This window comes from Pantoea sp. SIMBA_079, from assembly GCF_046940275.1.
GTDB classification, from domain to species: domain Bacteria; phylum Pseudomonadota; class Gammaproteobacteria; order Enterobacterales; family Enterobacteriaceae; genus Pantoea; species Pantoea borealis.
The window spans coordinates 56,958-113,642 of sequence record NZ_JAWRYR010000013.1 but is presented as its reverse complement, the minus strand read 5'-3'; the positions used below and the strand labels follow the sequence as shown (position 1 = coordinate 113,642).

Below are 56,685 nucleotides of genomic sequence, written 5' to 3'. Positions count from 1 at the left end.
CTCAGAAGTGAAACGCCGTAGCGCCGATGGTAGTGTGGGGTCTCCCCATGCGAGAGTAGGGAACTGCCAGGCATCCATCAAGTAAGAGAGCCCTGAACGTCTGTTCAGGGCTTTTTTACGTCTGCAGAAAACGCAGAAGTGAGTAAAATTTAAGCTTTTTTCAGCCAGCTGACGATAAAGTCAGCGATGCGGTCAGGCTGGTTGATATCCAGCAGCGGCAGATCAAGCGCCAGGGCTTCATCGCTGGCTATGGCAATCACATATTCATCCAGCAACTCTTCTGCCCCGCCTTTAACACCACGCCGCCACAGCGCAATTTTTGCCACCTTTTCATCCCTGAATCCTTCAACCAGTATCAGATCCAGCGCTGCGCTGTTCATCTGTGCTGCCAGATGCTGCAGAGATGCGGGTTCATCTGGCGTTTCACACATCAGTGCCCAGCGCCGTTCACTGGCAACCATCACCTGGTCGGCGCCCGCTTTACGTAAAACGTAGCTGTCTTTACCTGGCGTATCGATCTCCAGCTGATGATGAGAATGCTTGATCAGCCCGGTCCGGATCCCGCGCTGTTTTAACAGCGGTATCAGCGATTTAAGCAGCGTAGTCTTGCCGGTACCGCTCCACGCGGCAATCGCGAGTAAAGGGGCGTCCATTATTCTCCTTCCTCCTGTGCCAGATCGTCTGCGGTATTGATATTACGGAATACCGTCTCATCCTCATCAAACAGCACTGCATGGCCGCCGCTGGCGCGCAGAAACTGCATCAGACGCCGTTCGCCGCGTGAGAGATACATGGCCAGTTCATCAGCCAGCGCCCGGTTAAGCAGAGCCAGTACCGGATGATCGCGCATGACCGATCTGACCCAGACCGCCGGCGCCTCTGCGCGCTGTTGCCATAGCCGCAGGACAAAATCCTGAGGAATATAGGGTGTATCACAGGCGCAGAAAACAACCCATTCGCTCTGGCTATGGCGTAATCCGCTCAGCATACCCGCCAGCGGACCGGGCCAGTCAGGTAATGTGTCTGTTATCACTTTACAGCCGCTTAACTGATATTGATCAAGGTGCCGGTTAGCGCTGATCAGCACACTCTCTACCTGTGGCTGCAGTCGCTGCAGCACATGCTGATAAAGAGGCTGATTATGCAGCCGCACCAGCCCCTTATCACGACCTCCCATACGGCTGCCCTGGCCACCCGCCAGAATAACGCCGGTAAATACGGGCATGGTTATCTCCTTTTATAAACCCGCGCAGTGTAACGAGGGATCGGCTATGAAAACCCATCGTCTTAACGAACTGATGGCGCTCCTGCAGCCTGCCTGGCAGCAGGAGCCTGAATGTAACCTGCTGGCTTTTTTACACAAGCTGGCGCACGAGGCGGGCTTTCATGGCCCGTTAAGTGAATTAAGCGACGACATATTGATTTACCATCTCAAAATGCGTGATACCGATAGCACCACAGAAATACCCGGTATCAGAAAAGATTACGAGGCAGACTTTAAAACAGCACTGTTACGCGCACGCGGTGTGATCAAGGCTGACGAGTAGTGCTATCCTTGCGCATCTACTGCAAAGGTAACATACAGGGCCGACAATGAACGACGCTGCCTTTAATTTTCATACGCTGGATCCGGATGCCATTCTCGACGCTTTATGGGATACCGGCCTGCGGGTGGAGTCAGGCTTAACGGCGCTGAACAGCTATGAAAACCGCGTTTACCAGTTCAGCGATGATGAAAACCGGCGCTACGTCGCTAAGTTTTATCGTCCGCAGCGCTGGAGCCGGGAACAGATCCTTGAAGAGCATGCGCTGGCGCTGGATCTGCTGAATGACGACGTGCCGGTAGCGGCACCGCTTACGCTACAGGACAGCACGCTTAACCAGCATGCCGGATTTATGTTTGCCGTGTTCCCCAGCGTCGGCGGTCGTCAGTATGAAACGGACAATGAGGAACAGATGGAGTGGGTGGGCCGCTTCCTCGGCCGCATGCATCAGACCGGACGTCGTAAACCTTTCGTCCGGCGTCCGGAGCTGGGGCTTGAAGAGTATATCCGGCAGCCACAGCAGACGCTGGCCCACAGCGAGCTGGTACCGGCAAGGCTTAAAGAGAGCTTGCTGAAGGCTATAGAGCGTCTCTTCAGCACGCTGCAGCAGAGCTGGCACACGCAGTGGCAGCCGCTGCGCCTGCACGGCGACTGTCATCCGGGCAATATTTTATGGCGTGACGGCCCGATGTTTGTTGATCTGGATGATGCGCGCACCGGCCCGGCCGTGCAGGATCTCTGGATGCTGATAAACGGCGATCGACAGGAACAGCGCATTCAGTGGGATATTCTGATAGAGGCGTATAACGAGTTCGGTGATTTCGATTTACATGAATTGACACTGATTGAGTCTTTACGCGCCATGCGCATGGTTTATTATCTGGCCTGGGTCGTACGCCGCTGGCAGGATCCCGCTTTTCCGCGTGCGTTCCCCTGGATGACTGACGAGGATTTCTGGCGCCGGCAGATTGCACTCCTGATTGAGCAGGAGCGACTGTTGCACGAACCCCCATTACGGCTTGGTCCGCAATTTTAATAACGTACTCAGGAGATAGGTTAACAATGAAAAAAATCTGGCTTGCGCTGGCGGGAATGTTGCTGGCATTTAGCGTATCAGCGGCGCAGTTCACCGACGGTAAACAGTATGTCACGCTGCAGAAGCCGGTTGCAGGTGAACCTCAGGTCATGGAATTCTTCTCGTTTTTCTGCCCGCACTGCTATCAGTTTGAACGTGTTTACCACGTCAGCGAGGCAGTGAAGAAGAACCTGCCGGCTGAGACCAAAGTGACAAAATATCACGTCGATTTTCTCGGCGGTGACTTAGGGCCGGTTGTAACGCACGCCTGGGCAGTGGCTATGGCACTCGGCGTGGAAAGCAAAGTTACCGCACCAATTTTTGATGGCATTCAGAAGACGCAAACCATCACCGATCCGGCCAGCCTGAAAGAGACCTTTGTCAAAGCAGCAGGGATCTCAGCTGGCGATTATGATGCCGCCTGGAACAGCTTTGCGGTCAAGGCGCTGGTTGCGCAGCAGCAGAAAGCCGCTTCTGACGTCAATCTGCAGGGCGTGCCGGCTATTTTTGTTAACGGCAAATATATGGTCAATAACGGCGGTCTGGACACCAGCTCTATGGAGAATTTTGTCGCCGATTATGCCAACGTGGTTAAGTTCCTGGCTGAAAAGCAGTAACGTAATACGCTTAAACGCTGGCAATGCCAGCGTTTTTTATTTCTTTCTCCCTCATTTATTCTTTTTCCGCGGATCCTCCGCAGTGATATCCACATGGACGATCGCGTCCCCGAAAGCGCGCTCTGTGTCACGGCAACTTATTAACTTACTGTAAATAAATAGTTATTATCTGATCTTTTTTTTTCTCATCCTGAAAAATTAGCGCCCTGTAAAATTTGCGCACAAAGTTATCCACAGAAAGATCGTTGCGATCCGCGTTTGATAACCGTGAAAAAAAGCGCCTCTCTCCCGTGTTCATTCAACATTTTTCTCAGGTTGTGGCATCCTTATAAGCCTGAATCTCGCAACGAAGAAACCTTAACACTATGGCGAAAATCGCAGAAAATCCCCTGATTCTGGTAGACGGATCCTCTTATCTCTACCGTGCATATCATGCCTTTCCGCCACTGACCAACAGCGCGGGTGAACCCACCGGCGCGATGTATGGTGTGCTCAACATGCTGAAAAGCCTGCTGATGCAGTATCAGCCCAGCCATGTGGCTGTGGTCTTCGATGCGAAAGGAAAAACCTTCCGTGACGAACTGTTCGAACACTACAAGTCTCATCGCCCGCCGATGCCTGACGATCTGCGTGCGCAGATCGCACCGCTGCATGAAATGGTAAAAGCGATGGGGCTGCCGCTGCTGGCCGTATCGGGCGTGGAAGCGGACGATGTTATCGGTACGCTGGCGCTGGAAGCGGGTAAACAGGGGCGCAGCGTGCTGATCAGCACCGGTGATAAAGATATGGCGCAGCTGGTGACGCCAGAGATCACGCTGATCAATACCATGAGCAATACCGTACTGGGACCGGAAGAGGTTGAAGAGAAATATGGTGTGCCGCCTGCACTGATCATCGATTTTCTGGCGATGATGGGCGACAGTTCCGATAACATTCCCGGCGTGCCGGGCGTAGGTGAGAAGACCGCGCAGGCGCTGCTGCAGGGACTGGGTGGCATGCATGCCATTTATGAAAATCTCGACAAAGTAGCCGGTCTGGCATTCCGTGGCGCGAAAACCATGGCGGCCAAACTCGAACAGAACCGCGATGTGGCCTTTCTCTCCTACCAGCTGGCGACCATTAAAACGGATGTGCCGCTGGAGGTGAGTTACGATCAGCTGACGGTGAACCAGCCTGATGTTGAGACGCTGCAGACGCTGTTTGCCCGCTTTGAATTCCGGCGCTGGCAGGCCGATCTGCAGGAAGGTAAGTGGCTGCAGGGCAAAAAGAGCAATGTGCAGGCGCAGAGCGTGCTGGCTGATGAGCCCGAGGCCGCGGAAGCCACCAGCGTGCTCTCAGCAGACGGGTATGTCACTATCCTTGATGAGGCAACCTTTAGCGCCTGGCTCGATAAACTGAAGCAGGCTGACGTGTTTGCCTTCGACCTTGAAACTGATTCACTCGATACGCTCAGCGCGACCATTGTGGGTATCGCCTTTGCCGTCGCGCCCGGTGAGGCCGCCTACCTGCCGGTGGCGCACGACTATCTGGACGCACCCGATCAGCTCGATCGCACCGACGTGCTGGCGAAATTAAAACCGCTGCTGGAAGATGAACGCGCGGCGAAAGTCGGGCAGAACCTGAAGTACGATCGCGGCGTGCTGAAAAATTACGGTATCGAACTGCGCGGCATCCGGTTTGACACCATGCTGGAGTCATACTGTCTGAACAGCATTGGCGGCAAGCATGATATGGACAGCCTCTCGGCGCGCTGGCTGAATCACAAGACGGTCACGTTCACGGAGATCGCCGGCAAAGGCAAAAATCAGCTCACGTTTAACCAGATTGCGCTGGAGCAGGCGGCACATTATGCGGCAGAAGATGCCGATGTGACGCTGCAGCTGCATCAGCAGATGTGGCCAAAGCTGGAGCAGGAAGCGGGTCCGAAACAGGTCTTTACGGACATCGAAATGCCCCTGGTCACGGTGATTTCACGTATTGAGCGTAACGGCGTGCTCATCGATCAGAACATCCTCGCCAGGCACTCTCAGGAGCTGACCACCCGCCTCTCTGAACTGGAACTGAAGGCGCATGAACTGGCGGGCGAGCCGTTTAATCTCTCCTCAACCAAACAGCTGCAGACCATCCTGTTTGAAAAGCAGGGCATTAAGCCTACGAAGAAGACGCCGGGCGGCGCACCTTCAACCAGTGAAGAGGTGCTGGCCGAGCTGGCGCTTGATTATCCGTTGCCAAAAGTCATTCTGGAGCATCGGGGGCTGTCAAAGCTGAAATCTACCTACACCGATAAACTGCCGCAGATGATTAATCCGGTCTCCGGACGCGTTCACACCTCTTATCATCAGGCCGTCACGGCGACCGGCCGTCTCTCTTCGACCGATCCGAACCTGCAGAACATTCCGGTCCGTAACGAAGAAGGTCGCCGGATCCGTCAGGCCTTTATTGCCGGTACAGATAAACGGATTGTTGCTGCGGACTATTCCCAGATTGAGCTGCGCATCATGGCGCATCTGTCACAGGATAAAGGTTTGCTGGATGCCTTTGCCCAGGGAGAGGATATTCACCGTGCCACGGCAGCGGAAGTATTTGGTTCCGCGCTGGAAAAGGTCTCAGCCGAGCAGCGCCGCAGCGCCAAAGCGATTAACTTTGGCCTGATTTATGGCATGAGTGCTTTTGGTCTGTCGCGCCAGCTGAACATCGGTGCCGGTGAAGCGAAGAAATATATGGATCTCTACTTCGAACGCTATCCGGGCGTGCTGCGTTACATGGAAAAGACCCGCGATCAGGCGGCGTCCAAAGGCTATGTGGAGACGCTGGACGGGCGTCGCCTGTGGCTGCCGGATATCAAATCCAGTAACGCTATCCGCCGCAAAGCGGCTGAGCGTGCGGCAATCAATGCGCCGATGCAGGGAACTGCAGCAGATATCATCAAGCGGGCAATGATTGCCGTGGATGGCTGGCTGCAGCGGCAGAACGGTGATGACGTGAAGATGATCATGCAGGTACACGATGAACTGGTGTTTGAGATCCACAAAGACGCGGTGGAGAGCGCCAGCGCAAAAATCCGTCAGCTGATGGAGAGCAGCATGACGCTGGATGTGCCGCTGCTGGTGGAAGTCGGCGTCGGTGATAACTGGGATCAGGCGCACTGATCTAACTTGCTGCCTGCTAAACATTTTTTCGGGAATTAAACTATAGCTTCTGTGCAAAAGTGTGACGAGGCTGGTAAAAATTATGTCAAAACCTGAAAGTGAATCACAAAAAATCCTTTGTCGGTCAGAAAAAATCAGGTAAAGTTCGTCGCGTAGGGTACAGAGGTAAGATGTTCTATCTTTCAGACCTTTTACTTCACGTAATCGGATTTGGCTGAATATTTAGCCGCCCCAGTCAGTTATGACTGGGGCGTTTTTTATTGGGCTTTTTTCACCTGACCACGCTGCCGTTACTCTGCTGGCAGGTTATCTGCATCGCCTTCCCGGGCCGGCTCAAGTTCGCTGAACCAGGTATCCAGCTTCTGACGCACTTTGTCCACGCCCAGCTTTTTCAGCGAAGAGAACATCTCAACCTGCACGTCGCCCGTAAAGCCCAGCGCGGCTTCACGCACCATATTGAGCTGCGCTTTACGCGCGCCAGAAGCGAGCTTGTCCGCTTTGGTCAGCAGCACTAAAACCGGAATGTTGCTGCTCACGGCCCACTCAATCATCTGCTGATCGAGATCTTTAAGCGGGTGGCGGATATCCATCAGCACCACCAGCCCTTTCAGCGCCTGCCGCTTTTGCAGATATTCTGCCAGCGCACGCTGCCATTTACGTTTCATCTCTTCCGGTACTTCGGCATAGCCGTAGCCGGGCAGATCCACCAGACGTTTGCCCTCAACCACTTCAAACAGGTTGATAAGCTGGGTACGTCCCGGCGTTTTACTGGTGCGCGCCAGACTTTTCTGGTTAGTCAGGGTATTAAGCGCACTGGATTTGCCTGCATTTGAGCGCCCGGCAAAGGCTACTTCAATACCCGTGTCGGACGGCAGATGACGGATATCTGGCGCACTGAGCATGAAGTGAGTAACGTGATAATTCAAAGCAGACAAAATAGACTCCAGCTGATAGATACGGACTAATGCGCTGATTATACCTGTTATGACGCAAAAGTATCTGACAGCCGTTGCCCTGACAGACTGTGTAAGAGAACGCCGTTTCATGATGCCAGTTTTGGCTGAAATATAAAAAGTTCAATATTTTTTTATCATTAATATACAACGTCTTGCGTTGTTTTAATCACTCTTTTCTCTAAATAAGGGCAAGGACTCACTTGTTGATTCTGCACTTTCGTCTACATTTGGTGTCAGTGCAAGGCAGCACCCATCAGGATGATGCGCTCAGGAGTGTCCGGAAGACCACGAGCATGGCAGGAGTACGATTCAGGCAGGAATCGGGAAAGGACAGGGATTACTCGCAGGAGCGATATGGCGACGGAGTGACCGGGACGTTGAGAGCCGTAAAGGATTTATTCAGAGTTTCCTTCGTACGAAGGTGCGAAATAAGGCGATAGCAAAAGCTATCGCCTTTTTTCTTTGTCTGCTTTCTGCTAGATTTCGCCGCAATTCTATACTGAACTCACCAGGCATCACTGAGACCGGATACCATGAAGCAACCTGCACCCGCCCAGCGTGGCAAACCCGCTGCTAAAGCCAAACGCAAATCACGTGAAGAACTGAATCAGGAAGCGCGCGATCGTAAACGTGACAAAAAGCACAGCGGCCATAAATCGGGCAGCCGTGCCAGCCCGACGGCGCAGAGCAGCGGCAGCGCACAGACTAAAAAAAGCAGCGATGCCCGCATTGGCAGCAAAAAACCGGTATCGCTGGTGGCTGAAGGCAAAACGCAGCCCGTGACAAAAGCGGCACCTCAGCCCAAAGCGAAAGCGCAGAAAGTACGCCTGACGCCTGAAGAGGAGCTGGCGAAGCTGGAGAACGACGAACGTCTCGACACGCTGCTTGATCGCCTGGAAAAAGGCGAGACGCTGAGCGGTGAAGACCAGGCGTGGCTGGATGAGACGCTGGACCGCATCGATGAGCTGATGGAAACGCTGGGGATCGCGCTGGATGATGACGCCGAAGATGAGCAGGCTGAAGAAGATATGATGCGCCTGCTGAAAGGGCAGTAATTCCGTTACCGGACGGCATGCGCCGTACCGCATGCCGCGCTGAGCAGGTATTCAACAATGTTTTGGCCTGGATCAATTTTAGCGCTGCTGCTCACATGTTATATCCTCTGGTTATTGTTTAAACTACGCCGCCTGTCGCGCCTGAAATCGCGTTTACGGCGGCGTTCCCTTCACCGCTTCACTGACCCTTCTGCGCGACCTTTCCGGACCACACGCCACCGAAAGAGGTAAGCATGACCGCGCAGCAGATAGAATGGGATCAGCAGCTGGTTGAGAAATACAGCGGCTCAGGCCCGCGTTATACTTCCTATCCCACCGCGCCGGAATTCAGTGAAATTTTCCGCGACGCAGATTTTCAGCAGGCTGCTACCCGCTATCCTCACCGGCCGCTCTCCCTTTACGTGCATATTCCGTTCTGTCACAGGCTATGTTACTTCTGCGGCTGCAATAAAATAGTGACGCGTCAGCGGCATAAAGCTGACCGCTATCTGAATGCGCTGGCACAGGAGATCGCCTGTCGTGCACCGCTGTTTGCCGGTCGCCGGGTAACTCAGCTGCACTGGGGAGGCGGCACGCCGACCTTCCTTGACGGACCGCAGATAAGCCGGCTGATGGCGCTGTTGCGGCATCACTTTGATATAGCGGATGACGCTGAAATGTCGATCGAAATCGATCCGCGTGAGATCGCACCGGCCACGATCGATCATCTGCGGGCGGAAGGATTTAACCGCCTGAGCATAGGGATTCAGGATTTTGATCGGGCGGTGCAGGCGCGCATTAACCGGGTACAGGATGAAGCGGCAATTGGTGCGCTGGTAAAGCGCGCGCGCGAACAGGGCTTTCGTTCGGTCAGTTTCGATCTGATCTACGGTCTGCCGCTGCAGACTGCGGAACGCTTTGCACGGACGCTGCAGCGGGTGATCGGGCTTGCTCCCGACCGTCTCAGCCTGTTCAGCTATGCGCATATGCCCGCGCTGTTTGCGGCGCAGCGCAAAATCAAAGCAGCAGAGCTACCCGACGCCGCGCAAAAGCTGCTGATCCTGCAGCAGAGCATTGCCACACTGACCGCCGCAGGCTACCAGTTTATCGGGATGGATCACTTTGCCCGGCCGGATGATGACCTGGCGATCGCGCAGCGCAGCGGCCTGCTGCACCGCAATTTTCAGGGCTACACCACGCACGGTGAGAGCGATCTGCTGGGACTGGGCGTGTCTGCTATCAGCATGCTGGGCGACAGCTATGCGCAGAACCGGAAAGTGCTGAATGAGTGGTATGCAGGGGTGGAGCAGCAGGGTAGCGCGCTGTGGCGCGGATTAACGCTGACGGAGGATGATCGTTTGCGGCGCGAGGTCATTAAACAGCTTATCTGCAACTTCACGCTCGATTTTGCCGCCGTGGAGGCGCAGTGGCCGGTCGCGTTTGAAGACTATTTTGCTGAAGATTTGACGCAGTTAGCCCCGCTGGTGGCGGAGGGGCTGGTGCGTTATGAAGCGCGGCGCCTGACGGTGACCGGGCGCGGCCGTCTGCTGATCCGCTCTGTCTGCATGTGTTTTGATCGCTATCTGCGGCAGAAAAACCGCCAGCAGCACTATTCCCGGATTATTTAAATAACAAAGGGAGCAGTACGCTCCCTTGCTATTAACTGAACAGGCTCGCCGTAACGGCGCATACCACAGCAGCCAGCGCAGTCTGCGGCGAATGTGCCACCGCGCTGCCAATGGCTGCCAGGTTATGCGCTATCGTCAGCATGACAGATTGCAGCATGATACTTCTCTCCCGATTACCGCGCATATGATACTCATCGGTAACGGTCTGTACAGCCTGTGCGTGCAAAAAATCAGCAGAAAGCCGCTCTCTGCAGCGTTACTCCATGCCCAGCTCTTTGAGCTTGCGCGTCAGCGTGTTGCGTCCCCAGCCGAGCAGGCGTGCCGCTTCCTGTTTATGCCCCTGAGTATGACGCAGCGCCGTCGTCAGCAGGGTGCGCTCCATCTCCGGTTGCGCTTCGGATAACAGGTTCTGATGACCGGAACGCAGTGCGCGATCGGCCCACTGTGCCAGCAGCGTGGCCCAGCTGTCCGGCAGCGATTGCACCGGACTGTCAGGCGTGACGGATTCAAACAGCTCCGGCGGCAGATCCTGAATCAGCACTTCCTGACCGGCGGCCATGACCGTCAGCCAGCGGCAGGTGTTCTCCAGCTGGCGCACGTTGCCTGACCAGTGCAGGCGGGTCAGCGCCGTTTCCGTTTCCGGATGCAGGATTTTGGCCTCAACCCCCAGCTCGCGCGCGGCGACCTGCAGGAAGTAGCGTGCCAGACGCGGAATATCTTCGCGGCGCTCACGCAGCGGCGGCAGATGCACACGAATAACGTTGAGGCGGTGGAACAGATCCTCACGGAATTTGCCCTCCTGCACGCGCAGCTCAAGGTTCTGATGCGTGGCGGCAATAATGCGCACATCCACCTTTACCGGCGCGTAGCCGCCCACGCGATAGAACTGACCGTCTGCCAGCACGCGCAGCAGACGCGTCTGCACATCCAGCGGCATATCGCCAATCTCATCAAGAAACAGCGTGCCGCCATCCGCCTGTTCAAAGCGGCCCTGGCGGATCTGGTTAGCGCCGGTAAACGCCCCTTTTTCATGCCCGAACAGCTCAGATTCAATCAGGTCTTTCGGGATCGCTGCCATATTCAGCGCGATAAAAGGCGCCTTGGCCCGCGGGCTGTGGCGATGCAGCGCATGCGCGACCAGCTCTTTACCGGTTCCGGACTCTCCGTTGATCAGCACGCTGATTGAGGAGCGGGAGAGACGGCCAATAATACGGAACACATCCTGCATCGCCGGCGCTTCGCCGATGATGTCGGTTGTCGGGCCGCTGACGGGCTGATTGCGCGGCTGCTGCTGCTCCTGATAGTGGCTGATGGCGCGCTCGACCAGCGCGACCGCCTCATCAATATCAAACGGCTTCGGCAGATAATCAAACGCACCCTGCTGATAGGCGCTGACGGCGGCATCAAGATCGGAGTGCGCCGTCATAATGATGACCGGCAGCATCGGATGACGCTGTTTAATCTGCTTAAGTAGCGCCAGGCCATCCATGCCCGGCATGCGGATATCTGACAATAATACGTCCGGGGTTTTGCTGGCGAGTGCATCCAGCACTTCACTGGCGCTGTCAAACGTCGCGCAGCTTAAACCGGCTCCAGTGAGCGCGCGTTCAAGCACCCAGCGGATGGAGCTATCGTCATCGACGATCCAGACTATCCCTCGTTGCATAGAAACCTCACTGGCGAATGGGCAGGTAAACCGAAAATTCGGTATGGCCTGGCCAACTGTTAAATTCAATTTTTCCTGAGTGCTGATCGATCAGACTGCGGGCGATAGAGAGCCCGAGACCGGTGCCGCCTTCGCGTCCGCTGACCATGGGATAGAACAGCGTATCCTGCAGCTGTGCCGGGATACCCGGTCCGTTATCTTCCACATCAATACGCGCCACCAGCCGGTAGCGCGTGCCGTGCAGCGTCAGCTGAAAAGCGGTGCGCGTACGCAGCACGATGGTACCGCCCTCTGCGCCCAGCGCCTGCAGCGCATTGCGTACTACGTTAAGCAGCACCTGTTCAATCTGGTCAGGATCGTGCGGCAGTTCCGGCAGACTGGGGTCGTAGTCGCGCACCAGCGTGACGTTATCCGGCAGCTCCATCGAGACCAGCTTGACCACGCGTTCAGCCACCTGATGAATGCTCTGCGTAACGTGCAGCCCCGGCTGCTGCGGTCCCAGCAGACGATCCACCAGATTGCGCAGCCGGTCTGCCTGCTCGATGATAACGTTGGTATATTCATTCAGCGACGGGTCAGGTAGCGCGCGCGACAGCAGCTGCGCCGCGCCGCGCAGGCCGCCAAGCGGGTTTTTAATCTCATGCGCCAGGCCGCGTACCAAATCGCGTGCGGCAACCTGCTGAGCATGCTGGATCTGCTCCTGGCTGAGCCGGCGCTGATTGTCCATCGGGGCCATCTCCAGCAGGATCAGGCCGTCTGGCAGACGCTGCGCGGTCAGCGACATAATATGCGCACGTCCGTCGACCACCAGCGTGACTTCGCTGTCGGTAAAGCCCTGGCCCGCAGCCAGGCTCTCACGCATCACGTCAATATTCAGCGAAAAGTAGCCGGTCAGTTCCGGCAGCGGTGTGCCAAACAGTTTGCGCGAACTCTGCGCCAGCAGCTGCTGCGCAGCCGGATTGGCATAGCGGATCACCAGCCCGTCATCGACCAGCAGGATACTGTTTATCAGGGAGTTGAGAATCTGCCCTGCATCAGGCAGTGAGCCAGCAACCATACCACGATCCTCTGCACCAAATTAGTGCACTATAGCGTTTTGGGATGGAAAACTCCCTGATAACGGCAATTTTGCGGTGAAAAAAACCCATCCGGAGATGGGCTAAAGTTTCCACGGCAACAAAAAAACGTTGTCCTCTTTTGCCCGGACTGGCGGACAAAAGAGGTGAATGGCCATTTAAACGCTGTAGTAGAGTTCAAATTCAACCGGGTGTGGCGTCATGCGAACGCGATCAACATCTGGCTTGCGCAGCTCGATGTAAGCATCGATAGCGTCGTCAGTGAATACGCCGCCGCGGGTCAGGAACTCGCGATCTTCATTCAGCGCATTCAGCGCCTCTTCCAGAGAACCGGCTACTTTCGGGATCTCCGCTTCTTCTTCCGGCGGCAGATCGTAGAGGTTTTTGTCCATCGCATCGCCAGGATGGATTTTGTTGATGATGCCGTCGAGGCCAGCCATCAGCAGTGCAGTAAACGCCAGGTATGGGTTAGCCGCTGGATCCGGGAAGCGCGCTTCAATACGGCGAGCTTTCGGGCTGGCAACAACCGGAATACGGATAGAGGCAGAACGGTTACGCGCAGAATAAGCGAGCATAACCGGCGCTTCATAACCCGGCACCAGACGCTTGTAAGAGTTGGTGGTTGGGTTAGCCAGGGCGTTAATTGCTTTAGCGTGCTTGATCACACCGCCGATGTAGAACAGTGCCGTTTCAGACAGGCCGCCGTACTTATCACCGGAGAACAGGTTTACGCCACCTTTAGAGAGTGACATATGGCAGTGCATACCGGAGCCATTGTCGCCAAACATCGGTTTTGGCATAAAGGTTGCGGTCTTGCCGTAAGCGTGCGCGACGTTGTGGACGACATACTTATAAATCTGAATTTCGTCCGCTTTTTTGGTCATGGTATTGAAGCGGGTTGCCACTTCGTTCTGACCAGCGGTTGCCACTTCGTGGTGATGTGCTTCTACAACCAGCCCCATCTGCTCCATGGTCAGACACATGGCAGAACGAATATCCTGAGAGGAGTCAACCGGTGGCACCGGGAAGTAACCGCCTTTCAGACCCGGACGATGGCCTTTGTTGCCGCCTTCGTACGCTTTGCCGGTGTTCCAGCACGCTTCGATATCATCGATAGCAACGTGTGAACCTGAAGTCGACGAGCCGAAACGGATATCGTCAAACAGGAAAAATTCTGGCTCAGGCCCGAACAGCACGGTGTCAGCAATACCGGAAGAGCGCAGGTACTCTTCGGCGCGCTTGGCAATGGAACGCGGGTCGCGATCGTAACCCTGCAGCGTGCCTGGCTCAAGGATGTCACACCGGATGATGAGAGTCGGGTCTTCGAAGAACGGATCCATTACCGCGGTGGTGGCATCCGGCATCAGCACCATGTCTGATTCGTTAATGCCTTTCCAGCCACCGATGGATGAACCATCGAACATTTTGCCTTCTTCAAAGAAGTCTGCGTTAACCTGATGAGCAGGAATGGTGACGTGCTGTTCTTTACCTTTGGTATCGGTAAAACGCAGATCGACGAACTTAACTTCATGCTCGTTCATCATCGAGAGAACGTGTTCAGCGGACATACTCAACTCTCCTGGAAATGGTCATCTGTTGTCGTGGTGAGAGAACTCAAAATGCCTGGAATGTGTCACGACTACTGACCACCCCTGACTAAGATCCCGGCAAGCTATTCAGCCATCAGGCCACTGTCGTTTGCACTTAAAAAAGATAAAGCGAATTCTGTGCCAACTTTTTTCAAGCGCGATAAATGGCGCTGTGCGGCGCGCTGCGGTGCATCAGCAGCTGCACCAGAACAGACGCATTGCTTTATTATGGTGCAAATCCGCGTGGTGTCAGCACTAAAATGGTGCACAAAGCCAGCAGGATGCAGATATTTGCACCGCTAATGGTGCTAAAAATCAGCAGCGCGAGAATATTGTCGGGAAAACTGTGATCATGTTCAGTATTCCGCTTAATCCGTGTACAATACCGCGTTATTTCTATAATGCCTGAGGCAAAGCTGTGATCGAAAATTTGCGTAACATCGCCATCATCGCGCACGTTGACCATGGAAAAACCACCCTGGTCGACAAACTGCTGCAACAGTCCGGTACTTTTGACGCTCGTACCGAAGCGACTGAACGTGTGATGGATTCCAATGATTTGGAAAAAGAGCGTGGAATTACCATCCTCGCAAAAAACACCGCCATCAAATGGAACGACTACCGTATCAACATCGTTGATACCCCGGGACACGCCGACTTCGGTGGTGAAGTAGAGCGCGTCATGTCCATGGTGGATTCGGTGCTGCTGGTTGTTGATGCGATGGATGGCCCTATGCCGCAAACCCGCTTCGTAACCAAGAAAGCCTTTGCCCACGGTCTGAAACCTATTGTGGTTATCAACAAAATTGACCGTCCAGGCGCGCGTCCTGACTGGGTTGTAGATCAGGTATTCGACCTGTTCGTTAACCTCGACGCGACTGACGAGCAGCTGGACTTCCCTATCATTTACGCGTCAGCGCTGAATGGTATTGCAGGTCTGGAACATACTGATATGGCTGAGGACATGACCCCGCTGTATCAGGCAATCGTCGATCACGTTTCTCCGCCGCAGGTTGAAGCTGATGCGCCGCTGCAGATGCAGATTTCACAGCTGGACTACAACAACTACCTGGGCGTTATCGGTATTGGCCGCATCAAGCGCGGTAAAATCAAGCCGAACCAGCAGGTAACGGTGATTGATAGCGAAGGCAAAACCCGTAACGCAAAAGTAGGCAAAGTGCTGACGCATCTGGGTCTGGAGCGTATCGACAGCGATCTGGCAGAAGCGGGCGACATCATTGCCGTTACCGGTCTGGGTGAGCTGAACATCTCCGATACCATCTGCGACACGCAGAATGTACAGGCCCTGCCGGCGCTGAGCGTGGATGAGCCGACCGTGACCATGTTCTTTAACGTCAATACCTCACCGTTCTGCGGTAAAGAAGGTAAATACGTTACTTCACGTCAGATCCTGGATCGCCTGAACAAAGAACTGGTACACAACGTTGCGCTGCGCGTTGAAGAGACCACCGATGCTGACGCGTTCCGCGTATCAGGTCGTGGTGAGCTGCACCTTTCTGTTCTGATCGAAAACATGCGTCGTGAAGGTTTCGAGCTGGCGGTATCCCGTCCAAAAGTTATCTTCCGTGAGCATGAAGGCCGCAAGCAGGAGCCATTTGAGAACGTAACCCTCGATATCGAAGAGACCCATCAGGGCTCGGTGATGCAGGCGATGGGTGAGCGTAAAGGCGACCTGAAAAATATGGATCCGGATGGCAAAGGCCGCGTACGTCTCGACTACGTGATCCCAAGCCGTGGTCTGATCGGCTTCCGTAACGAATTCATGACCATGACCTCCGGTACCGGTCTGCTTTATTCTACCTTCAGCCACTACGACGACGTTCGTCCGGGTGAAGTGGGTCAGCGTCAGAACGGCGTTCTGATCTCCAACGGTCAGGGTAAAGCCGTTGCGTTTGCGCTGTTTGGTCTGCAGGATCGCGGTAAGCTGTTCCTGGGTCACGGTGCAGAAGTCTATGAAGGCCAGATCATCGGTATTCACAGCCGCTCTAACGACCTGACAGTAAACTGCCTGACCGGTAAGAAACTGACCAACATGCGTGCGTCAGGTACCGATGAGGCAACCACGCTGGTTCCGCCACAGAAAATGACGCTGGAGCAGGCGATCGAGTTCATCGATGATGATGAACTGGTTGAAGTCACGCCACAGTCAGTGCGTATTCGTAAACGTCACCTGACCGAGAACGATCGCAAACGCGCGTCTCGCGGCGGTAAAGAGTAAGCGATACCTTCTGTTATCAGGCCCCGCACTGCGGGGCTTTTTTGTTTTTGTTGCCCGCCTTTTCCCCGGCTGCTTACTGTTCAGCTACGCTTTTTGCCGCTAGAGTGAATGATCCCGGAAGCACAGAGGAGAGGCGTCATGCTGTACATCTTTGATTTGGGTAACGTGATCGTTGATATCGACTTCAATCGCGTACTGGGCGTCTGGAGTGATTTAGGTCGCGTGCCGCTGGCCACGCTGCAGAGTCGCTTCGGCATGGATGAAGCGTTTGAACAACATGAACGGGGTGAAATCAGCGACCCTGAATTTGCTGAACGTCTTTGCGAGCAGCTCGATATTGCCCTGAGCTACGAACAGTTCACTGCCGGCTGGCAGGCCGTGTTTGTCGGCGTGCGCCCGGAGACGCTGGCCATCATGAACCAGCTACGCGCCCGGGGCGAGCGCGTAGTGATCCTTTCCAACACGAATCAGCTGCATTTTGAGTTCTGGCCAACACACTATCCGGAAGTGCAGCAGGCTGCCGATCGCGTCTATATGTCGCAGGATCTCGGCATGCGTAAACCGGAAGCCCGTATTTTCAGCTATGTGCTGGCGCAGGAGGGGTACACTGCCGATCAGGCCATTTTCTTTGATGACAATCAGGCAAATATCGATGCGGCACGCGCGCTGGGAATAGACAGCGTGCTGGTGGAGGACCACAAAACCCTGCCAGACTGGTTTGCAGCGCGTGGATAAATGTGATGGCTAACACTCTGCGCCACCGGGCGCATGCGTTCTTTTTATGGCTCAAGCTGCTGTGGCGGCGTATCGACGAAGACAACATGACCACGCAGGCAGGTAATCTTGCCTACGTCTCCCTGCTGGCACTGGTGCCGCTGGTCGCGGTGATCTTCGCGCTGTTCGCCGCCTTCCCGGTGTTTTCCGACATCAGCGTACAGCTCAAGAATTTTATTTTTACCAACTTCATGCCGGCAGCGGGTGACGTGATCCAGCGCTACCTCGACCAGTTTGTGGCTAACGTTAACAAAATGACGGCAGTGGGGGCTGTAGGGCTGATTGTGACGGCGCTGCTGCTAATGCACTCCGTTGACAGCGCGCTGAACACCATCTGGCGCAGCAATTCGCCGCGTCCGATGGTCTATTCGTTTGCCGTCTACTGGATGATCCTGACGCTGGGACCGCTGCTGGCTGGTGCCAGTCTGGCAATCAGTTCCTATTTGCTGTCGCTGCGCTGGGTGAATGTTACCGGCGTAACCAGCCTCATCGACCAGCTGCTGCGTATTTTCCCGCTGGTGCTCTCTATTCTGGCGTTCTGGCTGCTTTACAGCGTTGTGCCAACGCGCCGCGTGCCGGGGCGCGATGCGCTCACGGGGGCAGTGGTGGCAGGTCTGCTGTTTGAGCTGGGCAAAAAAGGCTTTGCGCTCTATGTTACGATGTTTCCTTCGTATCAGTTAATTTACGGCGTACTGGCCGTTATTCCGATCCTGTTTCTGTGGGTCTACTGGACGTGGTGTATTGTTTTGCTGGGAGCGGAAGTCACCGTCACCCTGAACGACTATCGCCAGCTAAAGCAGCAGGAACATGAACCATCCCGTGAGGAAACATGATTGCATTAATTCAGCGCGTCAGTGCCGCCAGCGTGACGGTCGACAACCGGATCATTGGTGAGATTGGCGCAGGACTGCTGGTGCTGCTGGGCGTGGAGAAAGAGGATGATGATCAAAAAGCGCGGCGACTCTGCGATAAAGTGCTCGGCTACCGTGTTTTCGGTGACGAAAATGACAAAATGAATCTGAATGTGCACCAGGCTGGTGGCAGCGTGCTGGTGGTTTCGCAATTTACGCTGGCAGCAGATACCCGTAAGGGCATGCGCCCCTCATTTTCCGGAGGAGCCGCACCGGCCGAAGCGGAGCGACTGTATAACGTCTTTAGCGACTGCTGCCGGGCCAGCGGTATCACCACCGCCTGCGGTCGCTTTGCGGCGGATATGCAGGTTTCACTGGTAAATAACGGTCCGGTCACTTTCTGGTTGCAGGTGTGAGATCGGCAGTCGGGCGACAGGCGATCGGCCACGCAGGCTCCGAACGGGAGAACCATTTTATGTATCATCTTCGAGTGCCGCAGACGGCTGAAGAGCTGGACATGTATTACCAGTTCCGCTGGGAAATGCTGCGCAAGCCGCTACGCCAGCCACAGGGCTCAGAACGTGACGCCTGGGATGCGCTGGCGCATCATCAGATGGTGGTGGATGAGCAGGGCAAGCCGGTTGCTGCAGGCCGCCTCTATATCAATGCCGAGAACGAAGCAGCTATTCGCTTTCTGGCCGTGCACCCGTCGGTACAGGGCAAGGGGCTGGGTACGCTGGTGGCGATGACGCTGGAGTCCGTTGCACGCCAGGAGGGCGCCAAGCGCGTAACCTGCAGCGCGCGCGAAGACGCCGTGGAGTTTTTTGCCAAGCTGGGTTTTATCAATCAGGGTGAAATTACGGCACCGCAGACCACGCCGCTGCGTCATTTTCTGATGATTAAACCGGTGGTGACGCTGGATGACATTCTGCACCGCGCCGACTGGTGCGGTCAGCTGCAGCAGGCGTGGTATGAGCACATTCCTCTGAGTGAAAAAATGGGCGTGCGCATTCTGCAATATACCGGGCAGAAATTTGTTACCACCATGCCGGAGACCGGCAATCAGAACCCGCACCATACGCTGTTTGCCGGCAGCCTCTTTTCACTGGCCACGCTGACCGGCTGGGGACTGATCTGGCTGCTGCTGCGCGAACGTCACCTGGGCGGGACCATTATTCTGGCGGATGCGCACATCCGCTACAGCAAACCTATCAGCGGACGGCCCGGCGCCATCGCCGATCTCGGCTCGCTGAGTGGCGATCTCGATCGCCTCGCGCGCGGGCGTAAGGCGCGCGTGCAGCTGGAGGTAGAGCTGTATGGTAATGAGGAGCCGGGCGCAGTATTTGAGGGCGTCTATATTGTACTGCCTGCAGATCAGCATGGTCCGCTTGAAGCGGGTGGCTCTGGCGCGCTGATAAACTAAGGGTGTCGGCACCGATCGCGCTTGCAACAACGCGATCGGTGGGCCGGTCTTACTCTGTCTCTCCGTTACGCATGGTCTGCTGCAGCGATCCTGCGTCGGTGGTGACGGAAAGGTCTGCTGAAATGCCCGGACGCAGTGGCGTACCGGCGCGCAGCGAACCCTTAAGCTGCAGCTGCAGCGTGCTGTTACCGCTCTGCGTCAGTGCCGGCCAGCCCCAGTTTTCCAGCACGTTTGCCGGCACCGCCTGGCCTTTCAGGCTTAGTGTGAGCGGGCGTCCGGCACTCTGACCCACCGTTGCTGTCGCTTCCAGCAGTCCGTTGCCGTTAAAGGCGCTCATTTCTGTTATCTGGATCTGCTGCTCATCTGCCGTCAGTGCGATTGAGGGATGACGCAGATCGGTACGGTTAAACGTGGCTTCTGCCGCATTAAAAGCCGCTTTGCCTGACCAGATCCCCCACTGATGTTCACGCGCCAGCAGCAGGTTGTCCGCAGAACCGTCCAGTGCGGTCATCTGGAAAGGAAACGCCGGGTTGATATCGATGATCAGGTTACGATTAGCGGTGGCGTGCTTCACCAGCACGCTGCCAAGCCAGGCGGGCAGGGGGGCCTGCCAGCGCTCGCGCCAGTTCTGCGGTAACGTATACTCCAGTCCGGCCACTGCCAGATCGTCCAGCGTCAGCTGCCGGTTGCTGCGCGTCCAGCTGCCGCTGGCGCGCAGAATACCGTTAACCCAGCGCGAGCTGAACTGCGTGAGTCTGACACCTTCAGGCGAGAACTCTGCATTAACAATGGGATCATCCAGCGCCAGGCTGCCATTGATAAAGTTACCCGCATTCATTGCCAGGTAGCCCTCTTTGCTTTGCCAGTCACCGTTGTGCAGGGTGATGTCCCGCAGCGTAAGATCCAGATCGGTGACGGCCCAGTCGGGGCCCTGCAGCCGGGCGTCGGTGAGATCCAGACGATGAATACTGACCGCAGGGGCCGTCAGCAGCGGGCGCAGAAATTCATTCAGCGATTTGCTGGTCTGCAGGCGGATATCATTCAGGCGCAGCTGATTGATGCTCCAGTTACCCCCGGCGTCACGCTCTGCCCGGCCGGTTACCGAGCCGCGTGCGATATCCGCACCGATTGTGGTTAGCTGCAGGCGGCGCTGCGCCACGTTGCCCTGCAGCAGCACGTTATCACCGGCCACTCCGTTCAGCGTCAGCTGCGCCGCGCTCATCTGAAACTGTGCGTCACTGCCCAGCATATCGGCGGGCGTGGGTTTCCATGGAATGATACCGCCATTAATGCCGCGCGCAGAGAGCGGCAGCGCCGTGCGCGGGCTCTCCAGGCGTACATTTCGCAGCTGCAGGCGGTTTGCCTGAATCGGCAGCGTGGTCGCTGGCGTCTGATTAGCGAGATTGATCTCCCCTTCATGGATTTCAATGCTGTCGAAATGAAGCCAGTCGCTGAACTGCACCAGCGCCAGGCCAAGATCGATGCGTTTAGCCACGACAACCGCCGGCTGGCCGTCGTGACCAAAGCTGAAGTTATCCAGCACGATATGCGAAGGGGAGGAGAAGTTATGCTCAATTTTACTGACGGAGAGATGCCAGGCTGTTTTGTCGCTTACCCAACGGCTAAACCAGCCGGCGCCCCACTGTGTCTGCACCAGCACATAACCGATCACCAGCAGCAGCAGAATCAGCAGTAATAAAGTAAGGAAAAACTTGCCCAGAAATTTCATTGCATTCATCCATCGCGATCGTTGTCCGGTCAGTGGTTGTTATGCCTGAATTACCGTTGCAGCTCAACTGTCTGGCGAAAAATGCGAATAAATAGCAGGCAGGCTGATGCCTGCCTGCTGCGCTATTTTTCCTGCGGGAAAATAAGATTAAGCACAATCGCCGTAATACCGCCGGCAGCAATACCGGAAGAGAGCAGCGTTTTCAGCCACTCTGGCGCAAACTGCAGGATCAGCGGCTGCTGAGAGACACCCAGCCCGACCGCCAGCGACAGTGCAATAATCATGATGGCGCGGCGATTAAGCGGCTCGCGCGAGACAATGCGCACGCCGGAGGCAGCAATGGTGCCAAACATCACAATAGTGGCGCCACCCAGTACCGGTTCCGGAATATGCTGAACAAAGCCGCTGACCGCCGGAAACAGCCCGAGTACCACCAGCATCAGCGCCACCACAAAGCCCACATAGCGGCTGGCTACGCCGGTCAGCTGGATCACGCCGTTGTTCTGTCCAAAGCAGGAGTTGGGGAAGGTATTAAACAGGGCAGAGACGCAGGAGTTCAGGCCGTTTGCCAGCACGCCGCCTTTCAGACGCTTCATATAGAGCGGGCCGCTGACCGGCTGTTCTGAAACGTCAGAGGTAGCGGTGATATCACCGATGGTCTCCAGCGAGGTAACCATAAAGACCAGCATCAGCGGGATCAGCAGATTCCAGTCAAAGCCCAGCCCGTAATAGAGCGGTGAGGGTACGGCCAGCAGCGGCTGCTGTACCGGTGCCGCGCTCTCCGGCAGCATATCCAGCCCCCACGCCAGTGCATACCCCACCGCCATCGCGATCACCAGCGATGCGACGCGCAGATAGGGGTTGCGCTGCCGGTTAAGCAGAATAATGACCAGCAGCACGGCACCTGCCAGCAGCAGGTTTTGAGGTGCGCCAAAGCTGTGATCGTTCATCGCGGCAAAACCACCGCCAATCGAGGTCAGCCCGACCTGAATCAGCGAGAGACCGATAATCATTACCACAATGCCCGACACCAGCGGCGTAATAATCCGGCGTGCAAGATGCAGCACGCGCGACAGCAGCATTTCGGTACAGGAGGCGACCATCAGCGTGCCAAACAGCGCCGCCATCATGGTGGGCACATCCGCTCCGCCATTCTTCAGCGCCATACCGCCCATGATCAGTGGGGTGACAAAGTTAAAGCTGGTGCCCTGAATCGACAGCAGCCCGGACCCAACCGGTCCCCAGGTTTTAATCTGCAGCAGTGACGCCACGCCGGAGGCAAACAGCGACATGCTGATGATGTGCTGCGTATCCTGTGCCGGCAGTCCCAGCGCCTGACAGATCAGCAGCGCCGGGGTGATCACGGCAACAAACATCGCCAGCAGATGCTGACAGGCGGCAAACAGCGTCTGCGGCAGCGGCGGGCGATCCTCAAGACGATAAATCAGTTCGCTTTTTGTCGTGGCAGACGCACTGGCGGGCGAAAGGGGTTCGGCACGATTAACAGGCATGACAGGCTCTCAGTAACAGCAAAGTGGCGATTTTAAACGGTTGTCCGCTGAAAGCAATCGTTTGCATAGCTGGCGTCACTCTTCCGCTGGGTGATTTTTCAGCAGGCGCACAGGGCGCGGCGGAAACAGGTACCTAGGCGTGGCTGTAGCGTTCAGTTTCCGGCAGCCAGCGCTCAATCAGCGCCTGTGCCTGTTGGGGGTAATATTGATGGATATGGCGTGCCACGCGCTGCACTTCCGGGATCATGGCCTGATCGCGCAACAGGTCAGCTACCCTGAATTCAGCATTGCCGGTCTGCCGCGTGCCCAGCAGCTCGCCGGGCCCGCGAATTTCGAGATCGTGCTGCGCAATCACAAAGCCATCGTTGCTGTCGCGCAGGACCTGCAGGCGACGCTGAGCCGTTTTGCTCAGCGGGGCTTTATAAAGCAGCACGCAATGTGAGGCGACGGCACCGCGCCCGACGCGCCCGCGCAGCTGATGCAGCTGTGCCAGGCCAAGCCGCTCCGGATTTTCGATGATCATCAGGCTGGCATTGGGTACATCCACGCCAACCTCAATAACGGTAGTGGCGATCAGCAGCTGGATCTCGTTGGCTTTGAATGCGGCCATCACTGCCTGCTTCTCTGCAGGCTTCATGCGACCGTGCACCAGGCCTGTGCGCAAATCGGGCAGCGCAACGCGCAGCTCCTGCCAGGTCGCTTCGGCAGCCTGCGCCTCCAGCACCTCCGATTCATCAATCAGGGTGCAGACCCAGTAGGCCTGACGGCCCTCCAGACAGGCGTTTTTTACGCGTTCAATAATGTCGCTGCGGCGCGTATCCGGAATGGCCACCGTCGTCACCGGCGTACGGCCCGGCGGCAGTTCATCAATAGTTGACGTGTCGAGATCGGCGTAGGCGGTCATCGCCAGCGTACGCGGGATGGGGGTCGCGGTCATGATGAGCTGATGGGGATGAAAACCCTGCTCTTCGCCTTTTTCCCACAGCGCCAGCCGCTGATGCACACCAAAGCGGTGCTGCTCATCAATGATCACCAGCGCCATGCCGCTGAATTTTACCTGCTCCTGAAACAGCGCGTGCGTGCCCACGACCATCGCCACCTGGCCGCTGGCGATTGCCGCCTGCTGCGCTTCGCGCGCTTTGCCTTTCTGCTTGCCGGCCAGCCAGCCCACTTCGATGCCGAGTGGAGCAAACCACTGGCGGAAATTCGCCGCGTGCTGCTCGGCCAGCAGTTCAGTCGGCGCCATCAGCGCGACCTGTTTGCCGTGGGCAATCACGTTAAGCGCGGCCAGCGCCGCCACCAGCGTTTTCCCGGAGCCGACATCACCCTGCACCAGACGCAGCATCGGATAGTCATTGGCCAGATCGCGTTCAATCTCCTTTACCACACGCTGCTGTGCGCCGGTCGGAGAGAAGGGCAGCGCGGCCAGCAGCCTGTCCACCAGCGTATGACAGGCGGGCAGCGGCAGCGCATGATGACGTTGTGCCCCCGCGCGCACGGCCAGCATGCTGAGGTTATGCGCCAGCAGCTCTTCAAGAATTAATCGTTTCTGTGCCGGATGACGGCCGGTTTCCAGTTCGCTGAGCCGGAGATCGGGTGGCGGCCGGTGCAGCGTGCGCAGCGCATCAGGCAGGCTGATCAGCCCGCCGCTCAGCTCCGGCGGCAGCAGCTCAGCAATCGCACAGCTCTCCAGCAGAGTCAGCGCCTGGTCAGTCAGGTTGCGCAGTGTGGCCTGACGTATGCCTTCCGTGGTGGGATAGACCGGCGTCAGGGTTTCCTGCAGCTCTGCGCCGCCCTGCTCGCCCTGAAGGCGATATTCAGGATGGATAATTTCGGCACCGCGCTGCCCGCGCTTGATCTCACCATAAGCGGTAACGCGGCGACCGGGTGCCAGGCTGTTTTTCATGCCGGCAGTGAAATTAAAAAAGCGCAGGGTAGCAATCCCGCTGCCGTCACTAATCTGGCACACCAGCATGCGGCGGCGACCAAACGTGACCTCGCTGTTCAGCACTTCGCCTTCAATGGTGGCCCAGATACCGGGCAGCAGGTCGTTGATTTTATAGAGCTGAGTGCGATCTTCGTAGCGCAGCGGCAGGTGAAGCAGCAGATCCTGGATAGTAAACAGGTTAAGTCTGGCCAGCTTAGCGGCCTGGCTGGCGCCGACGCCGGTCAGGGTACTGAGCGGTATGGCATCCAGCAGCCGGCCTTTCATTTCCGACCCGTGGCTTGCATGGCGGACCACCAGCCGGCATCGGCATCAATGCCGCCCTGCATATTGATCTGCGGATAGGGCAGGCCTTTCTGCTTCGCCACGCGTGCGAGAACCGGATAGCCGCCTTCAAACAGCAAACGCTGCTGCTCTGCTTCATCCAGCAGGCTGTGCTTACGCTGATACATCCCGGCATTCTGCCGCTGGCGCTGTGCTTCATAAAGGATAAGCGCGGAGGCCACAGAGACATTCAGCGACTGCACCATACCCACCATCGGGATAATAATATCCTGATCAGCCAGCGCCAGCGCGTCGGCAGTGATGCCGGTTTTTTCCTGACCCATCAGAATGCAGGTCGGGCGGGTGTAATCAATAGCGCGAAAGTCGACCGCTTTTGCTGACAGGTTGGTGGCCAGCACCTGCATGCCGCGATCTTTCAGATGGCGTACTGCTTCAGTGATATGCGTATGGGTTTTAACGTTTACCCAGCTGTTGCTGCCCGCGGACGCCGAAACCATCGTGCGCATCCGCACGCTGGGCCAGACGGCGTGAACTTCATGAATACCCACTGCGTCTGCCGTGCGGATCACCGCAGAGACATTATGCGGCTTGTGCACCTGCTCCATGCAGACGGTAAGATCGTGCTGGCGCAGCGCCAGCATTTCCTGAATTCGGGCAAAACGTTGAGCATTCATGCATTAATTACGGTTACGGTGGACTTTGATTACATCCGGCATTACGCGAATTTTACGCATAATGTTTGCCAGATGAACGCGGTCGTTAGCAGTCAGACGGATAAAGGCGCTGTAAACGCGGCCGTCGCGCTCTTCGGTATTCAGGCTCTGAATATTCGACCCCGCCGTGTTGATGGCGGCGGTGAGATTCGCCAGCGCCCCCTGGTGGTTAAACATATCCACCTTAATCTCCGCGACGAACTCCTGATCGGTCACTTTATCCCACTCTACTGCCATAAACTTCTCGGGCTCTTTCTGGTAGCCACGGATATTACGACAGGATTCATGGTGCACGACCAGGCCCTTGCCGGGACTGACGTGCGCGACAATCGGGTCGCCGGGGATAGGACGGCAGCACTTGGCAAAGGTGATCAGTACGCCATCGGCGCCTTTGATCGGCAGTTTTTTGCTGCGCTTGCTGCTTTGCGCCGCATCTGCAGCGGACTGCAGCAGGTTTTTCGCCACAACCACGCTCATGGCGTTGCCCAGACCAATTTCAGCCAGCAGATCGTCCATGCTGGCGAGCTTCATACGCTCCAGCTCCAGCTGCACGTTTTCTGCCGGTATTTCAGCCAGCTTTTTACTGCCGCCCAGCGCATGGCTCAGCAGACGACGCCCGAGGTTAACGGAATCTTCGCGTTTGAGGTTTTTCAGCAGCTGGCGGATCTTGGCGCGCGCTTTTGAGCTGACCACAAAGTTGAGCCAGGCGGCGTTCGGGCGTGCGCCGGGCGCGGTGATAATCTCGATGGTCTGTCCGCTGGTGAGCGGCTGTGACAGCGGATAGGGCTGGCGATCGACGCGCGCGCCGACACAGGCGTGGCCAATGTCGGTATGTACCGCATAGGCGAAATCCACCGGCGTCGCACCGGCTGGCAGCTCAACGATGCGGCCTTCAGGCGTAAACACGTAGATCTCATCCGGGAAGAGATCGGATTTAACGCTTTCAATAAATTCAAATGAGCTGCCGGCGCTTTGCTGCAGCTCCAGCAGGCTCTGCAGCCAGCGCTGAGCGCGGATCTGTGCGGTCGTGCCGCTTTCGCCCGCTTCTTTATAGGCCCAGTGGGCGGCCACTCCCATCTCTGCCATCTGATCCATATCTTCAGTACGGATCTGCACCTCAACCGGCACGCCGTGCGGTCCAATCATTGAGGTATGCAGAGATTGATAGCCGTTAGCTTTGGGGATGGCGATATAATCTTTCACGCGTCCGGGACGCGGTTTATACAGGCTGTGCATCTGACCCAGCACGCGATAGCAGGTATCGAGATCTTTCACTACCACGCGGAACGCGTAGATATCCATAATTGAGTGAAAACGCTGCTCTTTCAGATGCATTTTGCGGTAGATGGAGTAAAGATGCTTTTCACGACCGCTGACGCGGCAGGGAATACCCGCCTCCAGCAGACGTCCGTCAATTTCCGACAGGATCTTCTGAATCATCTCTTTACGGTTACCGCGCGCCGCTTTTACCACCTCTTTAATCACGCGAAAACGGTTAGGATAGAGCGCTTCAAATCCCAGCTCTTCCAGTTCTGTTTTCAGATGATGAATACCAAGACGGTGCGCCAGCGGGCTGTAAATTTCCAGCGTCTCCAGCGCAATGCGCCGTTTTTTATCCGGACGGAGCGCGCCCAGCGTGCGCATGTTGTGCGTGCGGTCAGCCAGCTTGATCAGAATGACGCGGATATCCTGCACCATCGCCATGATCATTTTACGGAAGTTTTCTGCCTGCGCTTCTTTCTTGTCGCGGAACTTCAGCTTGTCGAGCTTGGATACGCCTTCCACCAGTTCAGCCACGCTCTTGCCAAACAGCTGTTCCATATCCTGGTAGGTGGCAGGGGTATCTTCGATCACATCATGCAGCAGCGCGGCCATCAGTGTTTCATGATCGAGCTTCATCTCAGCCAGAATGCAGGCCACGGCAACAGGATGGGTGATGTAAGGCTCACCGCTGGAACGAGTCTGTCCCTCGTGAGCATCACGTGCGACAAGGTAGGCTTGCTTGAGGCGCTTGATTTGCTCCTCAGGCAAGTATTTTTCAATCAGCTGATTGAGGCTTTCAAACAGATACAAGGTTGACCTGCAGAGTGCGGTTAACGACGACCTTCAGCGATAGCGGTAACGGCTTGCAACTCAGCGGCTTCCTGCTCTTGCTGTTCCTGACGATCACGCACATCCAGAATCTGGTTGGTGATCAGGCCTTCTTCGATTTCGCGCAGGGCGATAACGGTGGCTTTATCGTTCTCTTCCGGAACCAGCGGGTCTTTGCCGCCTACCTGCATCTGACGTGCACGACGTGCAGCGACCAACACCAGGTCAAAACGGTTACCAATTTTCTCTACTGCGTCCTGAACGGTTACGCGTGCCATAGGTGTGCTACTCCACAGATGATGAAGAAATGACTGGGCATAATACTGAAACTGAATTCAGACTGCCAATAGTTTGCTGATTAAAGCATCATGACGCGCTTTCTGGCGTCCCATACGCAGGCGTTCTGCGCGAATAATGGTTTTCAGATCGGACAGGGCCAGATCGAAATCATCATTAACAATCAGGTAATCGTATTCAGCATAGTGGCTCATTTCCGCCACGGCCTGCGCCATGCGGCGCGCGATAACCTCTTCGCTATCCTGCCCGCGGCCGCGCAGACGGCGATCCAGCTCTTCGGTCGACGGCGGCAGGACAAAAATGCTGCGTGCTGCGGGCATTCTGCTGCGGATCTGCTGCGCGCCCTGCCAGTCGATGTCCAGAAACACGTCCACGCCGGTGGCCAGTACCTGCTCAATCGCGGCGCGCGAGGTGCCGTAATAGTTGCCAAACACTTCGGCATGCTCGAGGAACGCATCCTCAGCGATCATGCTTTCAAATTCAGCTTTGGATACAAAAAAGTAGTGCTCACCATGCGCTTCGCCAGGCCGCATGTCGCGGGTGGTATGCGATACCGACACCTGTGTGTCGTAGAGCGGTTGTGTCTTTAACAGCGCCTGAATCAGGCTGGATTTACCCGCGCCGCTGGGGGCGGAAACAATATAAAGCGTGCCTTGAGCCATGGTTATCTTGAATTGAGTAAAGAGCGAAGTCGATTTCCTGCACAGTATACACGGGTCAGGGCCGCCACGCAGCGTTTGCCGCGCAGGTAAAGCAATTCTTTTCTGCGAACGGGCGCAAACCACGCAGTAACAGACAGTAAAACGCCGGATTTGTGCGCGAGCGCTGTTCCACGCATTGCGCAGGCTACTGGCAATCACCACTGCCGCGCGCTCCAATCAGCAAAAAGGAGAGCGGTAATGAAACGATGGCTGTGGTTAGGTCTCTGCCTGCTGAATACAGAAAGCCGGGGAGAAGCGCTGTGTCCTGTCTGGTCACCCATGCGGGCACAACAGGAGATAACGCGTCTGCAGCAACAGCTGCGTCACTGGGATAACGCTTACTACCAGCAGGGGGCGTCGCCGGTGAGCGATGATGACTATGACAGTCTGCTCTCCCGGTTACAGCAGTGGCAACGCTGCTTTATACCCGGTGCGCCGTTACATGAAACCGCACTTCCGGCCAGCCGTGGCACACCGCACCCGGTTGCCCATACCGGAGTACGCAAGCTGCGCGACAGGCTGGCGGTTGCTTACTGGATGCAGCATAAATCCGCGCTCTGGGTCCAGCCCAAAGTGGATGGCGTGGCCGTCACGCTGGTCTATCGTCACGGCAGGCTGACGTCGCTTATCAGCCGCGGCGACGGGCTGCGTGGCGAAGAGTGGCGGGAAAAAGCGGCGCACATTCCGGCTATTCCCCAGCGGATTGAGACCACGCTGGCAGAAGTCATACTGCAGGGAGAGCTGTTCCTGCAGATGACCGATCATCAGCAGGCGCGCGATGGCGGCGCCAATGCCCGTGCGCAGGTGGCCGGAGCCATGATGCGGCGCGAAACCAGTCCGCTGCTGAAACACACCGGGCTGTTTATCTGGGCGTGGCCAGACGGGCCTCCAGATATGGCGGAAAAACTCGCGCAGCTGTCGCGCTGGGGCTTCGATCTTACCCGGCAGTGGAGCCAGCCGGTCAGCGATGAAGAACAGGTTGCCGCGTGGCGCGCGCGCTGGTTCCGCGCTGCGCTGCCGTTTGCCACTGATGGCGTAGTGATCCATGCTACGCCTTCTGCTGCCGGTCGCGACTGGCAGCCAGGGCAGGGAAGCTGGTCCGCCGCGTGGAAATACCAGCCTGCCGAAGTCAGCAGCGAAGTGCGTGCCGTCACGTTTTCCGTTGGACGCACCGGAAAAATTGCAGTGGTGCTGCATCTGCAGCCGGTTCAGGCAGAGGATAAAACCGTGCGGCGTATCAGCATTGGCTCCGTCGCACGCTGGCGCGCGCTGGACGTCATCGCCGGCGATCAGGTCACGCTGACGCTGGCCGGGCTGGGGATCCCGCGTCTGGAGCGGGTGATCTGGCGTATAGCAGAACGACACTATCCGCAGCCGCCTGCCAGTGAGGCTTTTCACGCCACCAGCTGTCTGCACATCACGCCAGACTGTCGCGCACAGTTTCTTTCCCGCCTGAGCGGGCTGAGCCAGAAAAGGGTGCTGGATATTGCCGGTATGCAGCGCAGCAGCTGGCAGCGTCTGCTACAGCAGGGTGCGCTGACGCACCTTTTTTCATGGCTGACGCTGACGCCAGAGCAGATTGCCGCGGCAGAGGGAATATCGCCGGCACGGGCGCAGCGTATCTGGCTCAGCTTTATGCTGACGCGTCAGCAGCCGCTGCGTCGCTGGATCGCTGCGCTGGGTCTGCCGCTGCCGCGCCGGGCGCTTGCGTCCCTGCCGGATACGCAATGGGATGAGCTGCTGGCGCGCACCAAAGCTGACTGGCAGCAGCTGCCAGGGATAGGCGACGTACTGGCACAGCGCCTGGTCACCCTGCTGCAGACGCCTCAGCTGCGTGAGCTTATTGCGTTTCTGCAGCAGCAGGGTATTCCGGAAGCCACCTCACTGCTCGGGATGGGGATAGTTGAAGACCGGCAGGCCGAGGCGAAAACGCAGGGCGAGCAGGCGGGCGATAAAACCAAACAGCAGGGTAATAATCACCACCGCTTCATGCGCCAGCGAGGTTTTCAGCAGCAGGATGTAGATCCAGCCGGACGCGAAGGCGATACCGGCATACAACTCTTTCTGAAACACCAGTGGAATACGGTTGCAGAACATATCGCGCAGCACGCCACCAAATACGCCGGTGATAACCGCAGCAATTGCGGCAATGATCGCGGCATGGCCGGAATCCAGCGCGACCTGAGCACCAATAATAGAGAACACCACCAGTCCCAGCGCATCAAGTACCAGAAACACTTTGCGCAAATGGTTCATCAGCGGGGCAACAAAGGTAGTGACCACCGCCGCCGCTGCAACGATCATGATGTATTCCGGATGCTTTACCCAGCCGAGCGGGTAGTGACCCAGCAGAATATCGCGCACCGAACCGCCGCCGATTGCAGTGACAGAAGCGATGATAATGACGCCAAACAGATCCATTTTGCGCCGGCCTGCGGCCAGCGCTCCGGTCATCGCTTCAGCAGTGATGCCGATAAGGTAGAGAACAGTTAATAGCATGAGGTACTCCAGCAGTCTGGCCGGCAAGGCTATAGCCTGGATAGCGCAGAGACTACTGAGTTTTTTTCAACTGAACGCTATCGGATTAGAATAGTTAATGTGAGGACTCAATAAAGGCAGGTGCAGGAGGGAAGAAACAGAGTGCATCATTTTTAGTGATAAAAAAATATGATGTGACAGCACGTTTTTCAGAAAAGAAATGATGGGATTGCCTGCAGCGCAGAAAAGAAAAAAGCGTGCTGTTAACCAGCACGCGAATGCATCGGACAGATGCCCAGAGCCCACCATACAGACTTGTTGTTATTATCCGTTTCTTGCTCGCACGCTGGCGAATTCTTTCAGGCTAAAACGGTACGCAGGCTGAAACCAGGCGCGACCGTAGTAGCAACAGAGCAGCATTCTGACGGAGACCAGTGCAAGGTATCCCCAGACCGCGCAGAGCGCCGACGGCATCAGCCACACCGTAAAGAGTGTTGCCGCCAGGCCCGCTGCTACCGACGTGATCTCAGTAAAAGCGATACGCGTAAACTGCTTTTCCCGCTGCAGGATAGCCCGGTAGTGCTGCCCCTGCGGGATAATAATAAATATTACCGACATCATCTCCAGCATAACCGCAAGCTGCGGCTGCTGCGCTACAGCGCTATAAATATCACTGCCAATAAACAATGCTGCAAAAATAAATAAGCCGGTAAAAATACTTCCCCAGTAAAGAACGGACAGTTCGCTATTATTAAAGCTTATTTTGCGAATAATTTTATTATTAAAGCCGCGATCGGCAAGTGTATCGATAACCAGCAGAGTCAATATGGCTATAACCAGCAGGTTTAATTCATTCGCCTGCAGAGTTTGCGCCAGCAGCGTCAATTGTAAGACGCCAATGCCAATAATTTTTGCTGAAGAGAGAAGCGACCATTTGGCGCTGGACAGTTCTCTTTCACGTATCGCCACAGTATGCTCATTATGGTACATGTACCATTACAGTTAAGAAATTGTACAGAGCAGAAGGGGTATGCCCTGCACCTTAGTGCAGCACATCCTGACGCAGCCCTGAAATACCTTTCAGGGTTTGCCATTTATGAATGCACTGCAGCAAATGGTGTTCTGAAAATAGTGTAATACTGCAGGCATCTATTATTTCTTTTGTCCGCACGGTATCTCCTCCAATACGGAGGAAATCCGTGAGATCGTTATAAAATCCTTTTGTATTATTATAATCCCCGGCCAGCATCCGTCTGGCAATCTCAACAAATTCTTTTTCTGATAACAAAGGATAAGTTGAGCGATCCATGTTTTTCCCTGTTTTTATTGTTAAGTCTTGCTGTGTGTGAATACGTTATACAGTTTTTTATTTAATTTAACACCATGAGAAAATTCTTATAAACAGACTTCAGGAATTAATGGTTTCAGACTATGCATTAAAATAGTTAAGCAGTGATGTTTCTGACTAATTAATCTTTTCAGGAAATTGTCTTATCGGCCGCGGTTACTGAATGTGAAATGATATAAATATTGTTTTATATCAACACTTTTCTTTGATCGCACTGCACCGTCAACCAGGAATTTTCCCGTTAACGACGCTTTAGCTATCCTGGGGATGCAGCGCTGAAATGTTATAAACAACCATGAAACAGTTAAGGAGTATTGCGCAAAAAAAATGCAATTTTTTTTGCCATTGCGTCCAGCTGTGGCTGGGAAATCAGGCGTTATGTAAGCAATTGATTCTAGTGAGTTAAAAGATAAAGTAATCTTTCCAGGTCAGCGCGCAGGGCCGCCACTTCCTGCCCGAAGTGTGCATCAGAAGTAAAAGGCTGACGGTAGAGCACGGCAATAAGTTCAGCCCCCTGGCCGTTGGCAATGACGCGCATTGGCATATAGCGCTCTTTACCGCTGCCGTTATCTGCCCAGTAGTCCATAACGCCAAACGGATTATGTGGCGTAAAACGCAGTTTCAGCGAGTGCTCTCCGCGCCTTGCCCGCCAGTATTGCCCTTCCTGCACCAGCGTTGCGCCGTTCAGGTCGCTTGCCCATTTTGCAAAACAGGCGGGTTGCCAGATAGTTTCATACAGATCCAGCCAGTTACGCGGCACGGTAAGCGTGAGAGTCTGTGAGGGCAGCATGGTGCCTCCTGAGGCAGCCTGATTCAGAGTGATCTCACCCTATCGGAAGCTGACCGGGCTGCCTATGGCGCAACAGGAAAAGTGTGGGGCAGCAGAGGTTTTTTACTGTGTTACCGGGCCTTAAGCCGGGCCGGGCAGCCACACGCGCTGGTAACAGAATGGCTGTTTCATACACGTGTTAACCAGGAGAAACAGAATGCTGCCGCTTATATCGGCTTCATGCTGCAGGTGATACGGCTGACCGGCAGCATAATGTGTGTGAAGGGGACGGTTAATCAGCCCGCAGCGGATGCTGTCAGGCCGATCGGCTTTATGACCGGAGTAAGGGTCCGCACGACAGGGGAAACGACGGCGGACGGTTATCCGTGCAGATCAGACGTAAAGAGAGGCTTCACCTGGCGGACGCGTTTTGAAACGACGATGCAGCCACAGGTACTGCTCCGGCGCGCGCAGGATCTCTTTTTCAATCACCTTATTCATATAGGCTGCTGCCGCTGCTTCATCTTCATGCGGATAGCCTTCCAGTTCCGGCTGAATAATGAGCTGGTAACCGGTTTTATCCGGATTACGAATCAGGACAATCGTCAGCATTGCAGGCCGCGCAAGACGAGACAGAACAAAGGTGCCGTTCGTGGTCGCGGCTTTCTCTACCGCAAACAGAGGGGCAAATACGCTGCCTTTCGGACCGTAGTCCTGATCGGGGGCAAACCAGACGGCTTCACCCTGCTTCAGCGCCTGCACCATGCCGCGCAGATCGCGTCGGTCAATCATCGCTTTATTCGAGCGCATACGGCCTTTGGTCTGCGCCCATTCCATCGCCTGATTATTATGCGGACGATACATGGCCATCATTGGCTGACAGAGACCGGTAATACGACCGCCCAGCTCCAGTGACATAAAGTGCACGCCGATAACCATAACGCCGCGCTGCTGATTCTGCGCATTCTGCAGGTTAGCGATACCGCTGACGTTAAACAGACGACGGACCCGCGCATCTGACCAGAACCATGCAATACCGGTTTCTGCCAGCGCCATGCCGAGCGACTCAAAGTTGCCGGCAATCATGACCTCTTTCTCTTCTTCATTAATATGCGGGAAGCAGAGTTCAATGTTGCGGCGGGTGATGCGTTCACGCCGCTTGAGGAAATGGCGGGAGAGTTTACCCGCGGTTGCCCCGAGACGGATCAGAACGGGATAGGGAAGCTGCACCAGCAGCCAGAGCACGGCCAGACCGAACCAGGTAAACCAGTAGCGGGGATGCAGCAGTGTGGAGCGAAACTGTCCGGTTTTCTTCATAGCACCTTCATAGGTAGAGTAAATGTAACGCGCTAAGAAGTCGGTCCATGGTTCCTGGTGCGGTACAACTGTAGTAATTACGACCGGCACTTTAACAAATAGTGCCTTAAGAATTCTGCTAACTTTAGTATCTTTAGGATTGATGGAATTTATGGAACCGGGACATTACCGGCCGCAGGAAGGATGATTTTTCTTTTAAGTCAGTAAAATCAATCAAATAAAATGGCAGCATTCATGCTGAAGATACCACAGATATGTCAGGACAGGTCAGCAGCAGACACAGCTGTACATCATTGCACGCACAATGCTTACATTGCAAAAGATAAAAAATGGTCTACAGAAGTGAGGCTGCATAAACCCGCTGCTGCGGGCTTATGCAAAGATGCCTTTAATAATGGCAGGCAAACCTTACTCAATGTTCTGAATCTGCTCGCGCATCTGCTCAATCAGCACTTTCAGCTCAATCGCTGAAGCGGTGATATCCGCATTAATCGATTTAGAGGCCAGGGTGTTCGACTCGCGGTTAAACTCCTGCATCATAAAGTCGAGGCGACGGCCGACTGCTTCTTTCTTCTTCAGGATGTTATAGGTCTCTTTAACATGCGCCTCAAGGCGATCCAGCTCTTCAGCCACGTCAACGCGCTGGGCCATCATAACCAGCTCCTGCTCCAGACGATTATTCTCCAGCTGAACGTCCGCCTCTTCCAGCCGGGTCACCAGACGCTCGCGCTGCCATTTCAGTACGTCCGGCATCTGCGCCCGCACTTTGCTGACTTCCTGCGACACGCCGGCGAGACGCTGCTCAATCATCCCCTTCAGCGCATTACCTTCACTTTCGCGCGCTTCGATAAAGTCATCCAGCGCGCCATCAAGCGCCGTCAGCAGCTCAGCATTAATCGCATCCAGATCCTGCTCCGGTGCTGACATCACGCCTGGCCAGCGCAGAATATCCAGCGGATTGATGGCGCCCTCATCGCTCTGCATTTTTACCCAGTTAGCGGCCTGCACCAGCTGTTTTGCCAGCGCTTCATTCAATTGCAGCTCGCCCTGCGCGCCCGGGTCGGCATCAAAACGCAGATGGCACTCAATTTTACCTCGCGTCAGGCGGGCGCGGATACGCTCGCGGATCACCGGCTCCAGGCCGCGGAACTGCTCCGGCAGGCGAATGTAGGTTTCCAGATAGCGCTGGTTTACCGAGCGCAGTTCCCAGGTCGCGCTGCCCCAGCTGCCTTTGGCTTCGCGACGGGCGTAAGCGGTCATACTGCGGATCATAAGCTTGTACTCTTTCAGGGAATGTTCTGCGCATTATAGCGGCGTGCGGTGCAGCGGGATAGGGATAGCAAAACGCTGCTATGGTTAGAACAGGTCTATTCACTCTGAGCAAGCATATTACCTGGCGACTATGATGTCCGATCTGTTTCGTAATCTGTATAAATTCTGGTGCAGCCTGATAGTGCTGTTACTGCTGACCGGTTGTCAGACCACGCCGGCGCGCCTGCAGTCGATCCCGCAGCACAACGCACCGGTGGCGCTGTGTGGCACCGGAGAGATGATGATGCAGACCACGTTGTGGCTGAGTGCAGTACCGGAGCAGGAATGGCAGCTTTTTCTGCGCGATGAGCTGATGCCGCGCTTTGGCGATACGCTGACAAGCTATGACGCCGCAGGAAAGGGAGAGGCGCGCCGGGTAGTGGTACTGCTCTATCCACCGGATGTGGACTTTTCTGCCGTGATTGAGCGCGCGCGCGACCGGTATCGTGCGCGCTTTAACGCCAGAACCACTACCCGCATTGATACGCTGGTTTGCGCGGCTGTCCGCTGAGCACAAAGAGAATCGTCGATCTGTCCCACGCACGCGGGACAGTGGCGGCTGAAGTCCGTATAATGCGCAGCCAAACTCAAGCAAGCCGGAGAGAACCTATGCGTCCTGCAGGCCGTAGCACTTCTGAAGTGCGTCCCGTTACCCTTACCCGTCACTACACCAGACACGCCGAAGGCTCGGTGCTGGTTGAATTTGGTGAAACTAAAGTGCTCTGCACCGCGACCGTCGAGGAAGGCGTGCCGCGTTTTCTCAAGGGTAAAGGTCAGGGCTGGGTGACCGCAGAATATGGCATGCTGCCGCGTTCAACCCACAGCCGTATGGCGCGCGAAGCGGCCAAAGGCAAGCAGGGTGGCCGTACGCTGGAGATCCAGCGTCTGATTGCCCGCTCGCTGCGTGCTGCGGTCGATCTCACTGCGCTGGGTGAGTACACCATCACGCTGGATTGCGATGTTATTCAGGCGGATGGCGGCACGCGTACCGCGTCAATCACCGGCGCCTGCGTGGCGCTGGCGGATGCGCTGAACGCGCTGGTTGCCGCGGGTAAGCTGAAGAGCAGCCCGCTGAAAGGTATGGTGGCCGCTATCTCTGTTGGCATCGTGGGCAGTGAGGCGCTGTGCGATCTGGAGTATGTTGAAGACTCCGCAGCGGAAACGGATATGAACGTGGTAATGATGGAAGATGGCCGGATGATTGAGGTGCAGGGCACCGCAGAAGGCGAGCCGTTCAGCCATGAGGAGCTGTTAACACTGCTGGCGCTGGCGCGAGGCGGGATTGAACAGTTGATTCAGGCGCAGAAGGCTGCGCTATCCAGTTGATGTACTAAGGCGACCTCCGGGTCGCCTTTTCTTTATTTGAGGAGTGAGAGATGAAAGCCTGGCAGCGTCAGTTTATTGAATTTGCCCTGAATAAAGGGGTGCTGAAATTTGGTGAGTTTACCCTGAAGTCCGGACGAAAAAGCCCCTATTTTTTTAACGCCGGCCTGTTTAACAGCGGGCGCGACCTGGCCCTGCTGGGGCGTTTCTATGCGCAGGCACTGGTTGACGGCGGCGTCAGCTTTGACCTGCTGTTTGGCCCGGCTTATAAAGGTATTCCCATTGCCACTACCACTGCCGTGGCGCTGGCCGATCATCACGATCGCGATGTGCCCTACTGTTTTAACCGTAAAGAAGCCAAAGATCACGGTGAAGGCGGTTTGCTGGTAGGCAGTCCGCTGGAAGGCAAAGTGATGCTGGTTGATGATGTGATCACCGCCGGTACGGCGATCCGCGAATCGATGGACATTATCAGCGCGCATCACGCCACGCTGGCTGGCGTCCTGATTTCACTCGATCGCCAGGAGCGCGGGCGCGGGGAGATATCAGCGATTCAGGAAGTGGAGCGCGACTATCACTGTACGGTCACCGCCATTATTACCCTGAGCGATCTGATTGATTATCTGGCTGAGAAGCCGGAGATGGCAGACCATCTGGCGAAAGTGCGCACTTACCGTAACGAATACGGTATTTAAAACCGCGCTGCGGCCGCCATCAGTGACGGCCGCAGCATGCGCGCTGATGCACGCCAGGCCCGGCAGGTAAGCGGTTAAATCAGCTGCGCGGCTATCAGCGGCCAGCGGCTGTCAAACTCCGCGGTCGGACTGTAACGAAACTCAGAACGGACAAAGCGCGACAGCAGGCCTTCACAAAACGCCAGCAGCTGGCTGGCCAGCAGGGCTTCATCTGTCCGGAATCCCTCTCCGTCGCGGATTTTCTTTTCGCGCATCACCTGACGCATCTGCGTTTCAATGCGCTCAAACAGCTGGTTGATACGTCCCTGCAGGCGATCCTGTTCAAACATCAGCGCGTGACCGGTCAGGATACGCGTCAGCCCCGGATTACGCTCACCAAATCCTAGGATCAGCTGCATAATCAGACGCAATCGTGTCGTGGTCTCTTTTTCGTCATTCAGGATCAGATTGATGCGGGTAATCAGACTCTCTTCGATAAACTCAATCAGACTGTCAAACATCCGTGTTTTACTGGGGAAGTGGCGGTAGAGGGCCGCCTCGGAGACGCCTACGTTAGCGGCCAGCCTGGCGGTGGTAATTCGCTGGGTGCCATCCCCTGACTCCAGCATCTGCGCCAGCGTCTGCAAAATCTCTTCGCGACGGTTCCTTTTCGCGACTTTTTTCTCTGCCATGACCTTCAACACCCCTGAAATTCATTAAATACAGGCAATACCGGCCTGTCTGCCGCAGGTAATTACCTGCAGCGACATGCGTTAACAAGATGGCTAAATGAAGAGTGGTAACTTACTGACGGCCAGAGTGGCCAAAACCGCCTGCACCGCGATCGCTGGCGTCAAAATCCTCGACCAGATTAAATTCCGCCTGTACCACCGGCACAAACACCAGTTGCGCCAGACGATCGCCCGGCTGCAGGGTAAAGCTCTCCTGACCACGGTTCCAGACTGAAACCATAAGCTGTCCCTGGTAGTCAGAATCGATCAGGCCGACCAGATTACCGAGCACGATACCGTGCTTGTGGCCGAGGCCGGAGCGCGGCAGGATCACCGCGGCCAGCGTCGGGTCAGCGATGTGAATTGCCAGGCCGGTGGGTACCAGCGTGGTCATGCCTGGCGTAATCTCCAGCGCCTCATCAAGACAGGCGCGTAAGTCGAGACCTGCAGAACCAGAGGTGGCGTAAGCGGGCAGCGGAAAGTCGCTGCCTACGCGCGCATCAAGAATTTTAACGTCTATTTTTTTCATCATAACGGCTGACTATCTCGTCTATTAACTGTTGGCCAAGGAGCGACTTATCGCTGAGCGGTAAGCGCTTTTCGCCCTCCTGCCAGAAAAGGTGAAGCGCATTGGTGTCGCTGTTAAATCCCTGACCCGCCTGCGCGACATCGTTAGCGCAAATCAGATCCAGATTTTTCCGTACGCGTTTTTGCCGCGCGTATTCTTCCACATTCCGGGTTTCGGCGGCAAATCCCACCACATAAGGGCGATTTTCCTGCAGTGCCGCCACGCCGGCAACAATGTCCGGGTTCTTCACCAGCTGCAGCGTGACATTATCGTCGTCGCCCTGTTTTTTCATTTTTTCTGCTGCCACGGTTGCCGCGCGATAGTCCGCCACGGCGGCACTGGCGATGAAGATATGCTGCTGACTAATATGCGCCATCACTGCCGCCTGCATCTCCAGCGCGGTCGTGACGTCGATACGCTGCACGCCGGCGGGCACCGGCAGCGTTACCGGACCGGAAACCAGCGTGACGCGGGCACCGCGTCGGGCCGCAGCCGCGGCGATGGCATAGCCCATTTTGCCTGAGCTGTGGTTGCTGATATAGCGCACCGGATCCAGCGCTTCGCGCGTCGGACCTGCGGTAACCATAATACTGAGATGCTGCAGATCGCTGACCGGTTCGGCCCACTCCAGCGCATGCGCCACAATCGCCAGCGGATCGAGCATACGGCCCGGCCCGGTGTCGCCGCACGCCTGGCTGCCGCTATCCGGCCCCCAGATCATGACGCCGCGCTGCTGCAGACGCTGCAGATTCTCCTGCGTAATGGCGGCACGGTACATCTGCTGATTCATGGCGGGTACCAGCGCCAGCGGCGCGTCGCTGGCGAGACAGGCAGTGGTCACCAGATCGTTAGCCATACCGGCAGTTATGCGGGCGATTAAATCAGCCGAGGCGGGAGCCAGTACAATCAGGTCCGCCCATTTAGCCAGCTCGATATGGCCCATCGCGGCTTCAGCAGCGGGATCGAGCAGGTCATCAAACACCGGATAGCCGGAGACCGCCTGCAGGCTGAGCGGAGTAATAAAGGCGCGGGCTGCGGAGGTCATCATGACACGCACCTCGGTACCGCGATCGCGCAGACGTCGCACCAGCTCCGGCGCTTTATATGCAGCGATACCGCCGCTGACGCCCAGCAGAATTTTTTTTCCGGCTAATCCAGTCATGTTGTTTGCCTCAACTTAACGCATGATGCCGCACCCGGCGCAGCAGACAGGGCAACTTTATCATAAAACCGTCCGGCCGCCTGTTCACCGGCCGTGCCCTTTGCGAAGCGTCTCTGAAAAGACGAATGCAGGACTGGCATTGCTGACCGCTGGCGCGCATCCTGACGATCAGCCACAGGGAGCAGTGCAATGAATAAACTGGCACCACGGGAAAAACTGATACAGGCGGGCGCAGAAGCGCTAAGTGATGCTGAACTGCTGGCCATCTTTCTGCGTACCGGTACGCGCGGCGTCAGCGTTATGGCGCTGGCCCGGCAGATGCTCAATGAGTTTGGCTCACTTTACCGCATCATGACCGCCAGCGAGCGCGAACTGAGCCTGATTAAAGGCGTTGGCAGAGCAAAGCTGACCCAGCTGCACGCGATAGCAGAGCTGGGACGGCGTTTTTTTGCCAGCCAGCTGGCGCGGGAAAATGTGATGGAGAATCCGCAGGTCACGCGTCACTATCTGCAAAGCGTGCTCGCGCATGAGAAGCGGGAAATTTTTATGGTGCTGTTTCTTGATAACCAGCATCGTGTACTGCAGGCGCAGAAGATGTTTGCTGGCTCAATCAGCAGCGTAGAGGTGCATCCGCGTGAAATTGTGCGGGAGGCGCTGAAACTCAACGCTGCGGCGGTGATTCTGGCGCACAATCATCCTTCGGGACAGGCTGATCCCAGCCGTGCCGATCGCGAGATCACCACAAAAATTGCTCAGGCCTGTGCGCTGCTGAGTATCCGCCTGCTGGACCATCTGGTGATCGGTCACGGCGAGTTTACCTCATTCGCCGAGCGCGGCTGGCTATAGTTTTGCGCCTCAACCGGGCAAAAATGCGGCGTTTTTGCACGATCCAGAGGGATCTTTATCTGTTCGGGACTTGAGCACTTGAGCTGAGCGGCGTATACTACGCCACCTTTGAGAATCTCGGGTTTGGCGTTTGGGCCAGCTTAGCGGGTTCACATGGAACTCGCCTGGCGGGCTAAGGCCTGACGAGGCGGCCAAAACCTATGTTTTTAAAGCTCGAGCTGATTTGATTTTTGGAGAATAGAAATGTCACGAGTCTGCCAGGTAACTGGAAAGCGTCCGGTGACCGGTAACAACCGTTCCCACGCAATGAACGCGACGAAACGCCGTTTCCTGCCGAACCTGCACTCTCACCGTTTCTGGGTTGAGAGCGAGAAGCGCTTCGTTACTCTGCGTGTATCTGCTAAAGGTATGCGTGTTATTGATAAAAAGGGCATCGATACGGTTCTGGCCGAAATCCGCGCCCGTGGTGAGAAGTACTAAGGAACTGAATCATGGCTAAAGGTATTCGTGAGAAGATCAAGCTGGTTTCCTCTGCTGGTACAGGTCACTTCTATACCACCACGAAGAACAAGCGTACTAAACCTGAGAAACTGGAACTGAAAAAGTTCGATCCGGTTGTACGTCAGCACGTGATCTACAAAGAAGCCAAAATTAAGTAATTTTGGTGTTCTTGCGAAAAACCCGGCTCCGGCCGGGTTTTTTGTTTGTGCGCTATGTCAACACGTTGAGGAGATGCGATGCCTGAATTACCTGAGGTAGAAACCAGCCGACGCGGTATTGAGCCTCACCTGGTGGGGGAAACCATTCTGCACGCTATTGTGCGCAATGCGCGCCTGCGCTGGCCGGTTTCCAGTGAAATCCACGCTCTGAGCGATCAGCCGGTGCTGAGCGTGCAGCGGCGGGCAAAGTATCTGCTGCTGGAGCTGCCGCATGGCTGGATCATCATTCATCTCGGCATGTCCGGCAGCCTGCGCATTCTGCCCGGTGAACAGCCGGCTGAAAAGCATGACCATGTCGATCTGGTCATGAGTAACGGCAAAGTGCTGCGCTATACCGATCCCCGACGTTTTGGTGCGTGGCTCTGGAGCGCCGATCCGGCAGGCAGCAGCGTGCTGTCTCATCTCGGACCGGAGCCGCTGAGTGACGCCTTCAACGGTGACTATCTGTTTACCCGATCGCGCGGCAAGCGCACCGCCATCAAGCAGTGGCTGATGGACAACAAGATTGTGGTCGGGGTAGGCAATATTTACGCCAGTGAGTCGCTGTTTACCGCCGGTATACTGCCGGATCGGGCGGCGGGAAGCCTGAGTGAAGCGGAAACCACGCTGCTGGCGGACACAATAAAAGCGGTGCTGCTGCGCTCCATTGAGCAGGGAGGCACCACGCTGCGCGACTTTTTACAGACTGACGGTAAGCCAGGCTATTTTGCCCAGCAGCTGCAGGTCTATGGCCGCGCCGGCGAGCCCTGCCGCGCCTGCGGCACGCCGATCCTCAGCGGCCGGCATGGACAGCGCAGCACCTTCTGGTGTCCGCACTGCCAGCACTGATCACGGCTGCTGCAGTCTGGTCAGCAGCGCCTGATGAATGACGGCAGGCAGGAATGCCTGCACGTCGCCGCCGTGACGCGCCACCTCTTTTACCAGCGATGATGACACAAACGAGAAGCCCTGCGACGGCAGCAGAAACACCGTCTCCAGCGCGGGCAGCAGGTGGCGGTTCATCTGTGCCAGCTGCGATTCATACTCAAAATCAGCCACCGCCCGTACGCCGCGTACCAGCACGTTCGCCTGCTGCGCCCGGGCAAAATCAGCCATCAGCTCGTTAAAGCCCACCACCTCAACGTTAGTCAGGTGCGCGGTGGCCTGACGCGCTAAATCGACGCGTTCATCCAGCGTAAACAGCGGTTTCTTACCGGGGCTGGCGGCAATCGCCACCACCAGCCGATCAAACATGCGGGCCGCGCGCGTGACGATATCAAGGTGTCCGAGCGTCATCGGGTCAAACGTGCCGGGATATATCGCTTTCGTACTCATACGCGACCTTGTGCAGAAGTATGGTGCAGCGCCCAGAGCGCGGCATATTTATTGAACGTATACTGCGCGTTAACCACTGCCAGGATCCAGCCCTGTTTACCATCAAGAAAGCCGGCACGCAGCAGCAGCGTTTTGGCAAAAGCCCCCAGCGTATGAGAGAAAATGGCGAACAGACCGCAGCGCTTGCCGCGCTGAAAACGCTCCTGCGCCCAGGCTTCGGCATAGTTCATCTGTTTACGCTGAAACGTTATCAGATCGCGGCAGGTAAGGTGTGCCAGATCGCCGGGCAGCGTCACTACAGGCGCACCCTGCGTTTCCAGCGACTCATGCACCAGATTGTCGTTATAGCTGAGATGGCGCGGATAGAGGCGCATCACGCGATCCGGATACCAGCCGCTGTGACGCATGAAACGGCCGAGGAAAAAATTGCTTCGGCTGAGGCTATAGACCGTGGCAGAAGGCGGCTGGCACAGCACCTGTTCAATGGCGTGGCGCAGTGCCGGGGTCACGCGCTCGTCAGCATCCAGCATCAGGATCATCTCTCCGGTGGCGAAGGCCTGCGCGCGCTGGCGCTGTTTGCCATAGCCTGCCCACGGCGGGGCTTCATAGACCTGCGCACCCTGCGCCCGGGCAATCTCTGCCGTGGCGTCACTGCTGCCTGAATCAAGCAGGATAATTTCATCGGCCCAGGCAACGGATGCCAGCGCATCAGGCAGAAGTTCAGCTTCATTCCGGGCGATCATCACGACCGAAAGACGTTGGCGTTGTGACATAAATTAGTGTGCTCGCGATGGCAGATGAGGCTCCAGCAGCTGCAGCAGGCGCTGCAGCGCGCCCTGATTCTGATGTAAAACCTCAACGGCGTGACGGCCATAATAGCGACGATAGTCATCATCCTGCAGCAGGTTGGCGACCTCTTTTTCCAGTGCAGCGGCATCGCTGACTGTGATCAGCCCTTCAGCCTGCTGTAATTTGGCGCAGATATCTTTGAAGTTCCAGGTGTGCGGTCCCATCAGCACCGGGATGGCATGCGCGGCAGGCTCCAGCGGGTTATGACCGCCGCGTTCAACCAGGCTGCCACCGACAAAGGCGAGATCGGCGATGCCATACAGCAGCATCAGCTCACCCATAGTATCGCCAATCACCACTTCTGTATCGGCAGAAGGAACCGCACCGCTGCTGCGCAGAGTAAAAGTAAAACCGCGCTTTTGCGTCAGATGGCACGCATCTTTAAAACGTTCGGGGTGACGCGGGACCAGAATCAGCAGCAGATCGGGAAACTGCTGCAGCAGCTGGCGATGCGCATCCAGCACAATGGCTTCTTCACCTTCGTGCGTGCTGGTCGCAATCCAGACCGGACGGCGCGATGCCCACTGACGCCGCAGCGTAACGGCTCTGGCCGCCAGCTCTGGCGTCACGGAGATATCAAATTTCAGGCTGCCGGTGACCGCCAGATGCGATCGTTTCAGGCCCAGGCTGAGAAAGCGATCGCCATCTTCGCTATTCTGCGCCGCAATAAGGGTGATGCTCTGCAGCAGATCGCGCATAAAACCGCCCAGATTTTTATAGCCGCGGGCGGAACGCTCGGAGAGACGGGCGTTAGCGATAACCAGCGGAATGTCGCGCTGGTGCAGGATGCGAATGATATTTGGCCACAGCTCGGTTTCCATGATGATCACCAGGCGCGGATCGACCGTATCCAGAAAACGGTTAATGGCACCGGGCAGATCGTAAGGCAGGTAAACATGGTGCACATCTTTACCAAACGCGGACTGTGCACGCTCTGAGCCGGTGGGCGTCATGGTGGTCACGGTGATAGGCAGGGACGGATAGCGATGGCGCAGCGCCCGCACCAGCGGTACTGCAGCCAGCGTTTCACCTACCGATACTGAATGCAGCACGATACCGTGCGGCTCAACCTTGCCGGTGCAGTAGCCATACCGCTCTGCCCAGCGTTTACGATAGGCCGGCGCTTTACGACCGCGCAGCCACAGGCGCAGCCAGATAAATGGCTGAATCAGATAGAGCAGGGCGGTATACAGAGTCGTCATAGTTATCGTTACGACATATTCGCGTCAAAAAACCGGAGAAAGGCGGCATACTATCAGAAATTCACCGCCTGCTCACATCACTTCGTCAGCGCTGGCTCAGCACATGCTGATAGAGTGAGGTCAGCGCAGCTGCCAGCCGCTCAGGCCCGTAAGGTTCCACCCGGCGGCGGGCGGCCGCGCCCATGCGGTTGTCGACTGACAGCGCAGGCACCGCCAGCACCGCCTCTTTCAACGCGCGGATATCCAGCGCATCGCAGACAAAGCCCTCTTCACCGTTGCGGATAAACTCTGCCCCGCCGCAGCCGGTGCTGGTGATCACCGCCAGTCCGCAGGCCATTGCTTCCAGCACTACATTAGGAAACGGGTCGTACAGCGTTGGCAGCAGCAGCGCATCGGCGGCGTGATAGAACGGCTGCACATCCTGCTGGACACCGGCAAAGCGCAGACGGTCGAGACAGTTAAGCTGGTTTGCCAGCTGCTGATAGCGCGACAGCTGCTTATCCTGGCCTACCACAATCAGGTAGCGATCGGTTTGTGCGACAGCTTCGATCGCCGCTTTCAGCCCCTTGCGCTCAAAACCGGAGCCGACGTAGATCATCACATGAGCGTCCTGCGGCAGCCGCAGCTGCTGGCGTGCCGCATGGCGCAGGCTGGGTGTCGCGGGCTGAAAGCGTTTGCTGTCAATGGCATTGTGGATCACATGAATGTTGCCGGCATCCAGCGTGAAATGGCGCAGGATATCCCGCTTCACCATCTCTGAATTACAGATCACCGCTTTGAGCGACGGAGCATTAAACATCTCCGCTTCAGCCTGCAGCACATAGCGATGATAAGGGCTGAGTGTGGCGCTCAGACGCTGCCACGGGGAGACAATGCGCGAGCGCTGCTCTAACCAGACCCGATGTACGCCGTCACCGGCACGAAAAATATCGCACCCGGCGATGCGCTCGTGGCTCTGAACAAGGTCAAATTGCTCCCGCTCCCAGCAGGCGCGTGCTGCACGTGCGAAGCCGCGCTCGCGGGAAATACGGCCAAACTTTACCGGATTGCAGATGTGCAGATGCCAGGCGGGATTGGGCGTGCCCTGCCAGCTGCGGGTAATGATATTGAGATCCAGCTGCTCGCTATCCAGCGCCTCCAGCGCGCGTGAAATAAAGCGTTCGGCCCCGCCGTCCGGGCGATATTTCTGCCGGACGATAGCCAGACGTATTTTATTCATGCAAATAGCTCCTTGCAGCGGTCAGCACATCGGCGACCGGAATCGCGGAAAGATAGCGCTGCTCCGTGCGGGTATCGATCGAGTCGGGCGACGGCAGCGGTGCATAATCACCCGCCCAGATCACCCGGTTAGTATTGCCCCACGGGCGCCAGTGCTGCAGCTTCGTCGGCCCAAACAGCGCCAGGCAGGGCGTATCCAGAGCCGCTGCCATATGCATCGGCGCAGAGTCGACACCAATAAACAGTTGCGCCGCGTCGATCAGCGCAGCCAGCTGCGGCAGTGACAGCTGGCCTGCAAGTGACACCACGCGTGAGGTGGAACAGAGCGACTGGATATGCGCTATCATCGCCAGCTCTTTTTTATCCGGTGCAGCCGTCAGTACCAGGGTATGCCCTTCATCAGAGAGCGCCGCGATCAGCTGCGCCATCTTTTCATCGTCCCAGCATTTAAATACCCAGCGCGACGTAGGCTGCAGCACAATAAACGGGCCGGCGATCTGCTGCTGCGCCAGCAAAGCAGCTACTTTCTGTCGATCCGCCTCGCTGAAATGCATTGACGCAACTGCGTCCGTTACGTCGATACCGAGCGGCGCCAGCGCGCTCATATTTTGCTCGACCGTATGCAGCTGATGATGCTGCGTTGTGGGTACCCGCTGATTGTGGCACCAGCGCCATAAGGCGTTATCACGTTTGCGGTAGGCAAAGCCGATACGCACTGCGGCACCCGACAGGCCGGTAATAATGGCACTGCGCCACTGATCGGCCAGGTTGACCACCAGATCGTAGCGGCAGGCGCGCACGGCGGAGAGTAGCGCCAGTTCATGGCGCAGTTTCTGTAAGCTGCCCTCTTTTTTCCAGCTGCGATCGATAATATGCAGCTGCCGAATTGCCGGATGCGCTTCCAGCATCGGCCGGGTTTCTTTGTAGAGCAGAACATCGATATGCGCATCAGGATAACGCGCGCGCAGCGCATTGATGACAGGTGTTGTCAGCAACATGTCACCATGATGACGCAGTTTGATCACTAAAATAGATTGTGGTGTGAACCGGGCTGGAATCGGGCTTGCCATACTTATTGATCTCAGGATTCAGTGAGCCGATTGTAGGGCAAACCCGAAAGGGGTTAAAGCGAGCAGTGGTGCTTATTTCTGGCGCCATCGGTAAATACGGCTCAGCCACAGCAGCAGCTGATACCACTGCTTCAGGCCGCGCGCGTTGCGCAGCATACGTTTATGCGTCCCTGTACTGAACAGATCGGCCAGCATCGCCTGTCGCGCATCTGCTTCAGGTTCGCGCCGGATAGCGTGACAGACGCTAAGCGCTTCATGCGTGATCTGGTAGTGAAAGACCGGATAGATGCGGATACGGCGGCGATAACGCTGGTTCAGCTCCTCCAGCATCCGGGCAATTTTCAGGTAGTGACGCTGATACTCTACGTTGCGCTGGCCGGTGCGTTTGCGGTTGCTGATGGAGGCATCATGCATGTAATAGCGATAAAGCACGCGATCGGTATAACGCACGCGCGTTGCGTTAAACATAAATTCAGTGGTCCAGGGAATGTCCTGATGATGCAGGCCGGGCTCAAACAGCAGATTGCAGCGCGTAATCAGCTCACGGCGATAGATGCCCAGCCAGACAACGTGCATGTAACGCCGCGTTTTAAGCGCGGTGTTAAGCCACTCAGGACCGCTCAGCACCGCGGTGCTGGTAAGGCGCTCAAGAGGAATAAGCGGTCTGGTACGCTGGCTCGCTTTGAAATACCACTCGGCATTGCATTGCGCCGCATCCAGCTCATCGCGCTCTGCCATCTCCACCAGCGTCTGATACATTGCCGCATCCATGGTGTCATCGGCATCGGGAAAGCTGACATACTTACCGCGTGCAATGGCCAGACCGGCATTTCTTGCCCGTGACACGCCGCCGTTGGCCTGATGGATCACGCGGATGTGCGGATAACGTGCGGCGTAAGCGTCCGCCTGCTCGCCGGAACCGTCGGTTGAGCCATCATCGACAATGATAATCTCAAGGCTGGTCAGCGTCTGCGCTAACAGCGCCTCAAGGCAGGCAGTAAATTCAGTGCCGGCATTGAACATCGGAATGATAAGACTGAGTAATGGTGCGGAATTTTCTGGCTGGGCTGTCATGAGGTCGTTTCATTGTTTCGGCGCGCCAGACGCTGCTGCTGTCGGGTGCGAATAAAATCGTGGATATCGCTCAGCTTACGCTGATCCAGGCTGAAAAGCTGTTCAACCGGATGCGCGAATTTATATTGCGCATCAAAGACAAAAGATGAGGGCGCGATATGGTCGGGACCAATCAGCAGCACATCGCCCAGCGGTCTCTGCTCCTCTACACAGCAGGGGCCATAAATCAGAATAACCGGTACCCGCTGCGCATCGGCAATGTACACATTGCCAGAATCGGAGGCGATATAGAAATCCATTTCGCTGATAACGGCCGGCAGGGCTTCCAGTGATACTTTCCCCACCAGACTGATCAGGTTATCGCGATGCCCCGCTATTTTGAATAACTCCTGAACGCGCGACTGTTCATTCGGTGCACCGAAAGCAAAAAAGGTGCAGTGAAGATCGCTCAGGTGGTCAAACAGGCGTTGCCAGATAGCAGGCGGAATGGTTTTTGCCTGATTACCGGCGGTTACGCTGATACCGATGCGTATTCCTGCACACGCTGTAATCTCTGCCGGCAGGGCATCAGGTTGCCATAGCGGCAGCGTCGCGTGTTTAGGGTAACTCTCTTTAGTGAAAGTGCGGTCGGCTAACTTCAGATAGTTTTCAAGGGTCAGCGTATTTTTCTCATGCTGCACCTCGCCGCTTGCAGTGTAATAGAAAAGATTCTGATACCCCTTACGGCGATAGCTGGAGAGAAACTGTTTATTACCCGCATTGCAGCAGGCGGCAATAAACAGATTCAGGTTAGTCGGGTGCAGCAGATATACATTGTCGTAGCGATTGAGCAAATGCCAGACTAATTTGAGCTTTTTAAGCAGGCCGGAACGATACTCTTCGATATACCAGATGTGTTCAAGGGTGGCGTCATGGCTGGCGAGCGGCGCAACACTCTTGCTCAGCAGCGCATCGCTTTTTCCCAGATGCGTTAGCAATGGAGTGATATTAATAAAATCGCCTATCTTGGCGGTCTGAATCACCAGGTTTTTTCCGCTACGCGACTGAAACAGCTTCATCACCCATTTAATCGGGCAAAAAATGATAAATATAATAATGTAGGTCAAGCAATTATCCCCATATTCTGGCCGCACCCCGGCGGGGATGTCTTAATTCGAAACATGGCGTGCCTTTGAAAATGATTTTTCTGTTACAGGATCCAGCTGCAGATATTGCTGACAAATGTTAGCCAGACTGTAAATGCTCAAATCGATATGTTGCAAATCAGGGGGATTGGTATACACATCGTGCATTTTTTCTGCCAGCGACGCGGCATTCATATCAGCCAGGCACCGGGACAGTGGTCCGGTCAGGATTTCAGCAGGGCCACCGGGACAGCGTGTACTGACCACCGCCGTGCCACAATGCAACGCTTCAACCAGCACATTACCAAACCCTTCGCTATCTGAGCTCACAATCAGCATATGAGCATGGCGGATCCACGGATAAGGATTTTGCTGAAAGCCTTCAAAACGGACGCGCTCTGAAATGCCTAAGTCCCGCGCCTGCTGGCGTAACGCATCCAGGATTTTCGCGCTGCCCTGTCCCAGCAAAATCAGAGGCGCCGTTATGCCGCTACGCGCATAGGCGTCGAGCAAACGGTCCTGACGTTTTGCCTCATGAATACGTCCTACGTGGACAAGATAATCCTGGCCCGCCAGCGGGCAGGGCTCAGCTGCCAGCCGGTCGAGCTGTTCAAAATCGAAAGGATTGAAAATAACGCGGGTCAGGCGCGGTTTGACGCCGACGTTCTCTACCAGATCATTAATAACATGCTGCGATACGCCCACCAGCTGTCGGCCCTGATAGACGTAACGTATTTTTATCTGTTTCAGCCAGCGGGAAAAACCTGTTTTCCGGCCCAGATAGGAGGCAGAAAAAACACCGTGCAGGCAGTACCAGGTTTTCGCTGAATCCAGCGAGCGGGCCCGTCTGACAATACGATCGGTCTTATGTAAATGCGAAAATATTAAATCAAATTTGCCGTTCAGCGCTTCACTCTGGCGTACCGCATCGTCAAGTAACCGCGCACGGCGTACGGTTTCTGTCATTCTTCGCCACGGACGGGAGCTGTGATCGCATACCACCTGATAATCCACGCCTGCAGGAATAGGGTAATCGCAGATTTTTCGCAGAGAGAAGATCGAGACCCGGTGTCCCAGCGAAACGAAACCCTCAGCCAGCGTTAAGACGACTTTTTCGGCGCCGCCACCGGGCAAACCATCGATCACCATTAAAATGCGTTTCGACAAATTATATACCTCTGCCTGCCTGTCAGCTTGCTAATGAAACTGCGCTGCTATCTTTCCGATACGATCAATTTATCGTAAAACACATGGATTATATAAAAATCCAGCCATAACAGCGTGCTGCTGGCCGCTACAGATAAATTCAGCCTGCTTTTTATCCGGACTGGTCTGGTTTAACCAGCACCGGAGTGCTCTTCCCTGGCTCAGACAGCTGCGCTGGAAAAGTTTGCGCCTGCCACGGACGGTGCGTAACATAGTGACGATAATAGTGAAATATACCGGACAAGTTATGGAAAAGCCTGCCTTTTTGATTACCCTGGATACTGAAGGTGATAACCTGTGGCGCAACCGCAGCGGAAAGGTAACAACGCATAACGTCAGTTTCCTGCCCCGCTTTCAGATGCTATGCGAAAAGTACGGCTTCAGGCCTACCTGGCTGACCAATTACGAAATGGCGAGCGACCCTGCCTATGTGGAGTTCGGGCGGGATTTGCTGGCCCGCGGACAGGGGGAGATTGGTATGCATCTGCACGCCTGGTATAGTCCACCGGAATATAAACTGACGCAGGACGACTGGCGTTATCAACCCTATCTGATTGAGTATCCCGAGGCCGTTTTACGCGATAAAGTCGCCTTTATGACGGCGTTGCTGGAGGAGGCATTTCAGCAAAAAATGACCAGTCATCGCGCTGGCCGCTGGGCCTTTAACGAAGTGTATGCTCAGGCTTTAATCGATAACGGGTATCTGGTGGACTGCTCCGTCACCCCGCGGGTTAGCTGGCGTCATTCATCCGGCGCACCGCAGGGGAACGGAGGCACTGACTACAGTCGCTTCCCCGATCGCGCTTACTATATAGACACCAGCGATATCTCAAAGCCCGGTGACAGTCCGCTGCTTGAATTGCCCATGAGCATTCAGTATCGCTATGGTCCAATGACCAATCGGTTCAAAAAGGCGTGGAATCAGCTGCGTGGTAAGCCGCGCGGACCTTCTGTCAACTGGCTGCGCCCGACCGGTGGCAACCTGAATGAAATGAAAAAGGTTGCCGCACAGACGCTCGATCAGGGCAGTGATTATATCGAGTTTATGCTTCACTCTTCTGAGTTCATGCCAGACGGCAGCCCTACGTTTAAAACTGAGGCGGACATCGACAGGCTGTACAGCGATCTGGAGCAGCTGTTTATCTGGCTCCAGCCACGTGTACAGGGCATGACGCTGACCGAGTATGCCTTACATAAAAAAGGTCAGGCACGCTGATGCGTGTCAGAGCGGCGCTTTCTGAACAGGCCGTTCAGGTATGAGAAAAAGGTATCAACCTGAGGAAAGCGCAACTGCAGATATTTTTTTGTCCTGCAGTTGCCCTGGCAAATCACTGCCGCTGAGCGGAAAAGCGCGAGAGTAGAGTGCTCGTAATAGTAATAGCCGTAGACAATTTTCGACATGCTCTTTATTTCATTAAAGCAGTCCAGCACCATAAATGACGCCAGACGCTGATGAGCTTTATCTTTCTTTTCTGCCCAGATGAGCATTTTCTGCATGGCAAAGGTAAGATCGGCGATATCACTTTTTCTGACATTGCGTGTTATACCGCTTTTATTATCGCGATAGAAATAAAGCGTATTATCCAGATGCGCAATGTTGTCTGTTTTGAAATAGATAAAAGGTGTAAAAATCACATCTTCGTAGCGCCTGCCCGATGCAAAACGTTCATCACTCAGCAGAGCGCGACGGTAAACCCGGTTCCACAAATGCCACATCGATTTTTTAAACAGAGGCTCAAGGCAGTTCACGCCCGAGGACTGAAAGTCATAGGCGATACGTTTCACATCGAGGGTTTCCATCTCCTCAGGTGGCTGTCGTTCAAAACGCGCATAGTTGAAATCGATTAAATCATCATTATCAGTCAGCAACAGCGGCCTGATAACAGCAATATAGTGCCTGCTGATCATATCGTCTGCATCGATAAATGTGACAAACGTTCCCCTGGCGTGCTGCAGACCGATATTACGCGTATCAGCAATGCCGCAGTTTTTCTGCTGCAGAAACAGCACTGCTTCATGCTGTTGGGTCTGCAAAAAAGCGCCAATTATGCCCGCTGAGTTATCCTCTGAACCATCATCGATAATGATGACTTCAACATCAGGTTCAAGCTGCGTAAACAGCGACTGCAGGCAGGGAAGAATAAACTCCCCTGCATTAAAGCAGGGGATAATGATGCTCAGAACGGGCGGGCTCGATTTTGTCATTGATGTTTTTCCTGATGATGCGAACCTTTCATCATGAAGAAAACAAATATAATTGTCAGACAGTAGATGAGGGTACATTCTGTACTAAAGAAAATCACATCACTTAGCCCATAACCCATCAGCGCCAGCGTCAGGGTCAGTAAAAGCGCATTTCCGCCACGTCTGAAGGCATAAACCAGCAGCATAATGTAGAAGTTCACCAGTGCCAGCGCGCCTGCTATCCCTTTTATCGAAAAGGTTTCCAGTACTTCATTATGCATATGAACAGTCAGGTAAGGTAATGCGCCATACAGCTGCGGCTGTTGCTGAATAATCTGTTTTGCCAGCAAAGCCCGATGTTCTGCTGACTGGCCCGCAGGCGAATGTATGCCGGTTTTCAGCGCGATAATCTGCATGCTTAAGCGGGAGACAACTGAATTTTCTCCGCGGTTTTTATGCATATCCGCAATATTTTGCTGAAACTCATCGATGCGATTAGCTATCTTGTCTTTAAATATCAGCGAACCTGCGATAAAAAGTACGGGAATAATGACAAAAAGCGCGACTTTATAGCTTCTGCTGATAACATTTTTTGAAAATAAGATGAGTATCAGGGCCAGTACAGGAAAAACAAGCATTGCCGCGCGCGTACCGGTCAGAATAATAGCAAGATAACTAAACAAAAAAGCCGCAGGAAAAAGGAAAAGCTTCACTTTATTTTTCTGCAATAAAATTGCCTTGAGGAAAACTAAATTGACAGCGCTGATGATATAGGCGGCCATAGTCGCCCGGTCAAAGTTGAGCTCTACGCGACGCAGATGCAGCCAGGCGCCCTGATAGATAGCATAGGCATTAACCGCCAGGCCAGTCAGAATTGCGGCAAGAATAGCCTTGCTGCGTAGGTCACTTTTATCATTTAAGACAAAAAAGAGAATAAGTGCGGCCGATATCTGTAAGCGGCCCGTTGACTGATACTGGCGATAGAGACTGATAAAATCGCCTGGCTGCTTATAAACCACAGTCCAGATGATACTGGCGATGCCTACCAGCAACATGGCCGCAGGTAACGCGATATTTATTCGCAATTTAGCGTAATACAAGGCATGGGTAGCTATGACAATGAAAGCAATATAACTGGTTATATAAAATACATTGCGGCCAAAGCTGCCGCCAAAGGGCGCGGTGAACAGTGCCGTTGCGCATCCAAAAAATATCAGGGTACTTATTGCAGCGTGGGGGGCTTCGCGCCTTGCCAGGTAATTACTGATGTGCATTTTTTATATTCGCAATTTCGTTTAAGGAACTTTCTATTTCATCTCTGAAATACGCATAATCAAAGTGAGTCATTGTCCAGTTTTTAGCGTTTTCACTGTATGCCTGATAGTTCTCTTTTTGTATCAGAAATTCAAACGCATCGGCACAATCGATATGAGAAAGCAGCATCGGTTCAGTCATGGCATCTTTTATCGGATCGTACACCTGATAAGGAAAGTCAACGTCAATCCCCGTAAGCTGCTGGTGTTCACTTAAAGAAACCCGGGGTGATAAGCCAATGCCACAAATTTTGTCGGCAATCACTTCAGGCTGCCCGTCGACAAAAGGGAAAATCACAGGTACGCCAAAATAAAGGGCTTCCATACAGGACAGACCAAAAGGCTCGGTCACTGGCGTACTCATATAAATATCAACGCGATTGAAAAAGTCGGCAATATTATGCTGAAAACCGCTAAATCTGACATGCTCTGATATGCCAAGCCGCTGCGCTAAATCTTCAAATGCTTCACGATCGGGGCCTTTTCCGGCAACTTCAAGCGTGACATTATGCCCGCGCGTTAGCAGCTCTTTCGTCATCAAAAGCGAAACAGAGATCCCCTTCAGGCCAACCTGACGCGATGCGGTTCCGATTCTGATCGGCTGGCGGAGTTGCCGCACTGCAGGATCGATTCCCTGAGGCGTGACCAGACGGTTAATCACAACTTTATGCAGGCAGGGCAGATTGAAACGGTGCTGCATTACTCTGGACGACGCTCCGGAGGCTGAAATAACCCCATCCAGCATGGCCATAAACGCAAGCGTTTTACCGTTCTTTGGATAACGCCATGAACAGCCGTGATCGTAATAAACCAGTTTCGCCTTGCGGGGTTTAGCGGTAAGCCGGGGAACCAGATCCCACACAATAATCATATCGGCATTACTGGCATTTACGCGTTTTTGCAGCAGATGCTTGCGCAGGAACTGCGGGCTTTTTAAAGGAAAGTGCGGAAACAGCCGGTTAGCAAAGGTAACGTGCTGCCGGGGCATCTGCTGCAAAATATCCGGGTCGATCTGATTACTGATGCAGATAACGTCATCGTTTCCGTCAGAAACATCATTGATGTACTGAAGAAACAGCCGTTCAACGCCGCCCATTTTGCCTAAATTGATAATGTGCAATTTCTTCATGCTACCACCTGCTTTAACGTCTCCAGCACCGTGTCAGGTTGGATATCTGCCATCCTGTCACCCTGAACCGGGCGCAGCGCGTGCTGGTTTCTGCCGTAGCCGCCAATCAGCCCCGGATCGGTCGGACCAAACAGCGTAATATTGGGTCTGTCCAGTGCTGCGGTCAGATGGCTGAGCCCGGTGTCCACAGAGACTACCGCGCGCGCGCCGGCCAGCTGCTGAGCCACCTGTTCCAGCGTCAGTTTTGGCAAGACTTCCACATGGGAAAAGCCTTCCGCCAGCCGCTGCGCACGCTGTTGTTCATGTATTGCGCCCCACGGCAGCCTGATCTGCAGGCCGGTCGGCTGCAGCAGCGTAATCAGCTCACGCCAGTGTGCTTCCGGCCAGTGTTTGTTGTCGCGGGTTGTGGCGTGTAAAAACACCAGCCAGGGCTGTGCTGTTGCGGGCCGGGGAGTCAGAAAATGTGCCGCAATGGCGTAATCACCCTGAGTGGCGGGTTTTTCATAGCCGAGACTTTTCGCAAACAGCTCGCGCGTGCGCTCAACGGCGTGCTGTTGCTTGCTGATCTCATGGCGCCTGTCGTACCACCAGCTGGCAAAAGGCTCGCGCGCGCTGCGGCTGTCCAGGCCATGTTTTGTGCCGGTTGCCAGACGCGTCACCAGTGCGGCGCTTTTAATTAAGCCCTGTGCATCAATGACCACATCATACTGGCGCGACTGCAAATTGCGCTTAAACGCGACGCGCTCTTCGCGCTGCTGGCTGCCAAACCAGTGTTTGCGCCAGCGCCGGATCGCGACCGGCAGCACCTTATCTACAGCAGGATGCCAGCCGGGGATCTGAGCAAAATTTTCTTCGACGACCCA

Annotated in this window: 55 protein-coding genes and 1 pseudogene (1 of these 56 cut by a window edge); 21 read left to right on the top strand and 35 right to left on the bottom strand. The window is 55.5% G+C overall.

Translation table 11 applies throughout. The features are described 5' to 3' along the window. Positions 1-149 precede the first annotated feature (149 nt). Together mobB and mobA are read right to left on the bottom strand one after the other, a co-directional pair. The gene (gene mobB, locus SB719_RS15925) at positions 150-653 is read right to left on the bottom strand and encodes a molybdopterin-guanine dinucleotide biosynthesis protein MobB (RefSeq protein ID WP_412159405.1); all 504 of its coding nucleotides are present in this window, start codon (positions 651-653) and stop codon (positions 150-152) included. Beyond that, positions 653-1,225, bottom strand: a complete 573-nt coding sequence (gene mobA / locus SB719_RS15920; RefSeq protein ID WP_292972667.1) for a molybdenum cofactor guanylyltransferase MobA — start codon at positions 1,223-1,225, stop codon at positions 653-655. Before mobA ends, mobB begins: the two co-directional genes overlap by 1 nt. 46 nt (positions 1,226-1,271) lie before the next feature. Here mobA and SB719_RS15915 point away from each other — a divergent pair, with 46 nt between their 5' ends. From SB719_RS15915 to polA, 4 genes are all read left to right on the top strand, one after another. Further along, the gene (locus tag SB719_RS15915) at positions 1,272-1,547 is read left to right on the top strand and encodes a YihD family protein (RefSeq protein WP_412159404.1); all 276 of its coding nucleotides are present in this window, start codon (positions 1,272-1,274) and stop codon (positions 1,545-1,547) included. 46 nt (positions 1,548-1,593) lie between these two features. Continuing rightward, the gene (locus SB719_RS15910; RefSeq protein WP_292972673.1) at positions 1,594-2,580 is read left to right on the top strand and encodes a serine/threonine protein kinase; all 987 of its coding nucleotides are present in this window, start codon (positions 1,594-1,596) and stop codon (positions 2,578-2,580) included. Positions 2,581-2,606: 26 nt separating this feature from the next. Further along, positions 2,607-3,236, top strand: coding sequence for a thiol:disulfide interchange protein DsbA (gene dsbA, locus SB719_RS15905; RefSeq protein ID WP_304234524.1), 630 nt, complete (start codon positions 2,607-2,609; stop codon positions 3,234-3,236). 365 nt (positions 3,237-3,601) lie between these two features. After that, positions 3,602-6,385, top strand: coding sequence for a DNA polymerase I (polA, locus tag SB719_RS15900; protein WP_412159403.1), 2,784 nt, complete (start codon positions 3,602-3,604; stop codon positions 6,383-6,385). Between the two features lie 290 nt (positions 6,386-6,675). On the opposite strand, the gene yihA is transcribed toward polA, so the two are convergent. Next, positions 6,676-7,320, bottom strand: coding sequence for a ribosome biogenesis GTP-binding protein YihA/YsxC (yihA, locus tag SB719_RS15895; protein ID WP_065648385.1), 645 nt, complete (start codon positions 7,318-7,320; stop codon positions 6,676-6,678). Positions 7,321-7,874: 554 nt separating this feature from the next. Here yihA and yihI point away from each other — a divergent pair. Both yihI and hemN read left to right on the top strand, forming a co-directional pair. Then, positions 7,875-8,396 (top strand): Der GTPase-activating protein YihI, encoded by a 522-nt coding sequence (yihI, locus tag SB719_RS15890; protein WP_065648386.1) that lies wholly within the window; start codon positions 7,875-7,877, stop codon positions 8,394-8,396. A 233-nt stretch (positions 8,397-8,629) separates the two neighbouring features. Beyond that, a complete protein-coding gene (gene hemN, locus SB719_RS15885; protein WP_292972682.1) occupies positions 8,630-10,003 on the top strand; it encodes an oxygen-independent coproporphyrinogen III oxidase in 1,374 nt (457 codons plus the stop codon). 31 nt (positions 10,004-10,034) lie between these two features. Here the strand turns inward: hemN and SB719_RS15880 are convergent, their stop codons facing one another. From SB719_RS15880 to glnA, 4 genes are all read right to left on the bottom strand, one after another. Further along, positions 10,035-10,160 carry a YshB family small membrane protein gene (locus tag SB719_RS15880; protein WP_292972685.1) on the bottom strand — a complete coding sequence of 42 codons (126 nt, stop codon included), beginning with the start codon at positions 10,158-10,160 and terminating at the stop codon, positions 10,035-10,037. A 99-nt stretch (positions 10,161-10,259) separates the two neighbouring features. After that, the gene (gene glnG, locus SB719_RS15875; RefSeq protein ID WP_065648389.1) at positions 10,260-11,669 is read right to left on the bottom strand and encodes a nitrogen regulation protein NR(I); all 1,410 of its coding nucleotides are present in this window, start codon (positions 11,667-11,669) and stop codon (positions 10,260-10,262) included. A gap of 7 nt (positions 11,670-11,676) precedes the next feature. Continuing rightward, positions 11,677-12,726, bottom strand: coding sequence for a nitrogen regulation protein NR(II) (gene glnL, locus SB719_RS15870; protein WP_065648390.1), 1,050 nt, complete (start codon positions 12,724-12,726; stop codon positions 11,677-11,679). A gap of 177 nt (positions 12,727-12,903) precedes the next feature. After that, positions 12,904-14,313 carry a glutamate--ammonia ligase gene (glnA, locus tag SB719_RS15865; protein ID WP_065648391.1) on the bottom strand — a complete coding sequence of 470 codons (1,410 nt, stop codon included), beginning with the start codon at positions 14,311-14,313 and terminating at the stop codon, positions 12,904-12,906. A gap of 439 nt (positions 14,314-14,752) precedes the next feature. Between glnA and typA the strand changes: the two genes are divergently transcribed. The 5 genes from typA to fabY all read left to right on the top strand — a co-directional run bounded on the left by typA (position 14,753) and on the right by fabY (position 19,621). After that, positions 14,753-16,573 (top strand): ribosome-dependent GTPase TypA, encoded by a 1,821-nt coding sequence (gene typA, locus SB719_RS15860; protein ID WP_065648392.1) that lies wholly within the window; start codon positions 14,753-14,755, stop codon positions 16,571-16,573. A 138-nt stretch (positions 16,574-16,711) separates the two neighbouring features. After that, the gene (yihX, locus tag SB719_RS15855) at positions 16,712-17,308 is read left to right on the top strand and encodes a glucose-1-phosphatase (RefSeq protein ID WP_065648393.1); all 597 of its coding nucleotides are present in this window, start codon (positions 16,712-16,714) and stop codon (positions 17,306-17,308) included. Positions 17,309-17,313: 5 nt separating this feature from the next. After that, on the top strand, positions 17,314-18,180 hold the full coding sequence (locus SB719_RS15850; protein ID WP_065648394.1) for a virulence factor BrkB family protein: 867 nt from the start codon (positions 17,314-17,316) through the stop codon (positions 18,178-18,180). Continuing rightward, positions 18,177-18,614, top strand: a complete 438-nt coding sequence (gene dtd / locus SB719_RS15845) for a D-aminoacyl-tRNA deacylase (protein ID WP_292972694.1) — start codon at positions 18,177-18,179, stop codon at positions 18,612-18,614. Before SB719_RS15850 ends, dtd begins: the two co-directional genes overlap by 4 nt. Before the next feature lie 59 nt (positions 18,615-18,673). Then, positions 18,674-19,621 carry a fatty acid biosynthesis protein FabY gene (gene fabY, locus SB719_RS15840; protein ID WP_065648396.1) on the top strand — a complete coding sequence of 316 codons (948 nt, stop codon included), beginning with the start codon at positions 18,674-18,676 and terminating at the stop codon, positions 19,619-19,621. Positions 19,622-19,670: 49 nt separating this feature from the next. Here fabY and SB719_RS15835 read toward each other — a convergent pair whose 3' ends face one another. The 7 genes from SB719_RS15835 to gmk all read right to left on the bottom strand — a co-directional run bounded on the left by SB719_RS15835 (position 19,671) and on the right by gmk (position 28,854). After that, entirely contained in the window at positions 19,671-21,350 is a 1,680-nt protein-coding gene (locus tag SB719_RS15835) for an AsmA family protein (protein WP_065650415.1), read from the bottom strand. A 122-nt stretch (positions 21,351-21,472) separates the two neighbouring features. Beyond that, entirely contained in the window at positions 21,473-22,861 is a 1,389-nt protein-coding gene (locus SB719_RS15830; protein WP_313067210.1) for a uracil-xanthine permease family protein, read from the bottom strand. 133 nt (positions 22,862-22,994) lie between these two features. Further along, entirely contained in the window at positions 22,995-25,073 is a 2,079-nt protein-coding gene (recG, locus tag SB719_RS15825) for an ATP-dependent DNA helicase RecG (RefSeq protein WP_065648398.1), read from the bottom strand. Further along, positions 25,070-25,765 (bottom strand): tRNA (guanosine(18)-2'-O)-methyltransferase TrmH, encoded by a 696-nt coding sequence (gene trmH / locus SB719_RS15820; protein ID WP_065648399.1) that lies wholly within the window; start codon positions 25,763-25,765, stop codon positions 25,070-25,072. The genes recG and trmH overlap by 4 nt, the downstream gene beginning before the upstream one ends. Before the next feature lie 3 nt (positions 25,766-25,768). Next, a complete protein-coding gene (gene spoT / locus SB719_RS15815) occupies positions 25,769-27,877 on the bottom strand; it encodes a bifunctional GTP diphosphokinase/guanosine-3',5'-bis pyrophosphate 3'-pyrophosphohydrolase (RefSeq protein ID WP_039381317.1) in 2,109 nt (702 codons plus the stop codon). A 20-nt stretch (positions 27,878-27,897) separates the two neighbouring features. Continuing rightward, positions 27,898-28,173 (bottom strand): DNA-directed RNA polymerase subunit omega, encoded by a 276-nt coding sequence (gene rpoZ / locus SB719_RS15810; protein ID WP_013511051.1) that lies wholly within the window; start codon positions 28,171-28,173, stop codon positions 27,898-27,900. Positions 28,174-28,230: 57 nt separating this feature from the next. Further along, positions 28,231-28,854: a guanylate kinase gene (gene gmk, locus SB719_RS15805; RefSeq protein WP_065648400.1), complete on the bottom strand. Its 624-nt coding sequence runs from the start codon at positions 28,852-28,854 to the stop codon at positions 28,231-28,233. A 237-nt stretch (positions 28,855-29,091) separates the two neighbouring features. Here gmk and ligB point away from each other — a divergent pair. Further along, positions 29,092-30,828, top strand: a pseudogene (gene ligB / locus SB719_RS15800) (NAD-dependent DNA ligase LigB); the annotation flags it as partial. Here the strand turns inward: ligB and SB719_RS15795 are convergent. The 6 genes from SB719_RS15795 to SB719_RS15770 all read right to left on the bottom strand — a co-directional run bounded on the left by SB719_RS15795 (position 30,775) and on the right by SB719_RS15770 (position 36,077). Continuing rightward, positions 30,775-31,392, bottom strand: coding sequence for a trimeric intracellular cation channel family protein (locus tag SB719_RS15795; protein ID WP_304234607.1), 618 nt, complete (start codon positions 31,390-31,392; stop codon positions 30,775-30,777). The pseudogene ligB and the gene SB719_RS15795 sit on opposite strands and share 54 nt — an antisense overlap. A 303-nt stretch (positions 31,393-31,695) precedes the next feature. Further along, entirely contained in the window at positions 31,696-32,340 is a 645-nt protein-coding gene (locus tag SB719_RS15790; RefSeq protein WP_167350664.1) for an oligosaccharide flippase family protein, read from the bottom strand. A 73-nt stretch (positions 32,341-32,413) separates the two neighbouring features. Then, positions 32,414-32,680, bottom strand: coding sequence for a hypothetical protein (locus SB719_RS15785; RefSeq protein ID WP_065648403.1), 267 nt, complete (start codon positions 32,678-32,680; stop codon positions 32,414-32,416). 433 nt (positions 32,681-33,113) lie between these two features. Then, entirely contained in the window at positions 33,114-33,509 is a 396-nt protein-coding gene (locus SB719_RS15780) for a polyketide cyclase (RefSeq protein WP_304234538.1), read from the bottom strand. A gap of 372 nt (positions 33,510-33,881) precedes the next feature. Continuing rightward, on the bottom strand, positions 33,882-34,805 hold the full coding sequence (gene lpxP / locus SB719_RS15775) for a kdo(2)-lipid IV(A) palmitoleoyltransferase (RefSeq protein WP_065648405.1): 924 nt from the start codon (positions 34,803-34,805) through the stop codon (positions 33,882-33,884). Between the two features lie 408 nt (positions 34,806-35,213). Continuing rightward, a complete protein-coding gene (locus tag SB719_RS15770) occupies positions 35,214-36,077 on the bottom strand; it encodes a YicC/YloC family endoribonuclease (protein WP_065648406.1) in 864 nt (287 codons plus the stop codon). A gap of 133 nt (positions 36,078-36,210) precedes the next feature. On the opposite strand from SB719_RS15770, the gene SB719_RS15765 reads away from it, so the two are divergent. The 3 genes from SB719_RS15765 (at position 36,211) to pyrE (ending at position 38,134) form a co-directional block, all read left to right on the top strand. Continuing rightward, positions 36,211-36,627, top strand: a complete 417-nt coding sequence (locus SB719_RS15765) for a DUF3574 domain-containing protein (RefSeq protein WP_293006332.1) — start codon at positions 36,211-36,213, stop codon at positions 36,625-36,627. A gap of 98 nt (positions 36,628-36,725) precedes the next feature. Further along, positions 36,726-37,442, top strand: coding sequence for a ribonuclease PH (gene rph, locus SB719_RS15760; RefSeq protein WP_065648408.1), 717 nt, complete (start codon positions 36,726-36,728; stop codon positions 37,440-37,442). Between the two features lie 50 nt (positions 37,443-37,492). After that, positions 37,493-38,134, top strand: coding sequence for an orotate phosphoribosyltransferase (gene pyrE, locus SB719_RS15755; protein WP_412159402.1), 642 nt, complete (start codon positions 37,493-37,495; stop codon positions 38,132-38,134). Positions 38,135-38,208: 74 nt separating this feature from the next. On the opposite strand, the gene slmA is transcribed toward pyrE, so the two are convergent. The 3 genes from slmA to coaBC form a co-directional block, all read right to left on the bottom strand. Next, on the bottom strand, positions 38,209-38,805 hold the full coding sequence (gene slmA, locus SB719_RS15750; RefSeq protein WP_412159401.1) for a nucleoid occlusion factor SlmA: 597 nt from the start codon (positions 38,803-38,805) through the stop codon (positions 38,209-38,211). A gap of 112 nt (positions 38,806-38,917) precedes the next feature. Continuing rightward, the gene (dut, locus tag SB719_RS15745; protein WP_065648410.1) at positions 38,918-39,376 is read right to left on the bottom strand and encodes a dUTP diphosphatase; all 459 of its coding nucleotides are present in this window, start codon (positions 39,374-39,376) and stop codon (positions 38,918-38,920) included. Further along, the gene (gene coaBC / locus SB719_RS15740; RefSeq protein ID WP_412159400.1) at positions 39,354-40,574 is read right to left on the bottom strand and encodes a bifunctional phosphopantothenoylcysteine decarboxylase/phosphopantothenate--cysteine ligase CoaBC; all 1,221 of its coding nucleotides are present in this window, start codon (positions 40,572-40,574) and stop codon (positions 39,354-39,356) included. Before coaBC ends, dut begins: the two co-directional genes overlap by 23 nt. A gap of 189 nt (positions 40,575-40,763) precedes the next feature. Between coaBC and radC the strand changes: the two genes are divergently transcribed. The 4 genes from radC (at position 40,764) to mutM (ending at position 42,967) form a co-directional block, all read left to right on the top strand. After that, positions 40,764-41,420, top strand: coding sequence for a RadC family protein (gene radC, locus SB719_RS15735; RefSeq protein WP_065648412.1), 657 nt, complete (start codon positions 40,764-40,766; stop codon positions 41,418-41,420). A gap of 243 nt (positions 41,421-41,663) precedes the next feature. After that, positions 41,664-41,900: a 50S ribosomal protein L28 gene (gene rpmB, locus SB719_RS15730; RefSeq protein WP_010616494.1), complete on the top strand. Its 237-nt coding sequence runs from the start codon at positions 41,664-41,666 to the stop codon at positions 41,898-41,900. A gap of 11 nt (positions 41,901-41,911) precedes the next feature. Continuing rightward, positions 41,912-42,079, top strand: coding sequence for a 50S ribosomal protein L33 (gene rpmG, locus SB719_RS15725; RefSeq protein ID WP_001051798.1), 168 nt, complete (start codon positions 41,912-41,914; stop codon positions 42,077-42,079). 78 nt (positions 42,080-42,157) lie between these two features. Next, a complete protein-coding gene (gene mutM / locus SB719_RS15720) occupies positions 42,158-42,967 on the top strand; it encodes a bifunctional DNA-formamidopyrimidine glycosylase/DNA-(apurinic or apyrimidinic site) lyase (RefSeq protein WP_304234556.1) in 810 nt (269 codons plus the stop codon). Here mutM and coaD read toward each other — a convergent pair whose 3' ends face one another. The 8 genes from coaD to SB719_RS15680 form a co-directional block, all read right to left on the bottom strand. Continuing rightward, positions 42,968-43,453, bottom strand: coding sequence for a pantetheine-phosphate adenylyltransferase (coaD, locus tag SB719_RS15715; RefSeq protein WP_065648414.1), 486 nt, complete (start codon positions 43,451-43,453; stop codon positions 42,968-42,970). Then, positions 43,450-44,226: a glycosyltransferase family 2 protein gene (locus SB719_RS15710; protein ID WP_292974244.1), complete on the bottom strand. Its 777-nt coding sequence runs from the start codon at positions 44,224-44,226 to the stop codon at positions 43,450-43,452. The genes coaD and SB719_RS15710 overlap by 4 nt, the downstream gene beginning before the upstream one ends. A gap of 3 nt (positions 44,227-44,229) precedes the next feature. Continuing rightward, positions 44,230-45,504 carry a lipid IV(A) 3-deoxy-D-manno-octulosonic acid transferase gene (gene waaA / locus SB719_RS15705; RefSeq protein ID WP_412159399.1) on the bottom strand — a complete coding sequence of 425 codons (1,275 nt, stop codon included), beginning with the start codon at positions 45,502-45,504 and terminating at the stop codon, positions 44,230-44,232. Between the two features lie 85 nt (positions 45,505-45,589). Then, entirely contained in the window at positions 45,590-46,723 is a 1,134-nt protein-coding gene (locus SB719_RS15700) for a glycosyltransferase family 4 protein (protein WP_304234560.1), read from the bottom strand. Then, entirely contained in the window at positions 46,716-47,792 is a 1,077-nt protein-coding gene (rfaQ, locus tag SB719_RS15695) for a putative lipopolysaccharide heptosyltransferase III (protein WP_304234562.1), read from the bottom strand. Before rfaQ ends, SB719_RS15700 begins: the two co-directional genes overlap by 8 nt. A 72-nt stretch (positions 47,793-47,864) precedes the next feature. Next, complete coding sequence (locus SB719_RS15690; RefSeq protein ID WP_075050716.1) at positions 47,865-48,866, bottom strand: glycosyltransferase; 1,002 nt, start codon at positions 48,864-48,866, stop codon at positions 47,865-47,867. After that, positions 48,863-49,972 carry a glycosyltransferase family 9 protein gene (locus SB719_RS15685; RefSeq protein ID WP_314686101.1) on the bottom strand — a complete coding sequence of 370 codons (1,110 nt, stop codon included), beginning with the start codon at positions 49,970-49,972 and terminating at the stop codon, positions 48,863-48,865. Before SB719_RS15685 ends, SB719_RS15690 begins: the two co-directional genes overlap by 4 nt. A gap of 42 nt (positions 49,973-50,014) precedes the next feature. Continuing rightward, complete coding sequence (locus tag SB719_RS15680; protein ID WP_304234609.1) at positions 50,015-51,139, bottom strand: glycosyltransferase; 1,125 nt, start codon at positions 51,137-51,139, stop codon at positions 50,015-50,017. 304 nt (positions 51,140-51,443) lie between these two features. Here SB719_RS15680 and SB719_RS15675 point away from each other — a divergent pair, with 304 nt between their 5' ends. Beyond that, the gene (locus SB719_RS15675; RefSeq protein ID WP_065648421.1) at positions 51,444-52,412 is read left to right on the top strand and encodes a deacetylase; all 969 of its coding nucleotides are present in this window, start codon (positions 51,444-51,446) and stop codon (positions 52,410-52,412) included. On the opposite strand, the gene SB719_RS15670 is transcribed toward SB719_RS15675, so the two are convergent. Genes SB719_RS15670 through SB719_RS15660 form a run of 3 tightly spaced genes read right to left on the bottom strand, consistent with a single transcriptional unit; the run spans position 52,400 to position 55,681 of the window. Then, the gene (locus tag SB719_RS15670; RefSeq protein WP_314686106.1) at positions 52,400-53,401 is read right to left on the bottom strand and encodes a glycosyltransferase family 2 protein; all 1,002 of its coding nucleotides are present in this window, start codon (positions 53,399-53,401) and stop codon (positions 52,400-52,402) included. The two genes, SB719_RS15675 and SB719_RS15670, sit on opposite strands and share 13 nt — an antisense overlap. Then, a complete protein-coding gene (locus SB719_RS15665) occupies positions 53,398-54,654 on the bottom strand; it encodes an O-antigen ligase family protein (RefSeq protein WP_412159398.1) in 1,257 nt (418 codons plus the stop codon). Before SB719_RS15665 ends, SB719_RS15670 begins: the two co-directional genes overlap by 4 nt. After that, positions 54,641-55,681, bottom strand: coding sequence for a glycosyltransferase (locus SB719_RS15660; RefSeq protein ID WP_412159397.1), 1,041 nt, complete (start codon positions 55,679-55,681; stop codon positions 54,641-54,643). The genes SB719_RS15665 and SB719_RS15660 overlap by 14 nt, the downstream gene beginning before the upstream one ends. Between SB719_RS15660 and SB719_RS15655 the strand changes: the two genes are divergently transcribed. Then, positions 55,667-55,798: a hypothetical protein gene (locus tag SB719_RS15655; protein ID WP_412159396.1), complete on the top strand. Its 132-nt coding sequence runs from the start codon at positions 55,667-55,669 to the stop codon at positions 55,796-55,798. The two genes, SB719_RS15660 and SB719_RS15655, sit on opposite strands and share 15 nt — an antisense overlap. Before the next feature lie 20 nt (positions 55,799-55,818). Here the strand turns inward: SB719_RS15655 and rfaC are convergent, their stop codons facing one another. Continuing rightward, positions 55,819-56,685: the 3' portion of a lipopolysaccharide heptosyltransferase RfaC gene (rfaC, locus tag SB719_RS15650; protein WP_314686111.1), read on the bottom strand. It continues 102 nt past the right edge of the window; the window shows 867 of its 969 coding nt (coding positions 103-969); its start codon lies beyond the right edge, outside the window — the gene reads right to left on this strand; the stop codon is at positions 55,819-55,821.

Coding starts and splice junctions, on each gene's coding strand:
- mobB (WP_412159405.1), bottom strand. CDS start 653: ATGGACGCCCCTTTACTCGCGATTGCCGCGTGGAGCGGTACCGGCAAG.
- mobA (WP_292972667.1), bottom strand. CDS start 1,225: ATGCCCGTATTTACCGGCGTTATTCTGGCGGGTGGCCAGGGCAGCCGT.
- SB719_RS15915 (WP_412159404.1), top strand. CDS start 1,272: ATGAAAACCCATCGTCTTAACGAACTGATGGCGCTCCTGCAGCCTGCC.
- SB719_RS15910 (WP_292972673.1), top strand. CDS start 1,594: ATGAACGACGCTGCCTTTAATTTTCATACGCTGGATCCGGATGCCATT.
- dsbA (WP_304234524.1), top strand. CDS start 2,607: ATGAAAAAAATCTGGCTTGCGCTGGCGGGAATGTTGCTGGCATTTAGC.
- polA (WP_412159403.1), top strand. CDS start 3,602: ATGGCGAAAATCGCAGAAAATCCCCTGATTCTGGTAGACGGATCCTCT.
- yihI (WP_065648386.1), top strand. CDS start 7,875: ATGAAGCAACCTGCACCCGCCCAGCGTGGCAAACCCGCTGCTAAAGCC.
- hemN (WP_292972682.1), top strand. CDS start 8,630: ATGACCGCGCAGCAGATAGAATGGGATCAGCAGCTGGTTGAGAAATAC.
- SB719_RS15880 (WP_292972685.1), bottom strand. CDS start 10,160: ATGCTGCAATCTGTCATGCTGACGATAGCGCATAACCTGGCAGCCATT.
- glnG (WP_065648389.1), bottom strand. CDS start 11,669: ATGCAACGAGGGATAGTCTGGATCGTCGATGACGATAGCTCCATCCGC.
- glnL (WP_065648390.1), bottom strand. CDS start 12,726: ATGGTTGCTGGCTCACTGCCTGATGCAGGGCAGATTCTCAACTCCCTG.
- glnA (WP_065648391.1), bottom strand. CDS start 14,313: ATGTCCGCTGAACACGTTCTCTCGATGATGAACGAGCATGAAGTTAAG.
- yihX (WP_065648393.1), top strand. CDS start 16,712: ATGCTGTACATCTTTGATTTGGGTAACGTGATCGTTGATATCGACTTC.
- SB719_RS15850 (WP_065648394.1), top strand. CDS start 17,314: ATGGCTAACACTCTGCGCCACCGGGCGCATGCGTTCTTTTTATGGCTC.
- dtd (WP_292972694.1), top strand. CDS start 18,177: ATGATTGCATTAATTCAGCGCGTCAGTGCCGCCAGCGTGACGGTCGAC.
- fabY (WP_065648396.1), top strand. CDS start 18,674: ATGTATCATCTTCGAGTGCCGCAGACGGCTGAAGAGCTGGACATGTAT.
- SB719_RS15835 (WP_065650415.1), bottom strand. CDS start 21,350: ATGAAATTTCTGGGCAAGTTTTTCCTTACTTTATTACTGCTGATTCTG.
- SB719_RS15830 (WP_313067210.1), bottom strand. CDS start 22,861: ATGCCTGTTAATCGTGCCGAACCCCTTTCGCCCGCCAGTGCGTCTGCC.
- recG (WP_065648398.1), bottom strand. CDS start 25,073: ATGAAAGGCCGGCTGCTGGATGCCATACCGCTCAGTACCCTGACCGGC.
- trmH (WP_065648399.1), bottom strand. CDS start 25,765: ATGAATGCTCAACGTTTTGCCCGAATTCAGGAAATGCTGGCGCTGCGC.
- rpoZ (WP_013511051.1), bottom strand. CDS start 28,173: ATGGCACGCGTAACCGTTCAGGACGCAGTAGAGAAAATTGGTAACCGT.
- gmk (WP_065648400.1), bottom strand. CDS start 28,854: ATGGCTCAAGGCACGCTTTATATTGTTTCCGCCCCCAGCGGCGCGGGT.
- SB719_RS15795 (WP_304234607.1), bottom strand. CDS start 31,392: ATGCTATTAACTGTTCTCTACCTTATCGGCATCACTGCTGAAGCGATG.
- SB719_RS15785 (WP_065648403.1), bottom strand. CDS start 32,680: ATGGATCGCTCAACTTATCCTTTGTTATCAGAAAAAGAATTTGTTGAG.
- SB719_RS15780 (WP_304234538.1), bottom strand. CDS start 33,509: ATGCTGCCCTCACAGACTCTCACGCTTACCGTGCCGCGTAACTGGCTG.
- lpxP (WP_065648405.1), bottom strand. CDS start 34,805: ATGAAGAAAACCGGACAGTTTCGCTCCACACTGCTGCATCCCCGCTAC.
- SB719_RS15770 (WP_065648406.1), bottom strand. CDS start 36,077: ATGATCCGCAGTATGACCGCTTACGCCCGTCGCGAAGCCAAAGGCAGC.
- SB719_RS15765 (WP_293006332.1), top strand. CDS start 36,211: ATGTCCGATCTGTTTCGTAATCTGTATAAATTCTGGTGCAGCCTGATA.
- rph (WP_065648408.1), top strand. CDS start 36,726: ATGCGTCCTGCAGGCCGTAGCACTTCTGAAGTGCGTCCCGTTACCCTT.
- pyrE (WP_412159402.1), top strand. CDS start 37,493: ATGAAAGCCTGGCAGCGTCAGTTTATTGAATTTGCCCTGAATAAAGGG.
- slmA (WP_412159401.1), bottom strand. CDS start 38,805: ATGGCAGAGAAAAAAGTCGCGAAAAGGAACCGTCGCGAAGAGATTTTG.
- dut (WP_065648410.1), bottom strand. CDS start 39,376: ATGATGAAAAAAATAGACGTTAAAATTCTTGATGCGCGCGTAGGCAGC.
- coaBC (WP_412159400.1), bottom strand. CDS start 40,574: ATGACTGGATTAGCCGGAAAAAAAATTCTGCTGGGCGTCAGCGGCGGT.
- radC (WP_065648412.1), top strand. CDS start 40,764: ATGAATAAACTGGCACCACGGGAAAAACTGATACAGGCGGGCGCAGAA.
- rpmB (WP_010616494.1), top strand. CDS start 41,664: ATGTCACGAGTCTGCCAGGTAACTGGAAAGCGTCCGGTGACCGGTAAC.
- rpmG (WP_001051798.1), top strand. CDS start 41,912: ATGGCTAAAGGTATTCGTGAGAAGATCAAGCTGGTTTCCTCTGCTGGT.
- mutM (WP_304234556.1), top strand. CDS start 42,158: ATGCCTGAATTACCTGAGGTAGAAACCAGCCGACGCGGTATTGAGCCT.
- coaD (WP_065648414.1), bottom strand. CDS start 43,453: ATGAGTACGAAAGCGATATATCCCGGCACGTTTGACCCGATGACGCTC.
- SB719_RS15710 (WP_292974244.1), bottom strand. CDS start 44,226: ATGTCACAACGCCAACGTCTTTCGGTCGTGATGATCGCCCGGAATGAA.
- waaA (WP_412159399.1), bottom strand. CDS start 45,504: ATGACGACTCTGTATACCGCCCTGCTCTATCTGATTCAGCCATTTATC.
- SB719_RS15700 (WP_304234560.1), bottom strand. CDS start 46,723: ATGAATAAAATACGTCTGGCTATCGTCCGGCAGAAATATCGCCCGGAC.
- rfaQ (WP_304234562.1), bottom strand. CDS start 47,792: ATGGCAAGCCCGATTCCAGCCCGGTTCACACCACAATCTATTTTAGTG.
- SB719_RS15690 (WP_075050716.1), bottom strand. CDS start 48,866: ATGACAGCCCAGCCAGAAAATTCCGCACCATTACTCAGTCTTATCATT.
- SB719_RS15680 (WP_304234609.1), bottom strand. CDS start 51,139: ATGGTGATCGATGGTTTGCCCGGTGGCGGCGCCGAAAAAGTCGTCTTA.
- SB719_RS15675 (WP_065648421.1), top strand. CDS start 51,444: ATGGAAAAGCCTGCCTTTTTGATTACCCTGGATACTGAAGGTGATAAC.
- SB719_RS15670 (WP_314686106.1), bottom strand. CDS start 53,401: ATGACAAAATCGAGCCCGCCCGTTCTGAGCATCATTATCCCCTGCTTT.
- SB719_RS15665 (WP_412159398.1), bottom strand. CDS start 54,654: ATGCACATCAGTAATTACCTGGCAAGGCGCGAAGCCCCCCACGCTGCA.
- SB719_RS15660 (WP_412159397.1), bottom strand. CDS start 55,681: ATGCCCCGGCAGCACGTTACCTTTGCTAACCGGCTGTTTCCGCACTTT.